General features: G+C 66.7%; 52 protein-coding genes and 1 pseudogene (2 of these 53 cut by a window edge). 29 read left to right on the plus strand and 24 right to left on the minus strand.

Translation table 11 applies throughout. The annotated features are described in order from the left end of the window. The 3 genes from IPU70_RS06540 to IPU70_RS06550 all read left to right on the plus strand — a co-directional run. Window positions 1-566, plus strand: partial view of a porin gene (locus tag IPU70_RS06540; RefSeq protein WP_207465899.1) — the 3' portion only. It extends 541 nt beyond the left edge of the window; the window shows 566 of its 1107 coding nt (coding positions 542-1107); the start codon falls outside the window, past its left edge; it ends in the stop codon at window positions 564-566. Between the two features lie 134 nt (window positions 567-700). Beyond that, a complete protein-coding gene (locus tag IPU70_RS06545; RefSeq protein WP_013395970.1) occupies window positions 701-1084 on the plus strand; it encodes a hypothetical protein in 384 nt (127 codons plus the stop codon). Between the two features lie 34 nt (window positions 1085-1118). After that, on the plus strand, window positions 1119-2444 hold the full coding sequence (locus IPU70_RS06550; RefSeq protein ID WP_207465900.1) for a ParB/Srx family N-terminal domain-containing protein: 1326 nt from the start codon (window positions 1119-1121) through the stop codon (window positions 2442-2444). A gap of 23 nt (window positions 2445-2467) precedes the next feature. Here the strand turns inward: IPU70_RS06550 and IPU70_RS06555 are convergent, their stop codons facing one another. Then, entirely contained in the window at window positions 2468-3073 is a 606-nt protein-coding gene (locus IPU70_RS06555; protein ID WP_207465902.1) for a glutathione S-transferase family protein, read from the minus strand. 118 nt (window positions 3074-3191) lie between these two features. Between IPU70_RS06555 and IPU70_RS06560 the strand changes: the two genes are divergently transcribed. The 4 genes from IPU70_RS06560 (at window position 3192) to IPU70_RS06575 (ending at window position 6277) form a co-directional block, all read left to right on the plus strand. Beyond that, complete coding sequence (locus IPU70_RS06560) at window positions 3192-4175, plus strand: YafY family protein (RefSeq protein ID WP_207465903.1); 984 nt, start codon at window positions 3192-3194, stop codon at window positions 4173-4175. Between the two features lie 99 nt (window positions 4176-4274). Beyond that, window positions 4275-4721 carry a gas vesicle accessory protein GvpU gene (gene gvpU, locus IPU70_RS06565; protein WP_207465905.1) on the plus strand — a complete coding sequence of 149 codons (447 nt, stop codon included), beginning with the start codon at window positions 4275-4277 and terminating at the stop codon, window positions 4719-4721. A 168-nt stretch (window positions 4722-4889) separates the two neighbouring features. Beyond that, complete coding sequence (locus IPU70_RS06570) at window positions 4890-5540, plus strand: response regulator (RefSeq protein WP_013395975.1); 651 nt, start codon at window positions 4890-4892, stop codon at window positions 5538-5540. Between the two features lie 41 nt (window positions 5541-5581). After that, window positions 5582-6277, plus strand: a complete 696-nt coding sequence (locus tag IPU70_RS06575; protein WP_207465907.1) for a pentapeptide repeat-containing protein — start codon at window positions 5582-5584, stop codon at window positions 6275-6277. On the opposite strand, the gene IPU70_RS06580 is transcribed toward IPU70_RS06575, so the two are convergent. The 3 genes from IPU70_RS06580 to IPU70_RS06590 all read right to left on the minus strand — a co-directional run bounded on the left by IPU70_RS06580 (window position 6257) and on the right by IPU70_RS06590 (window position 8402). Then, window positions 6257-7252 carry a bifunctional helix-turn-helix transcriptional regulator/GNAT family N-acetyltransferase gene (locus IPU70_RS06580; protein WP_207465909.1) on the minus strand — a complete coding sequence of 332 codons (996 nt, stop codon included), beginning with the start codon at window positions 7250-7252 and terminating at the stop codon, window positions 6257-6259. The genes IPU70_RS06575 and IPU70_RS06580 overlap by 21 nt on opposite strands. Before the next feature lie 86 nt (window positions 7253-7338). Beyond that, window positions 7339-7983 carry a DNA-3-methyladenine glycosylase I gene (locus IPU70_RS06585; protein WP_207465911.1) on the minus strand — a complete coding sequence of 215 codons (645 nt, stop codon included), beginning with the start codon at window positions 7981-7983 and terminating at the stop codon, window positions 7339-7341. Between the two features lie 8 nt (window positions 7984-7991). Further along, window positions 7992-8402 (minus strand): lysozyme inhibitor LprI family protein, encoded by a 411-nt coding sequence (locus IPU70_RS06590; RefSeq protein ID WP_207465913.1) that lies wholly within the window; start codon window positions 8400-8402, stop codon window positions 7992-7994. 100 nt (window positions 8403-8502) lie between these two features. On the opposite strand from IPU70_RS06590, the gene IPU70_RS06595 reads away from it, so the two are divergent. Next, window positions 8503-9321: a metallophosphoesterase gene (locus tag IPU70_RS06595; RefSeq protein WP_207465915.1), complete on the plus strand. Its 819-nt coding sequence runs from the start codon at window positions 8503-8505 to the stop codon at window positions 9319-9321. On the opposite strand, the gene IPU70_RS06600 is transcribed toward IPU70_RS06595, so the two are convergent. The 3 genes from IPU70_RS06600 to IPU70_RS06610 form a co-directional block, all read right to left on the minus strand. Further along, the gene (locus IPU70_RS06600) at window positions 9311-11500 is read right to left on the minus strand and encodes a TonB-dependent siderophore receptor (RefSeq protein ID WP_371818872.1); all 2190 of its coding nucleotides are present in this window, start codon (window positions 11498-11500) and stop codon (window positions 9311-9313) included. The genes IPU70_RS06595 and IPU70_RS06600 overlap by 11 nt on opposite strands. Window positions 11501-11609: 109 nt before the next feature. Next, window positions 11610-12041 carry a YciI family protein gene (locus tag IPU70_RS06605; RefSeq protein WP_207465917.1) on the minus strand — a complete coding sequence of 144 codons (432 nt, stop codon included), beginning with the start codon at window positions 12039-12041 and terminating at the stop codon, window positions 11610-11612. A gap of 195 nt (window positions 12042-12236) precedes the next feature. Beyond that, complete coding sequence (locus tag IPU70_RS06610; RefSeq protein ID WP_207465919.1) at window positions 12237-13286, minus strand: NADP(H)-dependent aldo-keto reductase; 1050 nt, start codon at window positions 13284-13286, stop codon at window positions 12237-12239. 177 nt (window positions 13287-13463) lie between these two features. On the opposite strand from IPU70_RS06610, the gene IPU70_RS06615 reads away from it, so the two are divergent. Further along, window positions 13464-14240: a hypothetical protein gene (locus IPU70_RS06615; RefSeq protein WP_207465921.1), complete on the plus strand. Its 777-nt coding sequence runs from the start codon at window positions 13464-13466 to the stop codon at window positions 14238-14240. Window positions 14241-14273: 33 nt separating this feature from the next. Here IPU70_RS06615 and fhuE read toward each other — a convergent pair whose 3' ends face one another. The 6 genes from fhuE to IPU70_RS06645 form a co-directional block, all read right to left on the minus strand. Then, window positions 14274-16469 carry a ferric-rhodotorulic acid/ferric-coprogen receptor FhuE gene (gene fhuE / locus IPU70_RS06620; protein WP_207465923.1) on the minus strand — a complete coding sequence of 732 codons (2196 nt, stop codon included), beginning with the start codon at window positions 16467-16469 and terminating at the stop codon, window positions 14274-14276. Between the two features lie 258 nt (window positions 16470-16727). Next, window positions 16728-17738, minus strand: coding sequence for a Dyp-type peroxidase (locus IPU70_RS06625; protein WP_207465925.1), 1011 nt, complete (start codon window positions 17736-17738; stop codon window positions 16728-16730). Window positions 17739-17828: 90 nt separating this feature from the next. Then, window positions 17829-18617 carry an alpha/beta fold hydrolase gene (locus IPU70_RS06630; RefSeq protein ID WP_207465926.1) on the minus strand — a complete coding sequence of 263 codons (789 nt, stop codon included), beginning with the start codon at window positions 18615-18617 and terminating at the stop codon, window positions 17829-17831. 71 nt (window positions 18618-18688) lie between these two features. Then, window positions 18689-18997 (minus strand): DUF1634 domain-containing protein, encoded by a 309-nt coding sequence (locus tag IPU70_RS06635; RefSeq protein WP_207465927.1) that lies wholly within the window; start codon window positions 18995-18997, stop codon window positions 18689-18691. Further along, the gene (locus tag IPU70_RS06640; RefSeq protein WP_207465928.1) at window positions 18994-19851 is read right to left on the minus strand and encodes a sulfite exporter TauE/SafE family protein; all 858 of its coding nucleotides are present in this window, start codon (window positions 19849-19851) and stop codon (window positions 18994-18996) included. Before IPU70_RS06640 ends, IPU70_RS06635 begins: the two co-directional genes overlap by 4 nt. A gap of 10 nt (window positions 19852-19861) precedes the next feature. Next, window positions 19862-20605 (minus strand): GntR family transcriptional regulator, encoded by a 744-nt coding sequence (locus tag IPU70_RS06645; RefSeq protein WP_207465929.1) that lies wholly within the window; start codon window positions 20603-20605, stop codon window positions 19862-19864. Window positions 20606-20742: 137 nt separating this feature from the next. Here IPU70_RS06645 and IPU70_RS06650 point away from each other — a divergent pair, with 137 nt between their 5' ends. Beyond that, complete coding sequence (locus IPU70_RS06650; RefSeq protein WP_207465930.1) at window positions 20743-21252, plus strand: DUF1993 family protein; 510 nt, start codon at window positions 20743-20745, stop codon at window positions 21250-21252. 40 nt (window positions 21253-21292) lie between these two features. Here IPU70_RS06650 and IPU70_RS06655 read toward each other — a convergent pair whose 3' ends face one another. Further along, window positions 21293-22054 carry a class II aldolase/adducin family protein gene (locus IPU70_RS06655; RefSeq protein ID WP_054451747.1) on the minus strand — a complete coding sequence of 254 codons (762 nt, stop codon included), beginning with the start codon at window positions 22052-22054 and terminating at the stop codon, window positions 21293-21295. Window positions 22055-22260: 206 nt separating this feature from the next. Between IPU70_RS06655 and IPU70_RS06660 the strand changes: the two genes are divergently transcribed. From IPU70_RS06660 to IPU70_RS06690, 7 genes are read left to right on the plus strand one after another with little or no spacing between them, the layout of a single operon-like run. Further along, complete coding sequence (locus tag IPU70_RS06660) at window positions 22261-23790, plus strand: class I adenylate-forming enzyme family protein (RefSeq protein ID WP_242702337.1); 1530 nt, start codon at window positions 22261-22263, stop codon at window positions 23788-23790. 37 nt (window positions 23791-23827) lie between these two features. Beyond that, a complete protein-coding gene (locus IPU70_RS06665) occupies window positions 23828-24817 on the plus strand; it encodes a tripartite tricarboxylate transporter substrate binding protein (protein WP_207465932.1) in 990 nt (329 codons plus the stop codon). 14 nt (window positions 24818-24831) lie between these two features. Next, the gene (locus IPU70_RS06670; RefSeq protein WP_207465934.1) at window positions 24832-25695 is read left to right on the plus strand and encodes an IclR family transcriptional regulator; all 864 of its coding nucleotides are present in this window, start codon (window positions 24832-24834) and stop codon (window positions 25693-25695) included. 26 nt (window positions 25696-25721) lie between these two features. Beyond that, window positions 25722-26906, plus strand: a complete 1185-nt coding sequence (locus IPU70_RS06675; protein WP_207465935.1) for an acyl-CoA dehydrogenase family protein — start codon at window positions 25722-25724, stop codon at window positions 26904-26906. A 13-nt stretch (window positions 26907-26919) separates the two neighbouring features. After that, window positions 26920-28053: an acyl-CoA dehydrogenase family protein gene (locus IPU70_RS06680; RefSeq protein ID WP_207465936.1), complete on the plus strand. Its 1134-nt coding sequence runs from the start codon at window positions 26920-26922 to the stop codon at window positions 28051-28053. A gap of 32 nt (window positions 28054-28085) precedes the next feature. Further along, window positions 28086-30194 carry a 3-hydroxyacyl-CoA dehydrogenase NAD-binding domain-containing protein gene (locus IPU70_RS06685; RefSeq protein WP_207465937.1) on the plus strand — a complete coding sequence of 703 codons (2109 nt, stop codon included), beginning with the start codon at window positions 28086-28088 and terminating at the stop codon, window positions 30192-30194. 14 nt (window positions 30195-30208) lie between these two features. Further along, window positions 30209-31390, plus strand: coding sequence for an acetyl-CoA C-acyltransferase (locus IPU70_RS06690; protein ID WP_207465938.1), 1182 nt, complete (start codon window positions 30209-30211; stop codon window positions 31388-31390). A 704-nt stretch (window positions 31391-32094) separates the two neighbouring features. Here IPU70_RS06690 and IPU70_RS06695 read toward each other — a convergent pair. The 4 genes from IPU70_RS06695 to IPU70_RS06710 form a co-directional block, all read right to left on the minus strand. Beyond that, window positions 32095-33087 (minus strand): tripartite tricarboxylate transporter substrate binding protein, encoded by a 993-nt coding sequence (locus tag IPU70_RS06695; protein ID WP_207465939.1) that lies wholly within the window; start codon window positions 33085-33087, stop codon window positions 32095-32097. A gap of 114 nt (window positions 33088-33201) precedes the next feature. Then, window positions 33202-34113 (minus strand): LysR family transcriptional regulator, encoded by a 912-nt coding sequence (locus IPU70_RS06700; protein ID WP_207465940.1) that lies wholly within the window; start codon window positions 34111-34113, stop codon window positions 33202-33204. 39 nt (window positions 34114-34152) lie between these two features. Then, window positions 34153-35289, minus strand: coding sequence for a CaiB/BaiF CoA-transferase family protein (locus tag IPU70_RS06705; protein ID WP_207465942.1), 1137 nt, complete (start codon window positions 35287-35289; stop codon window positions 34153-34155). Then, window positions 35289-36083: an enoyl-CoA hydratase gene (locus IPU70_RS06710; RefSeq protein ID WP_207465944.1), complete on the minus strand. Its 795-nt coding sequence runs from the start codon at window positions 36081-36083 to the stop codon at window positions 35289-35291. Before IPU70_RS06710 ends, IPU70_RS06705 begins: the two co-directional genes overlap by 1 nt. A gap of 151 nt (window positions 36084-36234) precedes the next feature. Between IPU70_RS06710 and IPU70_RS06715 the strand changes: the two genes are divergently transcribed. The 11 genes from IPU70_RS06715 to IPU70_RS06765 all read left to right on the plus strand — a co-directional run bounded on the left by IPU70_RS06715 (window position 36235) and on the right by IPU70_RS06765 (window position 45950). Then, window positions 36235-37155 carry a LysR family transcriptional regulator gene (locus tag IPU70_RS06715; protein WP_207465946.1) on the plus strand — a complete coding sequence of 307 codons (921 nt, stop codon included), beginning with the start codon at window positions 36235-36237 and terminating at the stop codon, window positions 37153-37155. 165 nt (window positions 37156-37320) lie between these two features. After that, the gene (locus tag IPU70_RS06720) at window positions 37321-38283 is read left to right on the plus strand and encodes a tripartite tricarboxylate transporter substrate binding protein (protein ID WP_013396005.1); all 963 of its coding nucleotides are present in this window, start codon (window positions 37321-37323) and stop codon (window positions 38281-38283) included. Further along, the gene (locus IPU70_RS06725) at window positions 38276-38650 is read left to right on the plus strand and encodes a Zn-ribbon domain-containing OB-fold protein (RefSeq protein ID WP_013396006.1); all 375 of its coding nucleotides are present in this window, start codon (window positions 38276-38278) and stop codon (window positions 38648-38650) included. Before IPU70_RS06720 ends, IPU70_RS06725 begins: the two co-directional genes overlap by 8 nt. Then, window positions 38647-39813: an acetyl-CoA acetyltransferase gene (locus tag IPU70_RS06730; protein WP_207465948.1), complete on the plus strand. Its 1167-nt coding sequence runs from the start codon at window positions 38647-38649 to the stop codon at window positions 39811-39813. Before IPU70_RS06725 ends, IPU70_RS06730 begins: the two co-directional genes overlap by 4 nt. A gap of 12 nt (window positions 39814-39825) precedes the next feature. Then, window positions 39826-40731: an SDR family NAD(P)-dependent oxidoreductase gene (locus IPU70_RS06735; RefSeq protein WP_207465950.1), complete on the plus strand. Its 906-nt coding sequence runs from the start codon at window positions 39826-39828 to the stop codon at window positions 40729-40731. Between the two features lie 7 nt (window positions 40732-40738). Continuing rightward, window positions 40739-41614 carry a MaoC/PaaZ C-terminal domain-containing protein gene (locus IPU70_RS06740; RefSeq protein WP_207465951.1) on the plus strand — a complete coding sequence of 292 codons (876 nt, stop codon included), beginning with the start codon at window positions 40739-40741 and terminating at the stop codon, window positions 41612-41614. Continuing rightward, on the plus strand, window positions 41611-42279 hold the full coding sequence (locus IPU70_RS06745; protein ID WP_207465954.1) for a 3-oxoacid CoA-transferase subunit A: 669 nt from the start codon (window positions 41611-41613) through the stop codon (window positions 42277-42279). The genes IPU70_RS06740 and IPU70_RS06745 overlap by 4 nt, the downstream gene beginning before the upstream one ends. After that, window positions 42276-42944: a CoA-transferase gene (locus IPU70_RS06750; protein ID WP_207465955.1), complete on the plus strand. Its 669-nt coding sequence runs from the start codon at window positions 42276-42278 to the stop codon at window positions 42942-42944. Before IPU70_RS06745 ends, IPU70_RS06750 begins: the two co-directional genes overlap by 4 nt. 12 nt (window positions 42945-42956) lie before the next feature. Then, window positions 42957-44132 (plus strand): acyl-CoA dehydrogenase family protein, encoded by a 1176-nt coding sequence (locus tag IPU70_RS06755; protein ID WP_207465957.1) that lies wholly within the window; start codon window positions 42957-42959, stop codon window positions 44130-44132. Then, window positions 44125-45081, plus strand: coding sequence for an acyl-CoA dehydrogenase family protein (locus IPU70_RS06760; protein WP_207465960.1), 957 nt, complete (start codon window positions 44125-44127; stop codon window positions 45079-45081). The genes IPU70_RS06755 and IPU70_RS06760 overlap by 8 nt, the downstream gene beginning before the upstream one ends. 128 nt (window positions 45082-45209) lie before the next feature. Beyond that, window positions 45210-45950, plus strand: a complete 741-nt coding sequence (locus IPU70_RS06765; protein ID WP_207465962.1) for a hypothetical protein — start codon at window positions 45210-45212, stop codon at window positions 45948-45950. Window positions 45951-45992: 42 nt separating this feature from the next. On the opposite strand, the gene IPU70_RS06770 is transcribed toward IPU70_RS06765, so the two are convergent. The 6 genes and pseudogenes from IPU70_RS06770 to IPU70_RS33070 form a co-directional block, all read right to left on the minus strand. Continuing rightward, window positions 45993-46601: a LysE family translocator gene (locus IPU70_RS06770; RefSeq protein ID WP_207465964.1), complete on the minus strand. Its 609-nt coding sequence runs from the start codon at window positions 46599-46601 to the stop codon at window positions 45993-45995. A 117-nt stretch (window positions 46602-46718) separates the two neighbouring features. Then, window positions 46719-47144 (minus strand): hypothetical protein, encoded by a 426-nt coding sequence (locus tag IPU70_RS06775; RefSeq protein ID WP_207465966.1) that lies wholly within the window; start codon window positions 47142-47144, stop codon window positions 46719-46721. Window positions 47145-47286: 142 nt separating this feature from the next. Beyond that, complete coding sequence (locus tag IPU70_RS06780; protein WP_207465968.1) at window positions 47287-47769, minus strand: preprotein translocase subunit SecD; 483 nt, start codon at window positions 47767-47769, stop codon at window positions 47287-47289. 158 nt (window positions 47770-47927) lie between these two features. Next, a complete protein-coding gene (locus tag IPU70_RS06785) occupies window positions 47928-48329 on the minus strand; it encodes an outer membrane protein assembly factor BamE (protein ID WP_207465970.1) in 402 nt (133 codons plus the stop codon). 62 nt (window positions 48330-48391) lie between these two features. Then, window positions 48392-54676: a YadA-like family protein gene (locus tag IPU70_RS06790; RefSeq protein ID WP_242702338.1), complete on the minus strand. Its 6285-nt coding sequence runs from the start codon at window positions 54674-54676 to the stop codon at window positions 48392-48394. A gap of 297 nt (window positions 54677-54973) precedes the next feature. Further along, a pseudogene (locus IPU70_RS33070) lies at window positions 54974-55123 on the minus strand (ESPR domain-containing protein); the annotation flags it as partial. A gap of 542 nt (window positions 55124-55665) precedes the next feature. On the opposite strand from IPU70_RS33070, the gene IPU70_RS06795 reads away from it, so the two are divergent. Then, on the plus strand, window positions 55666-56543 hold the 5' portion of the coding sequence (locus IPU70_RS06795) for a LysR family transcriptional regulator (protein ID WP_207465975.1). The gene runs 46 nt beyond the window's last position; 878 of the gene's 924 nt are visible here — the first part of the coding sequence; it begins with the start codon at window positions 55666-55668; the stop codon falls past the right edge of the window.

A 56543-nucleotide genomic window follows, 5' to 3' on the forward strand; every position in this document is an offset into this window, starting at 1 on the left:
TGGCGGACCAGACGGGCTTTCGCACCGCCGACAACACCCGCGGCATCACCGCAGGCCTGCGCTATGTGCAGGGCCCGGTGAACGTCACGCTGACCTATGACCAGTTGAACGGCTCCAATCGCGGCGCCATCGATCATGACGCCACGCCGCGCCAGTACGCGCTGGGCCTGTCCTATGATCTGGAAGTGGTGAAGCTCGCCGCCGCCTACGGCCGCACCACCGACGGCTGGTTCGTCGGCCAGGATCTGCCGGCCGGCACGCCCTTCAGCGACGAATTCGGCACCAACCGTTTCGTTGACGGCTTCAAGGCCAACTCCTACATGCTGGGCGCCACCATGCCCATGGGCGGCTCCGGCAGTCTGTTCGCATCGTGGCAACACGTATCGCCGAACAACGACAAGCTGACCGGCGGCGACACCAACATGAACGTCTGGAGCGTGGGCTATACCTACGACCTGTCCAAGCGCACCAATCTGTACGCCTACGGTTCGTACGGCAAGGACTACGCCTTCATCGACGGCCTGAAGAGCACGGCCGCCGGCATCGGCGTGCGCCACACGTTCTAAGCAAAGCGGCGGAGCGGCTGCGGGGCCGCCTCCGCCTATGGCGAATCCGTCCGATTCCCAGCCTCCTGGTACCGGGCTTTTTTAATATCGCCCGCGAGCCTGACGTCATTCGCATGTACGCCTAGGAGGCTCTCATGCACAAATCGCTCCCCCATGCTCCCGCCGGCCCTGCCGCTGGCACGCTCGCGGTGTACGCCGCGCTTGCGCCCGACCATCGCCAATTGATCCGGGACACCATGACCCAGGATCTCGACGCGCTGGAACAGGCCGCCGAAAAACCCGACGCCGTCGCCACGGCCCAGATGCTGCACCGCATACAGGGCGCGCTGCTGGCCTTGCAGATGCGGGCGCCAGCCTCGCACTTCGAAGCCCTGGAAGAGGAGCTTTCCACAGGCCTGTCCGCCGCCGCCGCCGCCCGCATCCACGATCAGGCCACCGTCGTGCGGGGCCTCATGGACAGACTGCATGCGTGGCAACCCGCTGCCGTGCAATCTTCAGGAAACACGCGTCCCTCATGATCGGCTATCTTTGAAACCAGATCCTGAACGGACCATGACCCCGACCTTCCGCCCCGCGCGCGCTTCCCTTCCCAACCGGCAACGCCTGTTGCGCATCCTGGCCGCGGCCTTGCTGCCGCTGGCCCTGGCGGCCTGCAACGGCGGCGGCGACGACCATGACGACGAACCCGTCGCCGTCACGCCTCCCCCCACCGGGGAAACGCCGCCGCCCGTCGAAACCCAGCCGCCTCGCAACACTGCTTACCTCGAAGCCAAGCCGGGCGACGTGATCCAGGTCCGCATCGAGGAACTGCACCCCACCCAAGCCGCCATCGGCTACGACCAGATCTACTACAAGCTGGGCCGCTGGCAAGGCGACTTCGAGCGCCCGACCTGGACCGACAAGCCGGTGCAGCAGCTGGACTACCTCAACCGCACGGTCGGCAAGAAGTTCGACGACTACTGCGAAGACATGGGTGGCGCCGAGCGCGCGCAGGAATTCCAGAGCGTCGCCGAGGCACGCGCCGCCCGCCTGGACCAGCCCGCCACCTATGCCTGCAAGAACGCCCCCGGCACCAATGCAGCCAACCTCAAGACCGTGGTGGTCGGCTGGGACGGCAATCTGTATCTGACCGACGGCCACCATACCTTCTCGTCGCTGCGCGAGATCGCCGATGGCGGCCCCAAGCTGCCGGTCTGGGTCAAGGTGGACGCCAACTACAGCAGCCTGCCCAACGCCGCCGCCTTCTGGCAGCGCATGGTCGACGAACGCCGCGCCTGGCTGCGCGACGGCCAGAACCAGCCCATCACCGTAGACCAACTACCCGCCCGTCTGGGCCTGGCCAGCGTCCAGGAGGCCGGCGGCATGCAGGAGGACCGCTACCGCTCGCTCGTGTATTTCACCCGCGACATCGCCTACAGCAACGGCAATCTGCCGGAATTCGCCGAGTTCCTGTGGGGCGACTGGCTGCGCCGCCAGGCCGCCGGCGGCCAACTGCCCGGCCTGGATCAGTACAAGATGATGGCGCCCGCCGCCCCCGCACAGATCCTCGCCGTCAGCACGCTGGACAAAAGCCTGGCGCCTGCCGGCGCGAGCGACAGCTATGCTGCCGCGGTGCGCGACGCCTCCCTGAAGATGGCGGCGCTCAAGGACGGCGACATCGTCTTCGACGACCGCGACGCCGCCGGCCTGGGGCGCATCCCCCTGGTGGCCGACGCTGCCAGCGGCTCGCCCACCAAGAAGGCGCGCGACACCCTGGAGGAGCTGCCGCGCAACGATGCCAAGGCCGACGGCAGCCCGCGGGGCGCGGGCAAGCTGTGGTTCGCCGTGAACTACCGCAACTGCGGCAAGCCCGCGGCCGGCACCTGCTGGGGCTGGTAAGCCACGGCGCCAGTCAGCCGGCGCTAAGCATCGATCTGCATGGCGGGCCGGGCCTGGACCCGGTCCAGCCATGCCTGCACATGCGGGTGTAAAGCCACCCTGGCGCCCAGATAGGCGCTATAGCCGACCACCGAACCCACCACCAGGTCGGCCAGCGAGTAGGCCGCGCCCAACATCCAGGGCTGCTGCGACAGATGCCCATCCAGCACAGCCAGCAAGGCATCCACGTCGTTCAACACGCGTTGCGCCTCGGCGCCGCCGGGCGCACCCTCGCCCTGCGTGGCCAGAAAAAGGCGCATCACCGCCGCGCCGAAACTGACGTAGGACCATGCGCACCACGACATCGCCAGCAGGCGTTCGGGCGTGCCAGCAGCAGGCCACAGGCCGCGCTCCACGCCGTAGCGCTCGCCCAGCCACAGTTGTATCGCCAGGGCCTCAAACAAGGGCGCGCCGTCCACCGTCAGGGTGGGAACCTTGCCGTTGGGGTTCAGGGCCAGGAATTCGGGGCGGTGCTGCTCGCCCGTCCTGATGTCCACCTTGACGCGTTCGTGCGGCACGGCCAGTTCGGCAAGCGCGCTGGCCACTGGGGTCGCGCTGGACATGGGGTGCCAATAAAAGACGATAGACATGGGCAAATCTCCAATTCAATCAAGGGATAAGCGTCGCGGCCCCTGCCGCTGACTACGGGAGCCACTGTAAAACCCATTGAGGACAGATTCCGCCCTCAATACGCGTTATCGTGCCTCCATGCTTACTTCCAGCAACCGCCTTCTGCGCCTGTTGTCGCTGCTGCAAACCCGCCGCCACTGGGCTGGGGCCGACTTGGCCGCGACCCTTGCCATCCATCCCCGCACACTGCGGCGCGACATCGACAAGCTGCGCGAGCTCGGTTATCCCATCCATGCCAGCAGCGGGGTGGCAGGCGGCTATGCCTTCCGCGCGGGGCAAGCCCTCCCGCCCCTGCTTTTGGACGACGATGAAGCCCTGGCCGTGGCGCTCACCCTGCGCACCGCGGCCACCGGCACGGTGGGCGGCATAGAGGAAACCGCGCTGCGGGCGCTGGTGAAGCTGGAGCAGGCCATGCCGCAGCGCCTGCGCCGCCGGGTGGACGCCTTGCGCTCGGCCATCGTGCCCATACCGCGCGATGGCGCCACCGTCGACGCCACCCTGCTCGCCACGCTGGCGGCCGCCTGCCGCGACCAGTTGCGGCTCGGCTTCGATTACGCGGACGGCCAGGGCCGGGCCAGCACCCGGCTGGTCGAGCCGCAAGGGCTGGCGCATACCGGGTATCGCTGGTATCTGGTGGCCTGGGACCCTGCGCGCGACGACTGGCGCACCTTCCGCATCGACCGCATCGCGGGCACCCCGCAGGTCGGCGCGCATTTCGCGCCGCGGCCTCCGCCCGAAGGCGGCGACCTGCGCGCCTACGTGTCGCGCTCGGTCAACATGACGCCGCATCCGGAACCTGCGCGCGTGGTCCTGCACGCGCCGCGCGCCGTCATGGCCGCGCGGATCCCGCCGGGCGCCGGCCAGATCGAACCCCTGGACGAAACGCGCTGCCTGCTGCTATGCGCCGTGCCTTCCCTGGACGCGCTGGTGTATTGGCTGATGGCGCTGGACGTGGAATTCGAAGTTCTGGCCCCTGCAGCGCTGCGGGATCGCCTGCGGCTGGCGGCCGGAAGGCTGGCGCGCGCCCTGGAAAAAATGCCAGCGCCCGAAGCCGGGGGATAGCGGTCGGATTTGGCTGTTTTTCGGGCGATCCCAATCTGTGTATTTCGCCCGCGATTCGAGTATCTTGGCTGCTTTCCAAATATTCCAGAAGATCACGCCATGAGCACCGCTCCCAACGCCAGCCTGGGCGCCAGCGCCACGCCCGACGCCGACGCCTTTCTGCAATTCCTGGTCAACCTGGTGAACAACGGCAGCCAGATCGAGAGCATCGGCGTCACCCTGCAAATGGGCGGCATGCTGGTGTCGGGTTCCATCGTGTCCGGCGCGGATTACTTCGACAGCTTCGCGGCCAGTTTCACGGGGTCGCTGAACACCGTGGACGAAGCCACCCGTAAGGCCGTGCATGTCTCCCTGGCGGAATTGGGCGACGTTTTCCGCGTGCCGCAGCCGGCGGATCCGCTGCCGAACTACATCCATCTCGCCGATGCCCTGTTCTTCACGGCCGATGGCACCCCCATCGCCGGACAGCCCACGCTCTGGCGCGGCCGCACCAGCGCGGTCGACGGCTTCATCCTGGGGCGCATGCAGGCCGAAGCGGCGGCCTGAAGCCGTCTGACGCCAGTCCCTCGGACCTCCCCCCGCTCCGGAGCATCGGCGCGGGGCGCGCAGCTTCGCAAAAACCACTACGCTATCGGTTTGCCTCCGACCTCAACCCCGAGCCCGACCGCCCTATCTCCGCTTGAAACCAGGGCTCGCCTGACGGCACTCCCCCGCATGGAAAGACTCCGAATCGTCCTGGTCGACGACCATCCCCTGGTCTTGATGGGGATGCGCGACCTGCTGGAAAAAGACCTCAATTTCGAGGTCACGGCCACTCTGCCCGGGCCAACCGCGCTGATCCAGCACCTGCAACGCGACGCGCCGCACGTGGTCATCACCGACTATTCCATGCCCGGCGACGATACCTACGGCGATGGCATCCGCCTCGTCAAGTACCTGACGCGCCATTACCCGCAGGTCCAGATCGTGGTGCTGACCATGGTGTCGAATTCCATGATCATCTCGGCGCTCTACGACGCCGGCGTGGCCGCCGTGGTGCTCAAGCGCGACAATCTCAGCGAAATCATGACCGCGCTGGAAACGCTGCATGCCGGCCGCAAATACTATCCGCCCGGCTTCCAGCGCGACGGCGCGCCCGATGAGCGCAGCAAGTTCATCGGCGAACGCATCAACAGCCTGTCGCCCAAGGAATTCGAGGTGCTACGTCATTTCATCCGCGGCGAATCCATGATGCAGGTGGCCGAGGCGCTCAAGCGCAGCGTCAAGACGGTCAGCGGCCAGAAAATCTCGGCCATGCGCAAACTCAACGTCCGCACCGACCAGGAACTGATCGCCTTCTGCGTGGAAAGCGAGATTTTCCAGTAGGCTTTCCTTCTTTTGCAGAAATTCAGGCAGGAACGCGCGGCATGACACAAGCAGCAATCGAGACGGTGACGGGCCAGGAAGTGGACCGCAAAATGATGCAGGCCTTGATGGAACAGTCCGCCGGACGCGCGCTGTCGTTCCAGGACTGCGACTTCCAGGACGCCGATTTCTCGCGCCTGGATTTACGCGGCGCGCAACTGACGGCCTGCGCCATCGCGGGAGCCTCCTTTCAGGGCGCCAACCTGGCGGACTCGGCCTGGCTGCGCTGCCGCGGCGGCCAGGTCAACTTCGCCTCGTGCGACGCCAGCGACGCCGTCTTCGAAAATTGCGATCTCAACAATGCCAGTTGGCGTCGTGCACGGCTGGCTGCGGCCCGTTTCCAGGGCTGCAAGCTCACCGGCAGCGATTTCGACGGCATCGCCTGCCTCGGGTGGTCCCTGCGGGAATGCCTGCTGGTCGGCGCGCTGCTGCGCGGCCTGTCGTTTCGCAAGAGCGACGTGCTGCAGCTGGACTTCTCCGATGCCGACCTGACCGGCAGCGATTTCCGCGACACCGTATTCCATGGCGGCAGCCTGCGCAACGCCGTCCTGAAGAACGTACGCTTCGAAGGCGCGGACCTGCGCGAAGCCGACCTCGGCGGCCTGGACCTGAACTCGGCCGCGCGCCTGGCCGGCGCCACCATATCCAAGACTCAGGCGGCGGCGCTATTGGCCGAACTACGCATCAGCGTGATCTGAGGCGTGCTGGCTGCGGCGGACGAAGCGCTGCTCGACCACCACGCTGCCCCACTGCCTGCCTTCGGATTCCTCGGCCAGGGTGAAGCCCGCAGCCTCGTAGAGGTGCCTGGCGGCATCCAGCCCCTTGAAGGTCCACAAGTAGGTTTCATCGTAGTTCGCGTCGGCAAAGGCCAGGGCCCGTGCCAGCAGCGCGCGGCCCACGCCCATGCCGCGCAGCGACTCGTCGACGATGAACCAGCGCAGGTGCGCCTGGCGCTTGGCCAGATCGCCATCGATGACGATGGAAGCCAGCGTCCTGCCGTTGTCCACGTACAGCCAGATGTTCTTGCCGGCGGCGGGCAGGCCTTCGGCAAATTCGGCCAGCTGGGTCGCCACCTTGCGTTCGAAGTACACGCCGAATCCCGAGGCCTGCGCGTAATAGCGCGCATGCAGGCTGGCCACGTCGCCAATGCAGCCAGGCAGATAGCCGGCGCGTATCTGGTCTTCGATGCCGCTGGCGGCGGCAGGCACGGTGTTGGGGTTCTCGTGCGACAGGGCGTCGGCATAGAGCGAGAGGAACCGTATCAGCGACTGCTGGTCCGCCGGCGCCAACTGCCGCAAGGCGCGCGACACCTGGTCCGTGGCGAACTGGTCGATCTGGGCGCGCAGTTGGTTCCCCGTCTCGCTCAAGTGCAGCCGCGATGAGCGGGCGTCTTCGCTGTCGGCCTCGCGCGTCAGCAGTCCGGCAGACTCCAGCTTGGCGACCTGACGGCTGGTATTGGACTTGTCCAGCCTGAGGATGGCCGCCAGGTCGCGCGCCTGTATGCCCGGCTGCAGCCCGATCTCGATGATGGCGTGGACCGCGGACGGCGCCAATTCGCTGCCTGCCAGCGAACTGCGCATGAAGCCCAGTTCGCGCACCAGTTTGCGGGAGAACTCCCGCAGGTCCCGGATGGTCTGGTCGCGGGATTGGACGGGGGGGTCGATGAGATCCATGGCGCGCCTTTAAAGTTGCGGTTCGCAACCAATATACTTGCGAAGCGCAACCAACTCAACAATTTTATCGGCGTCCCTGCCGCGGCCTACTTGGGCCGCTTGAAGCCCGCGCGCGCCGCCTCGACCGCCTGGCGGCAGACGCAGCCGCTCATATGGTCGTTGACCATGCCCACAGCCTGCATGAAGGCATACATGGTCGTCGGCCCGACAAAGGTCCAGCCGCGCTTTTTCAGCTCGCGCGACAGCGCCGTCGACGCTGGCGAGGTCGGATTGCCATTCCAGTAATCCAGGTCCACCGTCGCGGGCCGGTCCTGGGCCGGCGGTTCATGGCGCCAGAGCCAGGCCGACAGCGAACCCGACTCATCGGCCAAAACCTGTGCGCGCCTGGCGTTGTTGATGGCGGACAGGATCTTGCTGCGGTTGCGCACGATGCCGGCGTCCCCCATCAGGCGCTCGACGTCGCGCTCGGTGTAGCGCGCCACCCGCTCGAAATCGAAGTCGTCGAAGGCCGCGCGGAACGCTTCGCGCTTGCGCAGGATCGTGATCCAGGCCATGCCGGCCTGAAAACCCTCCAGGCAGATCTTCTCGTACAGGCGGCGGTCGTCCGCCACCGGCATGCCCCATTCGTGGTCGTGATAGTCGGGCATCGACGGCTGCCAGAAGCAGCGCGCCACGCCCTGCCCGTCCGTGATCAGGCCCGGATTGGTCTGGCTCATCTCGTTGGTGTTCATGCAACCGCTTACTGCTTGCCCGGCACCGGGCAGCTCAGATCGCCTTCCTCGCACTTCAGGTAGGCCCGCAATTCCTTGGTGCGCGCCTGCGTCAGCTTGTCCAGGCACAGGCTCAGCGCCATGGGATAGGCGCTGCCGCCGGACGTGCTGCTGGACGCAAAGGCGCACTCCGCGTCGCGGAAGAACAGCCAGGCCTTTTGGGCGGCATGCAATTGGGTCGTCGCGTCCCGGTCGTTCTTCAGGCGCGCGCCCACTTCCTTGTAGGCGGTGTTCAAGTCGGCATCGGACTTGCGGTACGCCTGGTCAGCGCACAGGCTCATGTCCGTCTGCGTGGCCGCGTTGCCGCAGTCCAGCGGCTGCGCCTGCGCGTTTGCGGCCAGCGCAAGGGCGGCAGCGGCGGTCATGATGGCGATACGCATGGAATTCCTCCTGTGTGACTGGGTGAACGCGGAAAGTGTCGCATGGAACAATGACCTCATGCAGCGGCGGCTCCGTCGCCGGTGGCCTAAGATGGCGGCTATGAAGATCCAACTGCTCTCAGACTTGCACCTTGAAACCGACCCGGACTTCCTGGCGCGGCCCGCGCCCGGCGCCGATCTGCTGGTGCTGGCCGGAGACATAGGCTCCTACCGCCGCGGCTCGCTCATGACCGGGACCGACTTCGGCCTGGGCAGCTATGCGCCGCGCAAGGGCTGGCCCACGCCCGTGGTGTACGTGCCGGGCAACCACGAGTACGACAACGTGGATTTCGACGAAACCCACGAGCGGCTGCGCGGGCTTTGCGAGGAACTCGGCATCCACTGGCTGGAACGCGAAACATTGGTGATTGATGGGGTGCGCTTCATCGGCACCACGCTGTGGACGGATTTCGACGCGCTGGCCGCCCCCGGCGACACGGTGGGCGCAGCCCTGAAAAAGCGCGAGAAGGCTTTCCGCGCGGCCGATTTCTACCTGGAAAAGGCCGAGATGCGCCGCAACGACGCGCCCTTCATGGCCGAGCAGATGCGGGAACAGGGGCTGCTCTGCCAGCAATGGCTGCAGGACGCCCTGCGCGTGCCCCATGACGGCCCGACCGTGGCCGTCACCCACTTCGCCCCCACGCTGGCGAGCGCGGATCCGCGCTACGGCGTCACCCCAGGCACCGCCGGGTTCTGCAACGCGCTGGACGCCCTGCTGCCCCTGGCCGACGTCTGGATGCACGGTCATCTCCACTGTCCACAGGACTACGTGAAGGACGGCTGCCGCATCGTGGCCAATCCGCTGGGCTATGCCAAGAAGGGAGAGCAGCAGGACTTCGCGCCGGATCGGTTGTGGGAGGTAACGGCGCCTAGAACTTGAGACTTGCGCTCAAGGCATAGGTGCGAGGATCGCCCGCCTTCACGTAGTCCGGGGATTGGTACAGCCAGTAGCGCTTGTCCGCCAGGTTGTTGATGCCCGCGCGGAATGTGGTTTCGTAGCCGTAGATGCGCGTATCGTAGGTCGCGCCGATGTTGACGATGGCGTAGTCGGGTACCTGGACCGCGTTGGAAGCGCCCAGCATGGTGCTGCCGGTGTATTTCACGTCGGCCCTGAGCTTCAGGCCAGGCAGCTGCGGCACCGAGTATGCGACCTGGGCGGCGGCGACGAACTTGGGTGCGCCCGCGACGCGGTTGCCGGTGAAGCTGGAGCCCTTCTTGTATTCGGTGTCCAGGAACATCAGGCTGCCGCCCACGTTCCAGTTCGTGGCGATGCGCGTGGACGCTCCCAACTCCAGGCCTTGATAGATCGACTTGCCGTCCTGCACCAGCTCATTGGCGGCATTGGTGTATTCCGCCTTCTTCTCGATGCGGAACAGCGCCGCCGTCGCCGCCCAGCCATCCTGGTTGGTCTTGATACCCAGTTCGTACTGCTTGCTCTTGAGCGGGTCCAATAGCGCGCCGTAGTTGGCATAGGTATTGCCCACCGACGACCCCGGCTCCAGCGATTCGATGTAGCTGGCGTAGGCCATGGTCTGCGGCGTGATGTTGTACATCAGTGCCACCGTCGGCGTCAGCACGCCGTTCTTGTCGTAGCGCGAATTGCGCGCCCCCGCCGCATCGAAGCCGACCTGCTCGTAGTCGGTATAGCGCAGGCCGCCCAGCACGGACCAGCCGCCGGTCAGATCTATGGTGTCGCTGGCGAACAGCGCCTTCTGCGTGATCTCGGCGGCGCGGTACAGGTCCAGGCTGCCCTGGCTGTAATAGGTATTGGTGTTCTGGGAGCGCAGATTGCCCGTGCCTTGCAGCTGATACACGCCGTTGGCGCTGTAGTCGTTCTTCTGCTTCTGCCATGACGCGCCCGCCACTACCTGATGCTTCAAGGGACCAGTGCTGAACTTGCCTTCGACCATGCCCTGCCATTGGTTGTAGGCATAGGCTTCGCCGTAGTCCGAGCGGTAGTCCTGGTAATCGCCCGCCTGGTTCTGCAGGAACAGCACCGATTCATTGCGGCGGGTCCGGGTGGAGCTGTAGCTGTAGTCGGTGCGCACTGACCAGTCGGAAGACAGCTGGTACTTCAACCCGGTTGAATAAAAGCGGAATTTGTTGTCGGCATACGGACCCTCGCCCACCAGCCTGCCGTTGTCGTTGCGCACCGGCGACGGCAACTCCGAACCCGCCATCTGGCCCGCGTAGATGGTCGGCTCCTGGCCGATCGCCTTGCGGTCCTGGTAGATCGACTGGAAGTCCCAACTCAGCTTGTCGGTCAGGCGCGCATCCAGCGCCAGCGACACCGAATCCCGGTACAGCGAGCCGCCGTTGTAGGTATTGCCCTCCTCGTGCGTGGCGTTCAGGCGATAGCCGAACCTGCCCTCGCCGCCCACGCGTCCGCCCAGATCGACGTGCTCGCGCAAGAGTCCCTTGGACACATAGCCCAGTTCAATGCTGCGCACCGGCTCATCGGTCGGTTTCTTGGTGACGTAGTTGATCAGTCCACCTGGCGAACCGAAGCCGTACATGAAACCAGACGCGCCCTTGAGCAGGTCGATCTGCTCGAAGTGCTCGTAGGGCAAGGTTGTGACGTAGCTAAGGAAGGGCTTGCCGTCGATGCGGTAGGAATTCTGCCAATCCAGCGGCAGGCCTCGCACGCTCAGATAGCTTGCCCAGGCGCCGTAGGAGGCGCTGTTGTCGGTGACGGATGCGTCCAGGGCGAACACGTCGCCCAGCTTGCGGACCTGCCGCTCTTCGATATCCGCGGCGGTGACCACGGCCGTGGAAAACGGCGTCTCCAGCTGGCTGCGGCTGCCCAGCGCCCCGCTGTTCACCGGCGCGGACAGATGCTCCAGCGTGTCGTCCACCGAGGCCGCGTTGACGGTCACTGCGGGCAACTGGGCCACGCCTTGCGTATCCCCCGCGCCCTTGGGTGGCGGCACGCCGGCAGCCTGGGCATGGACGCCCGCGGAATGGACGATGCCCAGGGTCAGGGCTAGGGCATAGGGCGCAACGGCATGCCGCGCGTGCTTGCGCGCGCGGCACTTCCTGGCGGAAGCGGGACGGACCACGTTGAATACTCCAGAGCGGGAGGGGAAGAAACAATTATTCTAATGAATAGGACTGATTCGCAATTGTATTATCAACTGAAAACTTCCCCATTCCGCTCAGGCATTGCGGTCACTGCTTGGACGCTTTCTCCAGCTGATCGCGCAGCCGTTCCTCCTGGGCGCGCAGCTCCGGCGTGAATTCGTCGCCGAAGTCATCGGCCTCGTATAGCGGGCGGATTTCGATATCGGACGGGCCCGGCATCGGATTAGGACAGCGCTTGACCCATTCGATCGCCTCTTCCAGGGAGGCGCACTCCCAGAGCCAGTAGCCGGCGATCAACTCCTTGGTTTCCGCGAAGGGGCCGTCTATCACTTGCCGGCTGCTGCCGGAAAAATGTACCCGCGCCCCCGCGGAACTCGGTTTAAGGCCGTCGCCCGCCAGCATCACGCCCGCCTTCACCAGTTCCTCGTTGAACCGCCCCATGTCCTCCAACAACTGCTGAGTAGGCATCACCGCTGCTTCGCTATCGGCGGTGGCCCTGACTTGAACCATGAATCGCATCTCGGTCTCCTTGTGTGGATGGTGGAACTTGCATGCTCCATCGACACGACGAACGGCGCCAGGCGAAATCGACAATCGCCGCGAAAAAAAATGTATCCAAGGTCGGAGCGGCGCAACGTCCCCAATGAAAAAACCCATGACGCCCGGAGAGCATCATGGGTCCTGGCCTCCCTTGCGTACGGGACGATCAGCCCGTCACGGCGCCGGATTCGGCTGGCGGGCGTGGATCTTGTCGATCGCCTCCAGCACTTCCGCCGACAGGGTCACGTCCACGCTGCCGATGTTTTCCTTCAGCTGTTCCAGCGTCGTGGCGCCGATCAGGTTGCTGGTGACGAAGGGGCGCTGGTTGACCCAGGCCAGGGCCAGATGCGTAGGCGAAATGCCGTGCGCGCGCGCCAGTTCAACGTAGGCGCGGGTGGCGGCCTCGGCCTGCTCGTTGCTGTAGCGGGTGAAGCGCGTGTATAGCGTCAGGCGGGCGCCGGCCGGACGCGCGCCGTCCAGATACTTGCCGCAAAGCATGCCCATTGCCAGCGGCGAATAGGCCAGCAGTCCCACGCCTTCGTGATGCGAGAACTCCGACAGGCCGATCTCGTAGACGCGGTTCAGCAGGCTGTAGGCGTTCTGGATGGTGGCGATGCGCGGCAGGCCCTTGTTCTCGGCATGGCGCAGGAACTGCCCCACGCCCCAGGGCGTTTCATTGGACACGCCGATGTGGCGCACCTTGCCGGCACGCACGAAGTCCTGCAGCACCTCCAGCGTCTCCTCGATCGGCACGGTGTATTCATCCTGGACCCAGGGATAGGACAGCTTGCCGAAGGTGGCCGTCGTGCGGTCGGGCCAGTGCAACTGGTACAGGTCCAGGTAATCCGTCTGCAGGCGCTTCAGGCTGGCGTCCAGGGCCTCGGTCAAGTTCTTGCGGTCCAGGTGGGTCTTGCCGTCGCGGATGTGGCCGGGGCGCTTGGCGTCGCGCACCGGGCCCGCAACCTTGCTGGCCAGCACGATGTCCTGGCGGCGCTTGCTGCGCGCCAGCCAGGTGCCGATATAGGTCTCGGTCAAGCCTTGCGTTTCGGGTTTGGGAGGCACCGGATACATCTCGGCGACGTCAACCAGATTGATGCCACGCTCCAGGGCGTAGTCCAGCTGCTGGTGCGCCTCGGCTTCGGTGTTCTGCTCGCCCCAGGTCATGGTGCCCAGTCCGATCAGGCTGACATCCAGGTCGGTACGGCCGAGTTTGCGGTATTTCAATTTCTGCTCCGTGCGGTGTCGCTTACAAGGGAAGCGACACCTTACTCCAAGACGGTTTTCAAGAACCTGGCAACTACCTTCGGGCAGGCCCTAAGCCCAGCTGCGGGTTATTCGCCCCTTGCCCGTCGCGTTCCTCTCGGCATACGCTCTATCCCCAAATAACCACCGGAAATCGACGTGCTGCGCGAAATTGATGAAACGTACGTGTTTTTCATCTGCGTCATCGTTTGCCTGGCCATCATCGAGCTGGGCTTCCAACTGGGACGCAAGCGCCGCCGGGCCTCCGACGACGCCGCCAAGACCCATATCGGCGCGCTCCAGACCGCCCTGCTGGGCCTGCTGGCGCTGCTGCTGGGCTTTACCTTCGCGATGTCGGTGACCCGTTTCGAGACACGCAAGAACCTGGTGCTGGAAGAGGCCAACGCCATCGGCAACGCCTACTGGCGTTCGCAGCTGCTGCCTCCCGCCGCCCGCGAGCCCATCGCAAAGCTGTTGCTGGACTACACGACGACGGCGCTGGAGTTCAGCGACGCCGACAACGACAAGGACCGCCTGACGGCGGCCAGCGCGGCGTCGCGGCGCATCGAGCGCCAGATCCGCAGTACCGCGGCCAGCGTCCTGGAAAATCCGCCCTCGATTTCCGCGGTCATGTTCATCCAGGCCATCAACGAAATGGCGCAGGTCAACGAAAAACGCCGCGTCGCGCTGGAAAACCACGTTCCCGAGCCCGTCTTCTATCTGCTCTTCATCGTCACGGCGGGCGCCATCGGCTTCATCGCCTACGGCACCGGGCTGCACAAGCGCAGGCGGCTGATCTCGACCGGCCTGTTCGCCACGCTTATTTCCCTGGTGCTGACGTTCATCCTGGACATCGATCAACCCGCCACCGGCGTCATCATGGTCAGCCAGGAAAGCATGGTGCGGATGAAGACGACGCTGGAGCAGGAACGGTAGGCGCGCGGCGCCCCCGTCCCGGCTGCCGACGCATCAGTACTGATAGCGCATCGTCAGCATGGCGCTGCGGCCCGCACCCCACGCCCCCTGGCTGTAAAACCCGATCTGGCTGTAGTACTTGCGGTCGAACAGGTTATTCACATTGAGCTGGGCGCTCAGGTTGCGATTGAAGCGATAGCGAGCCATCAGATTGGTGATCGCGTAGCTGCCCTGGCCCACGCGCTCTTCGCCATTGGGTCCGGTGGCCATGGTGTACACATGGCTCTGCCAGTTGACGCCGCCGCCGACCGTCAGCCGGTTCCAGTCGCCGGGCAACTGATAGGTCGTGAACACGCGCACCAGGCTGCGCGGCTGATCGGTCTGTATCGCGTTGCCGTCTCCATCGCGCGCGGTCCAGTGCGACCAGCCTGCGGCCAGGTTCCAGCCCGGCATCACCTCACCCGAGACTTCCAGGTCGAAACCGCGGCTGCGCGTGCCCTGCGCGGCGGTATAAGCCTGATTGATGGTGCCGGGCACCATGTAGCCCGGATCAACCTGGGCCACATTGTCCTGCTCGATCTGGAACACGGCGGCGCTGGCGTTCAGCTTGCCCTCCAGGAATTCGCCTTTGATGCCGGCCTCGTAAGCCTTGCCCTCGAGAGGATCGAGCCAGCTACCGCTGCGGTCCTGATAGCTCTGCGGATTGAAGATTCCGGTGTAGCTGACGTAGGCGGTATAGGTATCGTTGATGTCGTAAAGCAACCCGGCATAGGGCGTGAATTCGTTCTTCTTGAAAGCTTGGCGGCTGCCGCCGCCGAAGCCGACCGAATCCGTCTCCCAGGTGCTGTAGCGCCCGCCCACGATGAGCTTGAGCGGATCGGCGAGGTTCAGCCGCAAGGCGCCATACCAGCCCGTCTGCTTGGTGGTATAGCGGTTGGCGGTGACCGAGTCGCTGTTCCACTCCGGTTCCGGATACGAGCCGTCCCAGTCCAGGAAGTTGCCCACGGCTGCGCTTGACAGGGCCGAACGGTAGTCGAAATCGCCGTGCTGGCGGTTGAAGCTGGCGCCCACGACGGCTTCGTGGCGCCGGCCGAACAGTGTGAATGGACCGGACGCCTTCACATCCAGACTGTTCTGCTTGCGGTCTCCCAGATACCAGCTGGGCGATGCGCCCATGCCCAGGCCGGTATTGCGGTCGGGCCAGCCATAGAGATAAAGGAGCTTGGCGTCCATTTCGTTCTTGGAGTGCGATCCAACTGCGTTGACGGTCCAACCGTTGTCGAAGCGGTGCTCCAGGCTGGCGAAGGCCCCCTGGGTGGTGCTGCCCCACGACGACCAATCCGCGCCCGTGTTCAGCGATCGGCTCCAGTCGGTGCGGCCGCCGTCCGCATACCATAGCGGGAAGCCGCCCCAACTGCTGCGTTTCGGATCGTTGTCCTGATAATTGAAACCCACGCTCAGCGTCGTGCGGGAAGTGATGTCGGCGTCCACCACGCCGTAGAAGATCTTCTTGCGGTTTTGGTAGCCGTCCAGGTAAGAATGATTGTCCTGGTAGGCCGAGACGATGCGCCCGCGCACGCTGCCGGCAGCGTTAAGCGGCGTCGACAGATCCACGGTGGCGCGGTAGGTGTCCCAGTTCCCGGCGCTGACGCTCATGTCCGCCTTGAACTCGCGGCTGGTGGCGCGCTTGCGCACCAGGTTGATCGATGCGGACGGATTGCCTGCACCGGTCAGCAAACCGGTCGCGCCGCGCACCACTTCAACGCGGTCGTAGATGATGGGGTCAAGCGATGATTCGCCCGCCGCGTAACCCGTGTCGAAGCTCGTCGGGATGCCGTCATACATGTAGTTGCTGACGCTGAACCCGCGCGAATTGAACGAATAGCGCTCGCTGTCATAGTTCTGCACCGAAATACCCGGTGTGCTCGCCATCACGTCGACCAGCGACAGCATGTTCTCGTCATCCATGCGTTGGCGCGTAACTACCGTGACCGACTGCGGCGTTTCGCGCAATGTCAGCGGCAGCCCCGTGCTGGCGGCGGTGGCGCGTGGCGTATACGAACCGGTACCCTCGGTGGTCGTGCTGTCTGCATTGCCGATCACCTGCACGGACGGCAGCGTCGACACACCCTCCTCCTGCGCGACGGCCGCGCCCCATGCCAGTGCCATCAGCACCAGGCACGGCGTGCGCCGCAGGACGAAGCGCGGACGGATGAGACGAACGCGGCCGGCAGGCCTGAGGTATTGCATGTTGGCTTCCTTTCCCATGTTGAAACTTCAAATCGGAAGAAAGTGTAATGCAAACGATTCTCAGGCGCTTTATTGATAAAGCCAAAGCTACCGCGCAGAAAGGCGCGATTTTTGGGGACATAATCGCGGCAAGAGGCGCGCTGCCCGGACCGCGAAACGACTTCGCGTGGCATGGTCAGAATGAAAACTGGCGCGGCCACCATCGCGGCCGCGCCAGGAATTTTTGCTGGCGCAGCCAAGGCTGCGCCTCGATGCGCTTTAGTTGGCCTTGCCCGCCGATGCGAGCGCCGGCACCGCAGACTCGCCCGCATCCGTACAGGCGGCCGGACTGCGCTCCGCGAGTTCTTCCAGCAGATCTGCCGACGGCACGAAGAACAGGCCGCCCGTGACCGCGTGACTGAAGTCGAGCAGGCGGTCGTAGTTGCCGGGCGGGCGCCCGACGAACATGTTCTCCAGCATCAGCTCGATGGGCCGCGGCGAACGCGCGTAGCCGATGAAGTAGGTGCCGAACTCCCCTGCCCCCGGCCGGCCGAATGGCATGTTGTCGCGCAGGATCTTCAGTTCCTGGCCGTTTTCCTCGATGGTGGTCAGGGCGCTGTGTGAAGACGTAGGTTTGATGTCGTCGTCGAGTTCGACGTTGGACCACTTGTGGCGGCCGATGACGCCTTCCTGGCTCTCGACCGTCAACGCATTCCATGCCGCCATGTCGTGCAGATACTTCTGCACCAGCACATAACTGCCGCCGGCGAACCCGGCGTCCTCGTCGCCGATGACGGTGAAGTCGAGCGCCTCGCGTCCCTCGGGGTTCTCGGTCCCGTCCACGAAACCGATGATGGCGCGCCGGTCGAAGTAGCGGAAGCCATGGACTTCATCCACGACCGTCACGGCATCGCCCAGCCCGCCGAGCAGCAAGGTCGCCAGCTCGAAACAGAAATCCATCGAATCCGCGCGAATGTGCAGCAGCAAGTCGCCCGGCGTCGCGACGGCCAGGCGCTCGCCCGCACCGAACTCGCGGAAAGGGTGCAGCGCAGCCGGGCGCGGTGCGCCAAAAAGCGTGTCCCAGGCCGTGGAGCCGAAGGCGGTGACACAGGAAAGATTCTGCTCGGGTGCGCGCGTGGACACCGTGCGGACGACGCCTGCGACATCGGCGCACCAGTCGCGCACGGTACCAGCGGCGGCAGCCCCCTGGTTGAGCGTGGCGACGATGAAAATCGCGTGGCGGGTGGTCGTGTTGTGTACGGCTTGGGATTCGGGTTGACGGTCGGACATCGGATCGGGGACCTCAAGAAAACGAGCGCGGCGGCGCGGAAAGGCTAGTCCGATTCTAAGCGCGGACTGTGGATGAATGCACCGGGTACGTCAGGGTACCGCCCTCAACCACTCGCTCACCACGTCCAGCACGATGCGGCTTTGTTCACGGTGGGGGACATGGCCGCAGTTCTCAAGCAGCAAGGGGCGCGCACCCGCCAGGGCGACGAGCTTGTCCTGGTGCCTGGGGGAGCCGTATTCGTCGACTTCGCCGTGCAGGGCCAGCACCGGGCAGCGGACCTGGCGCAGTTGGTCGTCCAGACTCCAATCGGCGAAGTCCGGCGACAGCCAGGTGTCGATCCAGGCGCCCAGCACCCATGCGGCTTTTTCGCCGTGGTACTTCTTCAGGCGGTCCAGCTGGCCGGGTTCCGCAAAGCTCTGTTTGGCCGCGCGTATGCCTTCCAGCGTGCGGTCTTCGGCGAACATCTGCGCCGACTCGGTGATCAGCGCCCGGCAATCGTCGGCGTACACGCCGGCGCTGCAGACGGCGATGCCACCGCCCACGCTGTGGCCGAACCCCACGTAGGGACCGATGTCCAGTTCTTCGCGCAGGCTGCGAAACCCCTCGCGAGCCTCGTCTTCCACAAAGCCGGGCTCGAACACGGCCGTATTGGGATCGGAACGGCCAAAGCCCAGGCGGTCATAGGCGATGACGCCGCGCCCGGTGGCCTGCGCCAGCTGCTCAGGAAAATCCCGCCACAGTTCCACGCAACCCAGCGAATCGTGGAACATCACGATGGGCGCCGCGGCCACAGCCTCCCCCGTGGGGTCCCAGCGCCGCGCGAAAAGACGGCCCTGGCTGGTGTGCACGTAGACATCCTGGCTGGTAATGGCAAGCATGAAAAGTCCTGGGGAGAGTATGCGGCGATGCGCCATCGCACCGCGCTCCGATTATAGGAAAGCCGGAAGCCTCACCGCAGTCCGGACACCACGCCGGCGGCGATGATGAGCAGCACCAGCGCGGAAATCGCCGTATAGGCGTAGTCGCGTTCGCGCAGGAAGATGGCCAGCATCAGCGCCACCCGCGCCACCGGCAGCAGGATGAAGAGGGCCACGCCGGCCTTGACCAGTTCGAGCCCGCGCAGGCCGGCCGGCGCTTGCGGCAGGAAATCAATTGCCATGCCTGCGGCGATGAGGGCCGAGGCGAGCCATGTTCCATACCAGAGCAATGCGGCGATGACGCGGTCGCGCCGCGCCTGCTTGTCTGCCGCCTGAGTCATGCCGGGCCTCCCGGAATATGCACGCCCAGCGCGCTCAGCAGCATCTGCACCGCCAACAGGGCCAGCACCACCACGAAGAAAATGCGCAGCTTGTCGGCGGGCAGCCCCATCAGCATCCGGGCGCCCAGCAGCGCGCCCGCGACCGAGCCCAGCGCGACGGGACCGGCGATGCCGATGTCGATGTCGCCGCGCACGAAGTAGGCGCCCGCGCTGGCCGCTGCGGTCACGCCGATCATGAAGTTGGAAGTGGCGGACGAGACCTTGATCGGCAGCTTCAGCGCGGCGTCCATGGCGGGAATCTTGAGCACGCCCGAGCCTATGCCGAGCAAGGCCGAAATCAGGCCCGCGCCATACATCAGCGACAGGCCCAGCGGCACCCGGTCCACCTGATAGTGCACCTCTCGACCCAGCGCGCGGTCGGGAAAGCTGGAGTGCAGGCGCAGTGCCGTGGCCCAGCTTGCGGCGTCGGGCGCGATTGCCACGGCTTCGCGGCGGCGCGCCAGCATCTGCTGCGCGGACACGGCCAGGATGGCGGCGAACAGACCGTAGAGGAATTCGGTGGAGACGATGCCGATGAGGAATACGCCGGTCAGCGCGCCCAGCGTGGTGGCGGTCTCCAGCACGATCGCCAGCCGGACGTTGGTCAGCCGCCCCTTCAGGAACGGCGCCGCGCTGCCGCAGGAGCAGGCGATCACCGAGATGATGCTGGCCCCGATGGCCACATGGATATCCACCCCGAACAGCAGCGTCAGGATGGGGACGATGAAGATGCCGCTGGCCATCCCCAGCACCCCGCCCAGCGCGCTGGCGCCGAAGGCGGCGGCGAACAGCCAGAAGAGGGTCGACGTCTCCATGGCCGCCGGCTCAGGCCCGCTTGCGCGGTTGCCGCGAGAGGCGGGTGGTGAACCGGATCAGGTCGCCGCGGTAATACAGTTTTTCGTAGTCGACCGGCCGCTGTCCCTCCGTGTAGGAGGTGCGCTCGATCAGGAAGATCGGACTGCCCACGGCAACGCCCAGCGCCTGCGCGACGCGCTCGTCCGCCGTCACCGCTTCAAGCTGGTATTCGGCCTCGATCAACGGCAGGTCGTAGCGCAATTCCAGCAGGTCGAAGATGGGTTCGGCTTCCAGGTCGTTGCTGGCAACCTTTACGCCTATGTCCAGCGGCAGATAGGTTTCATCGAACGACATGGCCACCCCGTCCGCCAGCCGCACGCGCTCGATGCGGTAGACCAGCGCGCCACGCGTCACGCCCAGTTGGCGCGCGACGTCTGCCGTGGCCGGCACCGGCCGCTTGTCCAGCAGGCGCGCGGTCGCCTGGCGGCCGAGCGCGTCCATGTCCTCGACAAATCCGCTCAGCGCCGTCAGCGCCTGGGTCAGCTTGGGTTCCGTGACGAACGTGCCCTTGCCGCGCCGGATTTCCACCAGCCCGCGGGCAACCAGGTTTTCCACCGCCTTGCGCACCGTGGTGCGACTGACGGCGAAGCGCTCGATCAGTTGGTCTTCCGTCGGCAGCTGGCTGCCAGACGCCAGGCTGCCGGCCGCGATTTCCGCGGCCAATGCCGTTTCCACCCGGGCATAGAGGGGGGCATTTTCGGATTGATTTTGCATGAAGACATCATAACATCATGATGTCATGATGATGCAAAGAGTTCCCCGCGTTACAACGGAGTCGCCAGCAACTGGTAGTCTTCGCAGGCCCGGCCGGCGCCTCCCGCGCCGGCGCCCTCTCTCTAGCGAGACACGATATGAGCAGTTTCATGCACAGCGCCTCCGTTCCCGTCCTGACGCAAATGCTGTCGGCCCTGTCCGACGTGCTGAAGAAAGCCGAGGCCCACGCCACGGAAAAGAACATCGATCCGGACGCCTACCTCGGCGCCCGCCTGTTCCCCGACATGTTCCCGCTGGCGCGTCAGGTGCAGATCGCGTCGGATTTTGCCAAAGGCATCGCTTCGCGCCTGGCTGGCGCCGAAGTGCCGTCGTGGCCGGACAGCGAAGCCAGCTTCGCCGGCCTGCAGGCCCTGATCGCCAAGACGCTGGAGCACCTGGGTTCCTTCGGCCCTGAACAATTTGCGCAGAGCGAAGCCCGCGAAATCGTGCTGCGCCCTGGCACCCCGAAGGAAAAGAAGCTGAGCGGCAGCGCCTACCTGCTGCACTATGGCCTGCCGCAGTTCTTCTTCCACGTCACCACGGCCTACGACATCCTGCGCCACAACGGCGTGGAAATCGGCAAGCGCGATTACATGGGCAAGTATTGATCCACCACTGCGGGCCCCTGCCGCGGGGCCCGCATCCCCGCTACTCCGCGTAGCCGGGGTTGCGGCGATCCAGCCGGCGCAGCAAGCCCGGCCAGGCCAGCATGGCCTTGTGCGCGCGGTCGGCCTGCGATTCCACCGTCGCGTTCTTCAGGATGTCGGGCGGTATGTAGGTCAGCTCGCCGCCGGCCTGGGCCCGCACCTGCACCATGCAGGCGGCCTCCAGCCGGTGCATGGCCTGGAAGGCTTCGGCCATGCTCTGCCCCACGGTCAACAGGCCGTGGTTGCGCAGGATGAGATAAGAATTGCTGCCCAGGTCCCGCACCAGTCGCGGTTGTTCCTCGGGATTCAACGCCAGGCCTTCGTAGTCGTGGTAGCTGAGCGAGCGCAGCACAATGAACGCGAACTGCGACAGCGGCAGCAACCCGGCCTTCTGCGCCGACACCGCCACCCCGTTGATGGAATGCGTGTGCAGCACGCACATGGCGTCCTTGCGGGCCGCGTGGATACAGCTGTGGATGGTGAAGCCGGCCGGATTGATGTCGTATTCCGACTCCATGACCTTGCGCCCGTCCAGGTCGATCTTGACCAGGCTGGATGCGGTGATCTCGTCGAACATCATGCCGTAGGGGTTGATCAGGAAGTGTTCGGTCCCGGGCACCTTGGCCGTGATATGGGTGAAGATCAGATCGTCCCAGCCAAACAACGCCACCAGCCGGTATAGCGCCGCCAGATCCTTGCGGACCTCCCATTCCGTTGCGCTGACCTGTTCGCGCACGCTGGCGCCCTTGCCTGCCGTATCCATACTGTCTCCATTTTTCGATGATTGCCCGCGGCCACTGCGCGGGCGCTGACTGGCACTTTATGCGTTTTGCGCGTCACCGGCACGCGGCGCGGCCAAGGAGCGGTCACTGCAGCTCGCGAAAGAATTCACATATGTGATGGAAATGGCGAGATGTCATTCCTATGATTCCGCTCAATAGCAGCCCAGTACAGACGCCCCGCCACACCATGTCCGTTGATCTACCCGATACCGATTTCCGCATACACCAGCTGGTCAGCCGGCACCTGCCTGGCCTGGCCGCACATACCGCCCTGATTTCCGATGAAGGAAGCTGGACCTATGCGGAACTCGACACGGTGGTCGATGCGCTGGCCGCCTATCTGCAGCGCCAGGGCTTGCGTGCTGGCGACCGCCTGCTGATCGCCGGGGAAAGCGGCGGCACCCAGTTGGCCGCCGTGCTGGCCTGCAGCCGCCTGGACGCCTGGGCGGTGGTCGTCAACGCCCGCATGACCGGCGTCGAGGTCGACGCCATCAAAGCGCACTGCCAGCCGCGGCTGCTGCTTGCCACCAGCGGCCTGTCGACGGAAGCCCAGGCCCACGGTCTGCGCCATGGCGCGCGCGAGGTCGAGCTTGCCGGCCTGCGTTTTTCCTGCACCGAAGCGGACCCCGCCGCGCAAGCCGAGCCGGCGCAGGCGGACTCGCGCGAACAGGTGGCGGTGATGATCTACACCAGCGGCACCACCGGCACGCCCAAGGGCGTGATGCTCACGCATGCGAACCTGGGCCATTCGTCCGCCGTCGCACGCCACGCACGCGGCACCGGCCGCGACGACCGGATCTATTCGGCGCTGCCCATCTCGCACGTGTATGGCCTGAGCACCGTGGCCCTGGCCGCGCTCGGCGCCGGCGCGACGCTGCAATTGGCCAGCCGCTTCGACGTTGCGCACGCGATCGCCGCGCTGGCCGGCGGCATCACCATGCTGCATGGCGTACCCGCGATGTACGTGCGCCTGCTGCAGGCGCATGAGCAAGGCACGCCGATTCCCGCGCCGCGCGTGCGCCTGCTGCATTGCGGCGGCGCGCCGCTGGATCCGTCGCTCAAGGCGCGCATCGAAGCAATCTTCGGGGAACCCATCAACAACGGCTACGGCCTCACCGAGGCCTCGCCGACGATCAGCATGGTGCCCTACCGCCAACGGCGCGCCGACCTGAGCGTGGGTTATCTGATTCCGGGCATGCAGGCCCGCATCGTCGGTGAAGACGGCCAGGAAGTGGCGTCCGGGGAAGTCGGCGAACTGCAAGTGCGCGGCCCCAACGTCATGAAGGGCTATTACAAGGCGCCCGAGCAGACCGCGCAGGCGCTGGACGCCGCGGGCTGGCTGCGCACCGGCGACCTGCTGCGCGCGGAGCCGGACGGCGCGCTGTTCGTCATGGGCCGGATCAAGGACCTGATCATTCGTTCGGGCTTCAACGTCTATCCCAGCGAAGTCGAGGCCGCGCTGAACGCCTATGCCGGCGTGCGCCAATCCTGCGTGGTTGGCGTACCACTCGACGGCGACGAGCAGATCATCGCCTTCGTCGAAGCGGAAGACGGCCTCAGCATCGAGGCGGAAGCCTTGCAGGCCTTTGCGCGCGAGCGCCTCGCGCCCTACAAGCGCCCGCAGAAAATCATCCTGCTTTCCAGGCTGCCAGCGGCAGATAATGGAAAGATCCTCCGCAAGGCCGTCGTCGACATGGCGCGCGCGCATTGCAACTGACTCACCAAAACAAAATACCCATCCACAGGAGACAACCATGAAATTCGCAGCACGAAGGCATTTCCTGGCGGCCGCCGCCGCCCTGGCCGCGGTTTGCAGCCTGCCGGCGCAGGCGGCCGACAACGCCTGGCCCGAGAAGCCGATCCGCTTCATCGTGCCCAGCGCCGCGGGCGGCGGGGCCGACACGGTCGCGCGCCTGCTGGCCCAGCACATCGGCGGCGTGCTCAAGCAGCCCATCGTGGTCGAGAACCGCGCCGGGGGCTCGGGCGTGATCGCCGGCAATGCCGTGCTCAGCGCGCCGGCCGACGGCTATACCTTCATGCTGGGTTTCACCACCATGTCGCAGCTGCCGGCGACCTCGACGGTCAAGATCCCGTATCAGGTGGACCGCGACTTCATTCCGGTATCCCTGGTCGCCCGTTCCTCCAACGTGCTGGTGGTCAATCGCAGCAGCGTGGACGTGGATTCGGTCAAGGCCCTGGTGGAAGCGCTACGCGCCTCTCCCCAGAAATACAGCTACGGGTCCTACGGCAACGGTTCGACCGGCCATTTCCTGGGCGCGCAATTCCTGCAGGAAACCAAGACCAGCGCGCAGCACGTGCCGTACAAGGGCGCCGCGCCCATGATGTCCGACCTGCTGGGCGGCGTGGTCTCCTTCGCCTTTCCCGACATCGGCTCGGCCCTGCCGCACCTGAATTCCGACCGCCTGCGCGTGCTGGCCGTGACCGGCGACAAGCGCATGGCGACCCTGCCGCAGACGCCCACCATGACGGAACTGGGCTACCAGGGCTTCAACCTGGGCGCGTGGTTCGGTCTGTTCGCGGCCAAGGGCACGCCTGACGCCATCGTCCAGGCCATGTCGACGCAGATCGCCGACGCGGTCAAGGCGCCCGAGGTCCAGTCCAAGCTCGTCGGCATGAACCTGGATCCCGTGGGCAGCGATCCCAAGACCTTCGCCACGTTCTTCCAGACCGATCTGAAGCGCTGGGCCGAACTGGCGGACAAGGCCAATATCCGCACCGACTGATCCCGAGGCACGCCATGTCCCGATCCTCCCGCCGGCTCGAACTTCCCGACGCGTCCATCAAGGACAGCACGCGCGACCTGGGCCAGCGCTCGGTGAAGTCGGCCCAGCGCGTGCTCGAACTGATCGAGCTGCTCGAACAGCTCGGACGGCCCGTCACGCTGGCGGAGATCGTGCGCGCCAGCGGCTATCCGCAGTCCAGCACCTGGATGCTGGTGCAGACGCTGATGCGCATGGGCTATCTGTGCCACAACCCGGACGATGGCACCTACATGCCCAGCCTGCGGCTCAATATGCTGGGCGGCTGGGTGCATGACCTGGCCCTGCCCCGCAGCAACCTGCGCCTGGCCATGCGCGCACTGGGCGAACGGCTGGGCCTGAGCATCATCCTCGGCCAGCGCAGCGGCCGCTATGTGCAGTACGCCCACGTGCTCTACGGCGCCAAGGACCGCAAGACCCAAGTCCCCATCGGCGTAGTGCGTCCACTGATCGACACTGGCCTGGGCTACGCGCTGCTGGCGCAGTTGCCCGACGACGAAGTCTGCGCCATTGCCAGCGTCTGCCTGGCGCGCGCCGAGCACGAATCGCCGGTGACGACCCTGCGCCAGGTCCTGACCATTGTCGACAAGGCCCGCAGCGCCGGCTTCGTCTACTCGCACCGGCTGCAAAGCGCCAACCGCGCCTCCTTCTCCTTCGCGCTGGTCACCGACCCAGGCGCCGGCGACCACTCCGGGCTGATGGGCCTGGCCATCGCCGGCACGCGCCAGGACGTGGCCGCGCGCCTGCGCGATATCCCCCGCACGGTCAATGAAGTTGCCGCCGAATTCCTGCCCGATGTCCCCATCCACATCAAGGCCGCCCATCCCATTTCGCCGATCTGAAGGCGCCCCATAGAGCGATCATCACCATGGATATTGAAATCACGCCCGAAGAGCGGGAATTCCGCCAGGAAGTCCGCAGCTTCGCGCAGGCCCACCTGCCCGAAGGCGTCCGCCGCAAAGTGCTGTATGGCGAGAAACTGGAGAAACACGAATACGTGGATTGGCAGCGGCATCTGCACCGCCAGGGCTGGATCGCGCCGGCATGGCCCGTGCAGTACGGCGGCACCGGCTGGAGCCTGGGCAAACAGCGCATCTTCCTGCACGAGCTGGCCCTGCAATGCGCGCCCGAGACCATTCCGTTCGGCATTTCCATGGTCGGCCCGGTGATCTACACCTTCGGTTCGGACGAACAGAAGGCGCAATACCTGCCCGCCATACTCGGTTCTGAAACCTGGTGGTGCCAGGGCTTTTCGGAACCCAACGCCGGCTCCGACCTGGCCTCGCTGCGCACCCGCGCGGTCGATTGCGGCGACCACTATCTGCTCAACGGCCAGAAAGCCTGGACCACCCACGGACGCCATGCCGACATGATGTTCTGCCTGGCCCGCACCAGCGACACCGGCAAGCCACAGCAAGGCATTTCCTTCCTGCTGCTCGACATGAAGACGCCGGGCATCGAGGTCCGGCCGGTGCGCACCATCGATGAAGGCGCCAGCATCTGCGAAGTGTTCTTCAACGACGTCCGCGTGCCGAAGTCCGGCCTGGTCGGCAAGGAAGGCGAAGGCTGGACCTACGCCAAGTTCCTGCTCGGCCACGAGCGTGCCATGATCGCCCGCGTCGGCCGCTCGCGCATGCAGCTGGCGCGCGCGCAACGCCTGGCCTCGCATCCGCTGGCCGACGGCAGCCGTCCCATCGACAACCCGATCTACCGCCAGCGCCTGTGCGACATCGAGGCGCGCCTGCGCGCACTGGAATTGACCGAGTTGCGCGCCCTGTCAGCCTACCGCCCGGGGTCCGGCTTCGACGTCGCCGATTCTTCCATGCTGAAGATCGAAGGCTCCGAGATCTGCCAGGCCCTGACCGAACTGCTGCTGGACCTCGCCGGCCGCTACGGCATGGTCTACACCGGCCGCTACACCCAGTCGCCCATCGGCGATGCCACGGCGCACGGCCTGCTGGGCGACCACCTGTTCAACCGCGTGGCCACGATCTACGGCGGCAGCTCCGAAATTCAGAAGTCCGTAATCGCCAAGAGCCGATTCCAGAAATAAGCAAGGACACGCCATGAATCTGAACCTCTCCGACGAACAAGCGATGATCCGCGCGAGCGTGTTCGATTATTTTTCGACCGCTTACGGCTTCGACCGTCATCTCGAACGGCTGGCCAACCCCGCCACGGCCGACCGCGCAGCCTGGCAGGCCATGGGCGAACTGGGCTGGCTGGGGCTCACCGTGCCGCAGGACGACGGCGGCCTGGGCCTGGGGCCGCAGGAAACCATGCTGCTGATGGAAGGCGCGGGCGCCGCGCTCAGCACCGAACCGCTGCTGGCCAGCTCGGTATTGGCGGCGCCGCTGCTGGCGGGCGCGTCCGCGGGATCGCCTGCCGCGCAGGCGCTGGAAGCCGCAATCGCCGGCCAGGCCAGCCTGGCCCTGGCATGGACCGAAACCGATCGCGGCTTCGCGCCGCTGCAGGCGGATGCCCGCGCCGAACACGACGGCCAGGGCTGGCGCGTAAGCGGCCGCAAAACGCTGGTGGACAACGGCGCGGACGCCGACTGGCTGGTGGTGACGGCACATAGCGAAGCTGGCCTGGAACTGCTGCTGGTGCAAGGCAACGCCGCGGGGCTGACCCGTACCGGCGCCCCGCTGGCCGACGGCACCCGCAGCGCCGACCTGGTGTTCGAAAACACGCCGGCCGCGGCCTGCCTGGCCAGCGGCCAAGCAGCCGAAGCCCTGCTGCTGCGCGCCGTCTACCGCGGCCTGGCGGCCGGCTGCGCGATGGCGCTGGGCGCCATCGAACGTTCACTGGAAATCTGCCGCGACTATCTGCACGAACGCAGCCAGTTCGGCAAGCCGCTGGCCGCGCTGCAAGTCCTGCAGCACCGCTACGTGGACATGCTGATCGCGGCCGAACGGGCGCGTTCCATGACCCTGCTGGCCGCGCTGCGCGCGGACGAAGCCGCCGCGGGCGATGCCGAGGCGCAGCGCGATCTCAGCCTGGCCAAGCTGACCGTGGGCCGCAGCGCGCGCCACGTGGGCGGCCAGGCCATCCAGGTGCACGGCGGCATGGGCATGGCCTACGAATATCCCATCGGCCACTACTACCGCAAGCTGCTGTGCTGCGACGCGGCCTTCGGCTCGCAGGACGACCATCTGGCCCTGCTGTCCGAAGGCTTGGCAGCGCCCGCCGACGCCTGACATCCGCTTTGATCATTCCTTCCTATCTCGCCATGGCAACCCCCGCAAACCAACGCATCCAGGCCACGCGACAGGACGACGTCCTGCTGCTGGGCTTGAACCACCCGCCCCTCAATACGCTGGACCATCCCCTGCGCCAGCAATTGCATGAAGCCTTGCAGGCCGCCGCCCAAGATGCGTCGGTGCGAGCCATCGTGCTGCACGGCGCGGGGGGCAACTTCAGCGCCGGCGCCGACATCCGCGAATTCGACCAACCCAGGCAGGCGCCCTGGGCCGGCGACGTCGCCAATCTCATCGCCGCCAGCAGCAAGCCCATCGTCGCCGCGCTGCAAGGCGTGGCCCTCGGCGGCGGCCTGGAGCTGGCGCTGGCAGCCCATGCCCGCGTCGGCGCCGCCAACGCCAGGCTGGGCCTGCCCGAGGTCAAGCTCGGCCTGCTGCCCGGCGGCGGCGGCACGCAACGCCTGCCCCGCCTGATCGGCGCGGCGGCTGCCTTGCCCCTGATCCTGGAAGGCCGTAGCGTGGACGGCAAGGCCGCGCTGGCGCTGGGCCTGCTGGACGAGGTCTGCGACGAAGCCGGCCTGCTGGACTGCGCCGTGCGCAAGGCACGGGCGCTGTGCGCAGACAATGACGCCGCGCGCCGCGGCGCCGCCGCGGCCGTCGACAAGCAGGCCGGGCTGGCCGCCGTGGCGGCGCAACGCGAGCGCCTGGCCGCCAAGCCCCATTCCCTGCCGGCCCAGCGCCTGCTGCTGGATTGCCTGCAAGCCGCGCTTGAACTGCCGCTGGCAGAGGGCCTGAAGGTCGAGCGCGAGGCCTTTCTGCAATGCGTGGCCAGCCCCGAGCACAAGGGTCTGGCGCATGCCTTCTTCGCCGAAAGACAGGCCGGGAAATCACCAGCCGGCGCGACCCGGCCGCGTCCCGTGCAACACGCCGGCGTCATCGGCGGCGGCACCATGGGCGCCGGCATTGCCGTGGCCATGCTGGATGCCGGCCTGGACGTGACGCTGATCGAGCGCGACGCCGCCTCGCTGCAGGCCGGCCAGGAGCGGATCGACGGCGTCTACCAACGGCAGGTCAACTCGGGCAGGCTCGACGCGGCCACGCGCGAGCAGCGCCTGTCGCGCCTGAGCGCGGCAACCGACTACGCCGCGCTTTCCTCGGTCGACCTGGTAGTCGAAGCGGTGTTCGAGGACATGGAAGTCAAGACCCAGGTGTTCGCGGAACTGGACCGGGTCTGCAAGCCTGGCGCCATCCTGGCCACCAACACCTCGTACCTGGACATCAACCAGATCGCGCGCAGCATTTCACGCCCGCAGGACGTGATCGGGCTGCATTTCTTCTCGCCCGCCAACATCATGAAGCTGCTGGAGATCGTGGTGCCCGAGCAGGTCGCCGACGACGTGGTGGCGACGGGCTTCGCGCTGGCGCGGCGACTGGGCAAGGTGCCGGTGCGCGCCGGCGTGTGCGACGGCTTCATCGGCAACCGCATTCTCTACGTGTACCGCGAAGCCGCCAACCACATGATGGAAGACGGCGCCTCGCCCTACCAGATCGACCAGGCGCTGGAACGCTTCGGCTACGCCATGGGACCGTTCCGCACCGCCGACCTGACCGGCGGCGACATCGGCAGGGCGACGCGCAAGCGCAAGGCCGCCACCCGCCCGCCCGAAGCCCGCTACGTACAGGTGGCCGACCGGCTGTGCGAACGCGGCTGGTTCGGCCAGAAGACCGGCCGGGGCTATTACCTCTACCCTGAACGCGGCCAGCGCGGCAAGCCCGACGCTGAAGTCCTGGCGCTGATCGACCAGGAACGCGCCGCGCGCGGCATCGAAGCCCGCCCGTTCAGCGACGAGGACATCGTGCGGCGCTACATGGCCGCGCTGGTCAACGAGGCCGCCAAGGTGCTGGACGACGGCATCGCGCTGCGGCCCGCCGACATCGACGCCGCGCTGGTCAACGGCTACGGCTTTCCGCGTTGGCGCGGCGGCCCCATGAAATACGCCGACGACGTCGGCCTGGCGGCCGTCCTGGCCGACATCGAATCCTATGCCAAGGAAGACGCGGCGTTCTGGGCCCCCTCCGAACTGCTGCGGCGCCTGGCGCGCGCAGGCGCGACCTTCGGCAAACTGAACCAACCCCAATAAGGAATCGCCGCATCATGCGAGAAGCCGTCATCGTCGCCACCGCGCGCACGCCGCTCACCAAGTCCAAGCGCGGCGAGTTCAACATCACCCAGGGGCCGACCCTGGCCTCTTACGCCATCCAGGCAGCCGTGGAACGCGCGGGCGTGGATCCGCACAGCATCGAAGACGTGGTACTGGGCTGCGGCTACCCGGAAGGCACCACCGGCCGCAACGTGGCCCGCCAGGCAGCGCTGCGCGCCGGCCTGCCGCAAAGCGTCGCCGGCGCCACCGTCAACCGCTTCTGCGCCTCCGGACTGCAGGCCGTGGCCGATGCGGCGGCGCGCGTGGTCATGGGCCAATCCGGCCCGGTCGTGGCCGGCGGCGTGGAAAGCTGCTCGCTGCTGCGCACGCGCGACGACGGCGTCAGCGGTATCGACAGCTGGCTGCAGGACCAGATCCCCGGCCTCTACCTGCCCATGATCGCCACCGCCGATATCGTGGCGCAGCGCTACGGCATCAGCCGCGAGGACCAGGACGCCTTTGCCTTGCGCAGCCAGCAGCTCACCGCCGCGGCGCAGCGCGAAGGCCGCTATGCCGACGAGATCATTTCCGTGCGCGCCACCATGGAAATCACCGACAAGGCGACGGGCGCCACCCGCCGCGAAGACGTCACCGTCAGCGCCGACAACTGCAACCGCGCATCCACCACCGCTGAAGGCCTGGCCGGCCTGACGCCCGTCATGGGCCCGGACCGCTACGTGACCGCGGGCAATGCCTCGCAACTGGCCGACGGCGCCTCGGCCTGCGTGCTGATGGACGCCCGCGACGCCGAACGCGCCAACCTGGAACCGCTGGGCGCCTTCCGCGGCTTGGCCGTGGCCGGCTGCGCCCCGGACGAAATGGGCATAGGCCCGGTCTACGCCGTGCCTCGCCTGCTGGAACGCCATGGACTCAAGGTCGAGGACATCGATCTGTGGGAGCTGAACGAGGCCTTCGCCTCGCAGGCGCTGTATTGCCAGCGCCGCCTGGGCATTCCGATGGAGCGGCTCAACGTCAACGGCGGTTCGATCGCGGTGGGCCATCCTTTCGGCGTGACTGGCGCGCGCCTGACCGGCCATGTCCTGCTGGAAGGCAGGCGCCGTGGCGCCAAGTATGCGGTGGTCACCATGTGCGTGGGCGGCGGCATGGGCGCGGCGGGGTTGTTCGAGATCTTCTGAGTACGCAAAGGCGCGGGGTTGGAACCGCCCCGCGCCGCGTCGCTTCGTAGGCCGCACGCCGGCGCGGACGCGCTACTTGAATCTTGGTTTGTTGCGCTGCTGGAGCCGTGGTCAGGGGCGAGGTTTGGGTTGCCCGTCATTCTCGGCCGCGCGGGCGGCCGAGAATGACATACGTGATTTATTGAATTTCTATTGTGTTCAATGGCGCGGATGCGGTGAGCGGTTCGCTGATGGCCTTCAGCTTTCGAGGGAAGGCGGTGATGCCTTCAGAAAGCGACTACCCACATTCGCGACAGCGAGCACGCTCGAAATTCAAAAAAACACGTATGTCATTTCCGGCCGCCCGCGCGGCCGGAAATGACGGGCAGTAAAAGACTCGCCACTAACCACGGCTCTAGCAGCGCACCAGGCCAAGACAGCGGCAGCCCGTCGGCGCGGACGGCGTGGCGGCTCGCAACCTCGATGCGCCCGAGGGAATCTGAAGGGAAGGCCGCAGGCCTGGACGAAGATGACGACGGGGGGGGCCGCCGAGGCGAGTCCGGAGCGAACGCTCCGGACCGCAATCGTGGGCGCGAGCCGCCACGCCGCCCGCGCCGACGGGCGACCTACGAAGCGCAACCGCAACAGCAGCAACAACCACAAGAAAAGAGCAAAAAAAAGGGCGCCCACCGACGCCCTTGCTGCTTCCTGCGGCTTCCCGCCGCTTACTGCGGTTCGATCTTCGCGTCGATCGCGCGTTGCGTCCAGACCTGGCGCTGCGATTGCGCGAAGGCCTGGTGCTCGGCTACGGTATTGGGCGAGACCTGCATGCCCAGGGATTCGAAGCGTTGCAGCACGTCAGGCTCGCGCAGAATGGCGGCGACTTCCTGGTTCAGCTTCTGCGCGATGGCGTCGGGCGTCTTGGCCGGCACGGCCACGCCGACCCACACGACCAGGTCGAACTTCTGATAGCCCAGCTCGGCCAAGGTCGGCACGCCGGGGAATTCCTTGGCGCGCTCATGGCCCGTGTAGGCCAGGCCGCGCAGCTTGCCGGCCTGCATGAAGGAGGTGACCACGGACAGGTCGGCGAACAGGTAGTCGACGTGGCCGCCCAGCAGGTCGGTCACGGCCGGCGGCTGGCTCTTGTAGGGCACGCCATTGGCGGCGGCGCCGGCCACGGTATTGAAAGTGGCGCCGGCGATCTGGCTGGTGGGCGAGCCGTAGGCGTAGTTCAGGGGCTTGGCCTGCGTGGCCTTGACCAGTTCCTGCAGCGATTTATACGGCGCATCCTCGCGCACCACCAGCATCATCGGGATGGTTGCGATGCGGATGACGTGGGTGAAGTCGCCAGTAGGATCGAACGGCAGCTTGCGGAACAGCGCCGGCGTGGCCGAGTGCGTCGAGCTGCTGGTGAGGATCAGCGTATAGCCGTCAGGCTGGGCGCGCGCGGCGAACGAGGCGCCGATGGTGCCGGACGCGCCCGGCTTGTTCTCGATCACGACCGGCACGTTCAGGCGCGGGCCGAGCTTTTCGGCAATGATGCGCGCGCTGGTGTCGGTGGCGCTGCCCGGCGAGAACGGCACGACGATGGTGATGGGCTTGTCGGGATACGCGCCCTGCGCCAGCGCCGCGGGCGGCAGCGCGCCAGCCAGCGCGGTCAGGACGGTGAGGCTGCCAGCGGCCAGCAGGCGGCGGCGGACGCCGAACGGTCGATTCATGCTTGTCTCCTGTCAGGGGCCGCGGGTCGGCCTCTTTAACTCTGACCGTATGATGCTTGCGACCCGCTTATCCCAACAAGGGACTAATTTTCATAGACTTATTCCAAACCTGGATTAATTACTTTCAGACTGGCGCTCGCGCAGATAGTCTTCGGTGGCCTGCAAAAAGGCTGAAGCCGCCAACGACAGACGCGCGTTGCGGCGCTGGATCAGCCAGAGCTCGTGGCCGTGCTTGCGGGCGCCGTCGATCTCCAGGATGCGCAAGCCCAGCTGCCGCGCCAGGTCGCAGGCATAGCCGGGCACCACGGTTATCCCCAGCCCCGCGCCGACCAGCTTCAGCGCCGAGACCAGCATGCCGGCCTCGATGCGATAACGGAATTCCAGGTTCAGGTCGGCCGCCACGCGGTCCAGGCTGCGCCGCACGCTGTACACGTTGCGCAGCATGATGTGGTCATGGGCGGCCACATCGGCCCATGATACGGAACGCTTGCGCGTCAGCGCGTGGCGCGGCGCGCACACTGCATACATGGTGTCGCGGTAGATAACCCGCGTGGCCAGTTCTTCCGAAGGGGTTTCGACCGAAACGATGCCGAAGTCGGCGCGGCCATTGCGCACGTGTTCTATGGTGTCGTCGGTGGACAGCTCGAACAGGTCCAGCTTCACGCTGGGATGGGCGCGGTGATAGTCGGCCACCACCTCGCCGAGCAACCCGACCATCATCAGCGGCGAGGTGGCCACGCCCACTGTGCCGCGTTCCAGCGTACGCAGGCCCGACATGCTGCGCTCGGCGGCGCGCACGGTGCCCAGGATTTCCTGGGCGTAGGCATAGAAATCCGCCGCGCCATCGCAGGGCGTGACGCTGCGGGTGGAGCGCTCGAACAGCGGCTGGCCGACCTCGGCCTCCAGTTCGGCGCAGAGCTTGCTGACGGCCGATTGGGTCACGAAGGCCGCGCGCGCGGCCGCCGTGAAACTGCGCAGTTCGTAGAGCGCGCAAAACACGCGCAATTGCTTGAGAGTGATGTTCATGGTCGAAGTCGCCGCCAGGCGCCGCCGGCCATGCCGGCCTCAGCGCGCAGGCTCGAGCATATCGCGATCGGCGTCCTGGCGCGGCGCCTGGCGCTTGATCTCGCCCGGCGTGCGCGAAAAGCGCACCGGGATGCCCGCGGCCATCAAAGGCCCTTCGGTCGGGTGCTCCACGCGCTGGAAGAACCCCGTCGCCTGCAGGTGCGGATCCTCGAACAGGGCTTCCGGCGTGTTCACGCGCGAATGCGGGATGTCCGCGTCCGCCAGCAGCGCCAGCCACTCCCCGGTGCCGCGCAGCGCGACGATGTCCGCCAGGTCCTGGTAGAGCTCGTCGAAGTGCCGCGCGCGCGAGGTCGCGTCGACATAGCGCGGGTCCGCCGCCAGGTCGGCACGTTCGGCCAGGGCGAAGAAGCGCCGCCACTGCGCATCGGTATAGGGCAACAAAGCCAGGTAGCCGTCAAGCGTGCGGTAGGGACGCCGCTGCGGCGACAGCACCCGGCTGTAGCCCATGGGTCCCAGCGGCGGCACGAAGCTGTGCCCGCTCATGTGCTCGACCAGGGTGAAGGAGACCAGGGTTTCGAACATGGGGACTTCGACCGCCTGCCCCTGGCCCGAACGCTCGCGCTCGTACAAGGCCATGGGAATCGCGTACGCCAGCGTCAGCCCCGCCACCTTGTCGGCGATGATGGTGTTGACGTAGGCCGGCGCGCCGCTGTTGCGGCCTTGCAGGTCCGCCATTCCGCTCATGGCCTGGATGATGTCGTCGAAAGCCGGACGCGCGGCGTAGGGGCCGTCCTGGCCGAAGCCCACCGCCGAGCAATGGATCAGGCGCGGATTGCGCGCGCGCAGCGTGTCAGCGTCCAGGCCCAGGCGCGCCAGCGCCGCCGGGCGCACGTTGGACACGAACACGTCGGCGCCGTCGATCAGGCGCAGCAGGCTGTCGCGGTCGGCCGGCGTCTTGGCGTCCAGCGTCACGCTGTACTTGTTGCGGTTGAGGTTCAGGTAGGCCGGCCCCATGCCCGGACTCATCGCCGGGGCCGAGGTGCGGAACACGTCGCCTTCGGGCGCCTCGACCTTGATCACCTCCGCTCCCATGTCGGCCAGGATCTGGGTGCCGTACGGCCCCATGGCCACCGAAGTCATGTCGACGACCCGCACGCCCGCGAGCGGGCCAGCCATTACTTGGCCTCCTGCTGCTTCTTGCGGTTGACGAAGGGCGCCATGTAGCGGCGCGGCTCGTCGGTGGTGAAGGCCTCGCCGAACGCGGCCACGCTGCGGTCCAGGCCGGCTTCCACGGTGGACTCGCTCCAGTATTGCAGCAGCGCCTTCTGCGAGCGCACCGCGATCGGGCCGCTTTCGGCGATGGGCGCCACCGTGCGTTCGACCAGCGCGTCGAGCGCGCCGGTTTCGCTGACGAATTCCAGGAAGCCCCACTGCTGCGCCTGCGCAGCGTCCACCGTCTCGCCGGTCAGCAGCAGCCAATTGGTGGGTCCGGGGCCGATGATGGCCGGCAGCAGCACGGCGTGGATCACGGACGGGATGCCCACGCGCACCTCGGGCATGCCGAAGACCGCGTCCTTCGATCCCAGGCGGATGTCGCAGGCGGCGGCCAACTCCATGCCCGCGCCCAGGCAGAAGCCCGGAATACGGGCGATGGTGGGCACGGGGATCGCAGCCACCGCGTCGCACAGATCGCGCAGCCGGGTGATGAACTCGCGCGCGCCCTGCGGATCAAGCTCGGCCATCTCATAGATGTTGGCGCCGCCCACGAAGGCCCGTTCGCCCGAACCGCGGATGACCACGGCGCGGGCATCGTCCTGGGCCGCGATCCAGCGGGCGGCCTCGGTCAGGCTCAGCGTGACCGACGAGGCCAGAATGTTCAGGCTCTTGGCGTCGTGGATCTGCAGGGTATAGACGCCGCGCTCGTCGCGGGTCACGAGGGCATGGGCGAAAGCAGGGATAGGCGCAGTCATGAAAACTCCAGCTAGGGTTATGGCCATCGATGCTAAGGGTACGGTTTCATCACAACAAACGAGTAATTTTCATGAAATAAGTCTTAAATGGAATAAATACCGAAGCCCCGGCGGCTTGGTTACGATAGCCGCCTCTTGCGGGAGTCGCACCATGGGTATCACGCTGCGCCAGCTCCGGGCCTTCTGCGCCGTGTACGAGCTGAAGAACTTCACCCGCGCCGCCGAGGCGCTCAACCTGACGCAGTCGACCGTCAGCAAGCTCTGCTCCGAACTGGAGAAGGCGATAGGCATGGCGCTGTTCGAGCGCTCGGCGCGCGGCGTCGAACTGCTGGAAGGCGCGGCCGAGCTGTATGCCTATGCCCAGGAAACCTTCGGTTCGCTGCGCGCGGCCGAACGCAGCCTGAGCAGCCTGGCCGGGCTGGAACGCGGCGAGGTCTCCATCGCGGCTTCGCCCATCATGATGCACACGCTGGTCGCGCCGGTGGTGACGCAATTCCATGCACTCCATCCCAACATCGTCTTCGACCTGCATGAACTCACGGGCGACGAGGCCACCGAACATGTCCTGCACGGCAAGGCCGACCTGGGGCTGGTGGCGATGGAAAGCCAGGACCCCAGGCTGGACTGCCGCGTGGTCTATCGCGGCCCCATGTATGCCGTGGTGCCCGCCGGCCACCCCTTGGCGCAGCGCGACGAGACGCGCTGGCGCGAACTCGCCCGCTACCCGCACATCCTGCTGCGCGGCACCTACACCGTGCGCCGCAAGATGGACCAGATCCTGCAGGACCAGGGGCTGACGGTGCGCAGCGTGGCCCAGACCGGCAGCCTGACCACGGCCTTCGCCATGATCCGCGGCGGCATGGGCATTACCGTCATGCCGGGCTACGTGCGCAAGGTCTGCCAGGAAATGGGCCTGAAGGCGCTGTGCATCGCCGACCGGCCCCAGGCCCAGCACGAGCTGTCCATCCTGCGCCGGGCCGACTACCGGTTGTCGCGCGCCGCAGCGGCATTTCTTGCCGCCTTTGAAGCGCATCTTGGTGAACAGGGACAGCCCGCCGCGGCCGGCGATTAATCTCTTTCCTGAATGCCTTCATGACAATTAATCAATTGTTTGCATGATGGACCGCTTCCATCATTAGCGCGTCGAGGCCCCGCACCCCACGCGCTATCCAGACGGTCACCTCGACGCCATAACCATGCAGGGCAAATCAGCCCGCAGCACGAGGAGACCTCCGACATGACACTCAAGCCTGGCCTGAAGCAGCTGCTGACGCTGCTCGCCGTTGTTCCCGCCATCGCCGCCGCCGAGACCTATCCGGCCAAACCCGTCACCCTGGTGGTGGCCTATGCCCCCGGCGGCATGACCGACATCCTGACGCGCCGCATCGCGGCCGATCTGCAAACCCGCCTGGGCAAGCCCTTCGTGGTCGAAAACAAGCCGGGCGCCACCGGCCAGATCGCCACCGAGTACGTGTCGCGGCAGAAGCCGGACGGCTACACCATCCTGGTGGGCGCGACCAGCCACGTGATCAACCCCGTGCTGAAGAAGCTGCCTTACAACGCCCGCAAGGATTTCGCCCCGGTCGCGCTGCTGGCGGTCAGCCCGAACTTCCTGCTGGTCAACGCCAACCTGGGCATCAAGACTTTCGCGGACTTCAAGAGCTATGCGCAGAAGCAGCCCTCCGTGCCCTACGGCACGGCCGGCGCCGGCGGCGCGCCCCATATCGTCGGCGAACTGCTGCGCGCGCAAAGCGGCCTGCCGCTGATGCACGTGTCCTATCGCGGCGCGGGCCCGGCCATGACGGATCTGGTGTCGGGACAGGTGCCCGTCGGCATGGCCGAGTCGGTCACCGCCAACGCCTATCTGCAATCCGGCAAGATCGTGCCCCTGGCCATCGCCTCGGCCCAGCGCCAGTCGCGCTATCCCGACGTGCCCACGCTCAACGAGCTGGGCTACAAGGGCTTCGACCTGAGCACCTGGGTAGGCGTCTACGCCCCGGCCGGCACGCCCGCCGACATCGTGCAGACGCTGAACAGCGAGATCCGCAAATCGGTGATGCAGCCGGCCACGCAGGAGTACATCCGCTCCACCGGTTCCGAGCCGGGCGACATGGATCTGGGCCAGTATCAGAAGTTCGTCAGCGACGAAATGGACAAGTGGCAGGCCGTCATCACCCAGGCCGGGGTCAAGGATGAGTGAGGTCCGCATCGGCTCGCTGTCGCCGGAAGCCTATTTTGCCGAGGCGCTGCGCGCGGGACGCCTGGAGGTCCAGGTGTGCCGCAGCTGCGGCCTCTCGTTCTTCTTCCCGCGCACGCACTGCACCCACTGCCGTTCGCAGGAATATGCCTGGCGGCCCATGCGTGCCGGCGCCACGCTCTATTCCTATTCGGAAATCCCCGCCACGCCGCAGGCGCCCGCGCGCAACGTCATCCTGGCCGACATGGACGAAGGCTTCCGCATGATGTCCACGCTGCTGGACGAAGGCGAGCCGCGCATCGGCATGCGGCTGACGGCCCGGCCCGACCCGCAGCGCGCCCGAGTGGTGTTTGGAAAGGAAGCGCCATGACGGACTGGAACAAGAACCTGCGTGGCGCCATCGCCATCACCGGCTGCGCCACGGCGGGCATAGGCGATGCGGGCGGCCTGAACGACCTGGAGATCACCTCCCTGGCAGTGCACGCCGCCGTGCGCGATGCCGGACTGCGCATGGAAGACATCGACGGCCTGATGAGCGCCAGCCTGTCCTCATCGATGTGGCTGAACAAGCTTTCCGAGTACCTGGGCCTGTACCCGCGCTTCATGGACAGCACCCAGATCGGCGGCGCCTCCTTCGTCGGGCACCTGTTGATCGCCGCGGCGGCGATCCAGGCCGGCCTGTGCCGCAATATCGTGATCGCCTACGGCGCCGCGCCGCGCGGCGGCAACGGCGTCTCGGCGACCTCCGGCGCTCGCGCGCGGCTGGATCCGTTTCCCTACGAGGAGCCGTTCCAGCCCTTCAACCCGCCCACCAGCTACGCGCTGGCGACGCGCCGCCACATGCATGAATACGGCACCACCCGCGAACAGTTGGCCGAAGTGGCGGTCGCCGCGCGCGCCTGGGCACAGCTGAATCCGGAAGCCTACAAGCGCGAACCGCTGTCCATCGCCGACGTGCTGGCCGCGCGCGTGATCTCCTCGCCGCTGACCGCGCGCGACTGCTGCCTGGTGACAGACGGCGCGGGCGCCATCGTGGTTACCGCCGCCGAACGCGTCGAGGCCGCCCGGCCCGTGTACGTGCAAGGCACGGCCATGGCGCACTCGCATCGCCAGATCGCCTGCATGGCCGACCTGACGCGCACCGTGGCCGGGCAAAGCGCCGACCTGGCGCGCGAGCGGGCCGGCGTGGCGCTGGCCGATATCGACCTGGTGCAGCTCTATGACGCCTTTACCATCAATCCCATCCTGTTCCTTGAGGACATGGGGTTTTGCGCCAAAGGCGAAGGCGGCGCCTTCGTGTCCGGCGGACGCATCGCTCCCGGCGGCGAGCTGCCGGTGAACACCAACGGCGGCGGGCTGTCCTGCGTGCACCCGGGCATGTACAGCATGTTCGGCCTGGTGGAAGCGGTACGCCAACTGCGCGGCGAATGCGGCGATCGGCAAGTCAAGAATGCGCGCACCGCGCTCGTGCACGGCAACGGCGGGGTGCTGAGCGCCCAGGCCACCACCGTGCTGACCAATTGGATGGACTGAGGGAGACTCAATATGCTGGAAGGAAAAGTAGTGGTCGTCACCGGCGCGGCCAACGGCATCGGCCGCGCCGCAGCCGTGGCCCTGGCGGCGCAAGGCGCCCGCGTGGTGGTCAATGACCTGAACGTGTCGCTGGACGGCACCAGCGCCTCGCAAAGCACGGCCGCGCAAGTGGTCGAGGAAATCCGCGCAGCGGGCGGCGAGGCCATCGCCAATGGCGACTCGGTGGCCGAATACGCCAGCGCGCAGCGCATCATCGAGGCCGCCGCCGACACCTATGGCCGCGTGGACGCGGTGGTGAACAATGCCGGCATCGTGCGCGACAAGATGTTCCACAAGCTCACGCCCGAGGACTTCGATGCCGTGGTCAAGGTGCATCTGTATGGCTGCTTCAACCTCAGCCATGCCGCCTCCCGCCACTTCCGCGAACAGGGCGCAGGCAGCCTGATCAACATGACCTCCAACTCGGCGGTCATCGGCAACCGCGGCCAGGCCAACTATTGCGCCGCCAAGCTCGGCATCGTCGGCCTGTCCAAGGCCATGGCGCTGGACATGGCCGCCTTCAACGTGCGCTCGAACTGCATCGCCCCGCTGGCCTGGAGCCGCATGACGGAGACCATCCCGGCCAAGACCGAGGAACAAGCGCGCCACGTCGAGAAGATCCGCCGCATGGGTCCGGAAACCATCGCGCCGCTGATCTGCTACCTGGCCTCGGACGCTTCCGCCGAGGTGTCCGGGCAGGTGTTCGCCATCCGCCTGAACGAGATCTTCCTGATGAGCCAGTCGCGCCCGGTGCGTTCGGTGCATCGCTCGGATGGCTGGACCACGGAGAGCATCGCCGAGCACGGCATGGCCGCGTTGCGCGCGTCGTTCATGCCGCTGGACACCTCGGCCCAGGTGTTCGCCTGGGATCCGGTCTGAGGCTGCCATGGCGCTGGACTACCGCAGCCTGAAGTCGCACGTCTTCGCGCCGGAGCGCCAGGCCTACGGCGAGGATGACTGCATTCTTTACGCCCTGGGCGTGGGCGCCGGCCTGTCCGACGACGAGACGGTCGGCGACGAAACGCAATTCATCTACGAACAGGGACTACGCGCCCTGCCCGCCATGGCCTGCGTGCTGGCCTATCCCGGCTTCTGGATGCGCGATCCGCGCCACGGCCTGGACTGGAGCCAGGTGGTGCATGGCGAACAGCGCATGCGCTTCCCGCGCCGCCTGCCCGCCGCCGGCGATGTCGTATGCCAGATGGAAGTCGCGCGCATCGCCGACAAAAGCCCTGGCGCCTTCGTCGTGACGCGGCGCACGCTGAGCGACGCCGCCACGGGACAGGAAATCGCCGTCATCGAACAACTGAACATCTGCCGCGGCGACGGCGGCTACTCGGGCGGCGACGCCGCGCTCAGCGACGCGCTGGCCGCGCCCATCCCCGCGCCGCCCGCCACGCCGCCGGACAGCATCATCGTCCTGCCCACCAGCCGCAACCAGGGCGCGCTATACCGCCTGAACGCCGACCGCAATCCGCTGCACGTGGACCCGGTCAGCGCGCGGCGGGCGGGCTATGCGCGCCCCATCCTGCACGGCGCGGCGCTGCTGGGCATGGTCAACCGCGCCCTGGAAGCCGGCCTGCGGCAATTGCCCGGTCTGCGGCTGGGCGAACTGGACCTGCGTTTCATGGCGCCGGTCTATCCCGGCCTGGAGGTCGCGGTGTCGCTATGGCGCCAGCCGCAAGGCGTGGCCCTGGCATGCCATCAAGCCGGCGCCCTGTGCGCCCAAGGCCGCGCGGCCTGGGCCGAGGAGGAACAATGAAAGACAAGACTTGCGCCGACGTGGGCGACGCCCTGCGCGACGTGGAATCCGGCGCTGTGATCTTCGTGGGCGGCTTCGGCGGTTCGGGCATCCCCGCGCGCCTGCTGGCTGGCCTGCTGGCCAAGCAAGGCGTGGGTGACCTGACCCTGATCAACAACAACGCCGGCGCCGGTGAAGCCAGCTTCCTCGCCCTGGTGGCCTCGGGCCGCGTCAGCCGCATCGTCTGCTCCTACCCGCGCATGCCGGGCAACGACGTGATCCGCGAACGGGTGCAGGCCGGCAAGCTGGCAGTGGAAGTCATGCCCCAAGGCACGCTGGTCGAACGCATCCGCGCCGGCGGCGCGGGCATGGGGCCGTTCTACTCGCCGACAGGCTACGGCACGCCCCTGGCCGAAGGCCGCGAGACGCGCGTGTTCGGCGGCCGCGGCTATGTGCTGGAAGAGCCGCTGCGCGCGGACTTCGCCTTCATCCGCGCGCATCGGGCCGACCAGCTTGGCAATCTGGTCTACCGGCGCGCCCAGCGCAACTTCGGTCCGGTCATGTGCATGGCGGCCCGCAGCACCATCGTCGAGGTCGAAGAGATCCTGCCCTGCGGCGCGCTGGACCCCGACGCCATCGTCACGCCCAGCCTGTTCGTGCACCGCCTGTTGGGGAGCCCGCAATGAAACGACTGTCACGCGAGCAACTGGCCGCCCTGGTCGCCGGCGATCTGCCGGCCGGCGCCGTGGTCAACCTGGGCATAGGCATGCCCACCATGGTCACCGACCGCCTGGATCCGGCGCGCGGCGTGCAGCTGCACAGCGAGAACGGCATCCTCGGCATGCGCCTGCTGCAAGACCACGAGACCGCCGACGGCGACCTCATCAACGCCAGCAAGCAATCCATCGCGCTGACCGCAGGCGCCGCCATCTTCGATCACGTCTATTCCTTTTCCATCATGCGCGGCGGCCACATCGACATCACGGTGCTGGGCGCCTTCGAAGTGTCCTGCCACGGCGACCTGGCGAACTGGTCGCTAGGCGCGGACGATCCCATGCCGTCCGTGGGCGGGGCCATGGACCTGGCGGTGGGCGCGCGCAACGTCTGGGTCATGATGGAAGCACTCACCCGCGACGGCGCGCCGCGCCTGCGCGGCCACTGCACACTGCCCCTGACCGGCGCCGGCGTGGTCGGACGCGTCTACACCGATATCGGCATCTTCGACGTGCGCGACGGCGCCTTCGTGCCGCTGGCTCTGGTCGACGGCCTGCCGCCTTCAGACCTGGGCCGCTGGATCGACGCGCCCATTCGTGTCGAAGGCCCGCCCCGCGTCCTGCATCCCAACTCCTGATCGCTCTCAACCATGATACTCACCGAACATTTTCTCGAAGACGCCGAGGCCTGGCTGCGCGCCGCGCTGGCCCAGCTGCGCGAGCAGTATCCGGTCACCGCCTCGCACACCCAGGAATGCCGCCTGGCCTGGAACCGCAAACTATGCGAGGCCGACCTCATCGCGCTGACCTGGCCACGCGAGTATGGCGGCCGCGAACTCAGCACCGCCACGCTGATCGCCTTCCACGAACTGTGCGCGCGCCTGCATGCGCCACAGCCCATCAACAGCATCGCGCACGCCATCCTGGCGCCCACCCTGCTGCGCTTCGGCACGCCCGCGCAAAAGGCGCAGTTCCTGCCTGGCATCCGCGACGGCAGCGAGATCTGGTGCCAGGGCTACTCCGAACCCCAGACCGGTTCCGACCTCTCTTCCGTGCGCACCCGCGCCAAAGCCGAGGCCGCCGGCTGGAACGTCAGCGGCCGCAAGATCTGGACCACCCAGGCGCATCTGGCCAAGTGGTGCTTCGCCCTGGTGCGGACCGATCCCGACAGCCAGGCCCATCGTGGCCTGAGCTTCATGCTCATCGACATGCAGGCCGAAGGCGTGCGGGTCGAGCCCATACGCCAGATGACCGGCGAGGCCGACTACAACGAAGTGCTGTTCGACGCCACGCCAGTGCCTGAAGGCCGCATCCTGGGCGAACCCGGCGAGGGCTGGCGCATCGCCATGGCCGCCGCCGAGTACGAGCGCGGCATCTACTTCATGCCGCGCGTCGTCCTGCTGGAAGACGAGCTTCAGCAACTGACCACGGCGCTGGCGCAAGCCCCGCTGGCCGAGGACGAACGCGCCGTGCAGGCGCGGCGCGTGCGCGAGCTCGCGGACCTGTGCCGGGTCATACGCTGGCGCGTGGACCGCGTGCTGCGCGAGGTCGCCGCAGGCAACACGCCCGGCATCGACGGCGCCATGCTCAAGCTGCTGTGGAGCGAAACCCGCCAACGCATCTGGGAACAGCGCGTGGAGCTGCTGGGCGAGGCCGCCATCCTCGGCCCGCAGGCCGGCGCCCCCCATGCCAAGGAGGCCGGCGTGTTGCGCGAATTCCTCTGGTCGCGCGCCGAAACCATCGTGGCCGGCACCTCGGAAATCCAACGCAATATCGTAGGCGAACGCCTGCTCGGCCTGCCCAAGGACAGGGGACAACATGCATAGCGAAATCAGGACACTGCTGTCCTCCACCTTCGGCCGCCTGCTGGAACAGCAGCATCCCGCCGCCTACGCCCGCCGCGCACTGCCGGCGGACGACGCCGCCCAGCGCGCCCTGTGGAAGGAACTGGCCGAAGGGGGCTGGCTGGAAGCCGGATCGGAAGCCTTCCAGGCCGAGTACGGCCCCGGCACCCCGCTCATGGGCGAATGGGCCGGACGCGCCCTGCTCACCCTGCCGTATGGCGCTTCGGCCTTTCTCGCCAGCGCCTTGCTGCAGCAAACGCCCGCCCTGTCGGAAGTGGTGCTGGACCTGGCCGCGCATCCCGCCAGCATCCGCTGCGACCGCGCTGGCGACGAGCAGGGCTGGATCGACGCCTACGGCCCCACGGCCCAGTATCTGCGTCTGAGCCGGCAGCAGCAGGGCTGGCTGCTGGCGCGCTACGACCCGGCGATGCTCGAATCGGTGCAGGGCCTGGATCCCACCGTGGCGCTGGCCCGCCTGCGCGGCCCTGCCCTGGCGCAGGCCGCACTGCCCGCGGCGCAGGTTCTGCCTGCGCTGCAGCACCATCTGGCCTTCCTGCTGGCGCAACTGGTGGGCACCGCAGCAGCCTCGCTGGACCTGGCTATCGCCTACGCCAAGGAGCGCGAACAGTTCGGCCGGCCCATCGGACAGTTCCAGGCCATCAAGCACGCCCTGGTCGACGCCTGGACCGGCCTGGACAACAGCCGCTATGCCGTGGAGGCCTTGCAGGCAGCGCGCGCCCAGGCTGATCCCGAGCTTGCGGCGCTGGCCGCCCGCCTGGCCGCCAGCGCGGCGCGGCGCGCGGTAAAGCTCTCCATCCAGGTGCATGGCGGCATAGGGTTCTCCTGGGAGCACGACGCCCAGCTTTACCTGAAGCGCGCGTACCGGCTGGCGGTCGAGGGGGAGCGGCTGGCCGCGCTGATGGGGGACTAACGTCCTTGCCATGCGCCCGCCGGGCGGGGCGCAAAAGGGGCGCCGTTAAGATAACGGCTTTCCACAGCCGTTTTCCGGGCGGATTCCGGCTCGGCGCAACTATGCCCGCCCGGATCCTCCCGCTTCCGATGCTCCCCGTCCCGCCACCGCAACGCTCATCCGATCGCCTGACGTCCTATTACTGGAGCGGCGACGCCATGCGCAGCCGCAGCGTCGGCGGCACCGTGCTGACCGGCACGCTGGACCTGCCCGCGCCGCCCCAGCGCGTGCTGGCGGATTGGGAACGCGAGATGGCCTCGCGCCTTTTCCTGGAGCCTGGGGACGTCGAACAAATGCCTTTGGCTCGCACTCAGGCGCGCTGGCCTGAATACAGCCTGTGCCCGCAGGCCATGCGCGATTGGACACGAGAACTGGGATTGCCCGAGGTGCTGGCATCCGCCGACATCGCCCTCATGGCCTGCCGCGGCGCCCGCTACCACCATGACGGCGGACAGTATGGCGGCGCCGCCTTCTGCAATCTGTTCCTGAGCGAAGACCGGGGCCTGGACGTGCATTTCCCGGCCACCGGCCTGCGCATCCCCCTGGTCCGCGGCACCGCCATGCTCTTCGACACCGGCCAACCGCATGGCGTCATCCTGCGCCGCGGCACGGGCTTTCACGAGGCCGACTTCGCGGAGGACCTGGATCTGGCGCAGTTGTTCCTGACCTGGGAACTGCCGATCGAGGACGCCCGCGTCGCAAGCGCGCTCGGCATCGAATTCGACATCGATGCCGCGACGGCGTCGCGGCTGGACGAGGAACAGGTCCGGATAAACGGCGCGCGCGCCGTCGTCGACCCGGAGTCTGGCTTATGGTTGCTTGAGGAATGAAGCCGCGAGGCTGCCCGGATTACCGCGCCCTGTCCGCAGCGGTCAAGATCCCGGCAGCGCAGCGCCCATGGCGGCGAACAGGCCGCCGCACACCTTGTTGAAGCGCCGGCCGGAGCGTTCCAGCCAGGGGCGCACGCGATGCGCCAGCCGCGCCAGCACGTACTCGACCAAGAACTCGACCGCCACGAAGGTCGCGGCCATGATGACGAACTGCGTGATCAGGCTGCGGGCCGGATCGATGAACTGCGGCAGGAAGGCGCCATAGAACAGCAGCGCCTTGGGATTGGAGATTGCGGACAGGAGACCCTGGCTGAACATGCGCACGCCGCTTATGCGCGGCATGTTTGGGGCGGGCTGCAACTGCACGCCCGGCGCGCGCCAGAGTTGAATGCCCAGCCAGATCAGATAGGCGCCGCCCGCCCACTTCAGCACCGTCAGCGCGGGCCCCCAGGCCTTGAGCAAGGCACTGATGCCCAGCATCGACAAGGCGATCAGCGCCACGAATCCCACCGCGCCGCCAGCAATGGTGCACAACGCCTTGCGGTGTCCGTGCAGCGCGCCATGCGTCAGCGCAAGCAGGGTATTCGGCCCAGGAGTCACCGACAAGCCGATGACGGCGACCAGGTAGATGAGCCAGCTATGCAGGGCCATGGCGGAGTGCGTGAATGTATGAGAAGCGGCCAGTCTAGTCCGCGGCGGCGGGGCTGCGCAAATGCGCCGGACCGGGACGCCGGCAAGGCGGGCTCTCGCGCAGCGCGGGCCGCGGCATCACTGGAAGCGGTATTCGGCAAGGTCATTGCCGTTTATGCAATGCTCGAACCGCTGGGGGACGAACTCCGCCGCCATGCGCAGCTTGCGCTTGCCCCCGCCCCTGTTCTGTTCCCGCACGCTGATTCTCGCATTCTTGATACTCGCCGCGAACATGTTGCACAGTTGCGCGCCCAGGCTCTTCTGGTAGATGAACAGTGCCTGCGCGGGCAAGCGCCGATCCCCGCTGAGGTCATGCAGGCGCAGTTCGCATGAATCCCGCCGGTACCCCACGCGCAGGCGCAGATTGGCATAGCGGGTCGGCCAGTCCATCTGCGCCAGCTGTACATCGGAATGCGCCTCCCATCCTTCGAACCGGCGTTCGGATACCGCTTTCTGAATGCGGGCCCAGAGGCGTTCAGGATGGTCGGTTTCCAGGATGATCATGGCGCGGTTCTTCTATCGATACGATGAGCGCAATACTACTTGCGGCCAGCGTGCTGAACGCTTGGCCCGACCCGATACCCACCATCGGCGGCCCGCGTCAGGCCTGTTTGCGCGGCGCGCCGCATCAGGTCCCTGACAGCCTCTAGCGCCGATTGGCAGGCGCGGACGCCGGCGCGTTGGCAGGCGGCGCGCCCACGATGAGATTGGCGACATTGATGGCGTTCTGTTCCGATCCCATGCCTATGTCGATCACGCCGTTGGCTACCGGCCCGCCGATGCGCGGCAGCTCGACGAACTGATTGTTCACCGTGAACAAAAGCCAGTTGCCGACATTGCGCCGCGTTATCTCGCCGAGCTTGCCCGCGCCTTCGGGGGTGAACTGCAGGCGCAGGAAGGCGGCTCCTTCCTTCGTCTTCATCGGGACGACGCTGGCCAGATCCGCGCGCGTCAAGACCGGCGTGGGCAGTATGTGGAGCACTTGTCCCCTGACGCGGATGGCTTGAAGCTGCGCGGCGGGTTTGGCCTGCACCAGACGGAAGTCGACAGCCGACGCAGGCTGCGGCTGCGGCTGCGGCTGCGCTGCCGCGGGAGCCGGCGCGGCAGCTGGCGCCTGCTGCGATTTCAAAGGCTGGCACGCCGCCAACAAGATTGCCGACGAAGCGACGAGCGCGAAACGAAGAGCGGTCTGCATATATGTGTGTTTGAAGTGTCGAAAGGCCGGCGGAGATCCAGTCCGGCGTGGGAAATGGAAGAAGGAAATCCGATTGATCAGGCGGCTGCCGGCTAACCCGCCTGCGCCTGGGCGCAAGCCTCCGGCTTCCAATGGAATTCGGAGGTCAGCCCATTCCTATCGAACAGCACTTTGTATTGGCAGGTTTGCTCTCTGCCCGCCACGGGCAGGCGAAGCAGATAGTCCCATTCCCTCACGCCGGATATGCCCTCCTGGTAATGGGGTACCCCCAGCAGCAGGTACATCTGGGTCTTGCTCATCCCGGTGCGTACGGTGCGCAGGTTGTCCAGATTGGGCCAGACCCCGCCCGGCGGCCTGGCCGACGCAGGATCCGGAAACACCGGGTCGGCGGCGGAACCCGCCGCATCGATCCGGCTCAGATTGCCGCAGCCCGCCAGTGTCACCAGCGCCAGCAGCGCGGCCGTGGGCGCCAGATGGCGGCGGAGGAAATGCATGGTTTTTTTCATGGCGTTCAGGTTTCGGTTTCCGTTGGGAGCGCAAGCTGCGCGAGAGCGGCTCACCACTGATAGCCCACACCGACCGACCCGCCGTAGTCGCCGCGGGACGAGCTGCTGGCCAGGCCCTTGACGACCCATCTGCCGTTGTCCGAAACCGTGGAAAGCCCCATGGCGAAACCGCTTTCACCACGCCACGTGCCCCCTCCCACGCTGAACATGCTCTTGCCTGGGAGATACGCTTGCGGCAGGGCGGCCATGGCCATGGCCGACGCGACGCCCGCGCTCAAGCGGTTGTCCTGGCGGCGCAGGTCTCCCTTGACGCTGGCGATCTGATTGCTCAGATTGCCTTCCATGTCCCGCAGCTGATTCACGTTGACCGCATCGGTGCCCGCCGTGCCCGGCGCCACGTTGATGACCTGGCGCTCAGCGCCGGCCGCGCCCACGGAAACCGTATCGCTGCGGTCCGCCACCGAGCCGGCGCCCAGCGCCACCGAGCTATTGGCCTCGGCCTTGCTGCCATTCCCCATCGCCGTCGCGTTTTCGCCGCTCGCGTTCGCGCCGCTGCCCATCGCGGTGCTGTTGCTGCCCGATGCGGTCGCGCCGTTGCCGACCGCGGTGCCGTTGCTGCCCGAAGCCACGGCGCCGGCGCCGCCTGCCACCGAGTTCTTGCCTTCGGCCCTGGGCGCAACATTGCCCGCGTCCTGGCTGACCTGGAACATGCCGTCGGCGCCGTTCTTCAGCTTGGTCACGTCGCCCTCGACCTGGGTCACCCGGCCATCCAGCTCCTTGACGGTATCGCCTATCTCCACCACGGATTGGTTGACGTCGCCAATGCGCTGGTCGGTGTAGTCGTTCGCCACCTTCACCGCGCCATCCAGCTGGCGCAGGTTCACGGCGTCGGTGGCGTTGCGGCCGTCGGCCACGTTGCTGAGGGTGCGCTCGGAACCCGGGGCGCCCACCGACACCGTGCCCGCCGTGTCGTTCTGCGCATTCGAGTACTTGCCCATGTAAGACTCCGCGCCGCGATCGGCGATGGCGCCGTCTCCCAGCGCGACGTCACCCTGCTGCCTGCCCTGCGCGCCGGCGCCGATGGCCACCGCGCCGTCGGCGCCAGCGGCCGCCGCATTGCCCATTGCGATCGAATTCGAGCCGGACGCGACGGCCGATGGCCCCACGGCCACGCTGCCCACTCCGCTTGCCTGCGAGTCGGGCAGCGCTCCGGCGCTGCCGCCGTTGGCATGGAAGTACTTGATGCCGCCGCCCGTGTTGATGTTCTGTACGACCTGACCCAGGCTGTCGATCGCCTGATTGGTCGCATACAGCTGCGAACCGTTGATGGCGTCCAGGCTGTCAGCCGCCACCCGCCCTGCCGCGACGTGCTGGACCTGGCGCGGGGCGTCCGCGCTGCCCACGCTCACCACGTCGCCGGCCGCCGGATTGCCGCCCGCGTAGACATACTCGACCCCGTTGATGGTGCCGCGCGACGTGGGCGACGCTGCTACCGCCATCGAGCCCCGGCCCAACACCACCGCGCCGTCCAGGCCGGCGCCGACCGTCACGCCGCTGCCTATCACAAAGACGTCGGCCGACGCGATCGTATTGTCGTTGCCGTAGGCGGACGAGCCGTTGCCGTTGACCGTGTTGCCGCTGCCGATGGCCGCCGCACGCGCGCCGACTGCGGCATTGCCATTGCCCACGCTGAGCGCGCGTTCGCCGGCGGCCACCGCTCCCACGCCCGCAGCCATCGCTCCCGCCCCGGACGCGCCATCGTTGTCGGCATTGGCCTGGCGGGTACCGTTGTCGTTAATGCTGTAGTAGCGCGTCTTGTTGGTTTCTATGGACTGGTTCAACTGGTCGACGTTGACCGCGTCGGTGCCGGCGGTACCTGCCGCGACGTTATGGATCTGCGAACCGCCGGTGCCCGAGGGATTCAGTGTGACGCTGCCGTGGTTGACCGTGCCGTCCGGGTTGCGGTCGTACTTCACGGATCCCTCATCCAGGTCGTTCACGTTCGACGCCAGTGACTTCAGCTGGCTCACGTTCACGGCGTCGCTGTCAGCCGTACCCGCCGCCACGCCGGTAATCTGCCTGAACTTGCCCGTGGCCGCATCGCCGACGGAAACCGCCGCCAAGGTGCTGCGCGTCGCGTCCACCGCCGCCGCGCCTTGCGTGGCGGGCACATATCCGGCCACGCCCGCCTGCGTCGCCGCAACCGAGCCCGCCCCCAAGGCCACGCCGCCCACGGTCGTGGCGCTACTGCCAGCGCCTAGCGCCACGCTTTGCTCACCTGCTGCCGCCGACTTCGTGCCCAGCGCAATGGCATCCGCCAGTTGGGCGTGCGAACCCTCGCCCATGGCGATGCCGCCCGGCGCGTTCTGTTCGACAATGGCGCCGTTGCCTATGCCGATGCCATCCTCGCCATTCACCACGGTATTGGGACCGATAGCCACGGACTGATCACCCGCGGCAAGCGAGTCTTCTTGTGTCGAATTCGCGTGGAAATAGCGCGTGCCCGTGATGGTCAGCGAGGTCATGGCGCCAGTCAGCTGGCGCACCGTGACCGCGTCATGGTCATCGGTACCGTCCGCCACGTTGCTGATCTGACGGTATGTCGTGCCGCTGCCTACCGACACCGCGCCCAATAGCGTGCGATCGGTCGTGTTGAACGGCACCAAGGCGCCGCCGCCGCCCACCGCGATGCTGCCGTTGGAAGGCGTCAACGCGCGGTCGGACACCGCCCCGGCTCCCAACGCGACGGCACCAACGATGTCGGCCCGGGTCTCTCTACCCAAGGCCAGCGCGCTCTCGACCGTTGCTGTCGCGTTGTAGCCCACGGCCGTGCTGCCCTGGCCTTGCGCCGACGCATCGCTTTGCGCCAGGCCGGCTTCGTTGGTGCGGACGTAGCGGATGCCCACGCCGTTCGCGTCCCAGTTCGCCTGACTCGTGTCGCCGGCGATGTTGGTGATCGTGTCGCCGGCCTGATCGATAGCCTGGTTGGTGGCGTAGAGCTGCGAGCCGTTGATGGCGTCCGTGCTGGTCGCGCTCAGGCGGCCCGCGGCCACATTCGTGATCGTGCGTTCGGCGTTGGCGGCGCCGACGCTCACCGTGCTGGACGGGGCCGTGCCGGCGAAGGAATACGTGGTGCCGTTGATCACGGTCTGGGATGTCCCAACCGTCGCCGTCGTGGCGGAGCCAGCCCCCAGCGCCACGTCGCCGGCATTGGAGGCGGCCGCATTGCTGCCCAGCGCCACGCCGTTGAGCGCCGCCGTGCGTGCCGTGTCTCCCAACGCAAGCGAACCGGCAGCTGCCGTCTGCGAAGCATTGCCCAGCGCAACCGAGCCCTGCCCGACCGCCTGATTGCCGCTGCCGATGGCCACCGCGCCTTGCGCGGCGCTATTGCCCGCGGCATCGCCGGCCGCCACATTGTTCTGGCCCATGGCGACCGCGCCACTGCCATTGGCCCTGTTCGGATCACCGATAGCGACCGCGCCGTTTCCTATTGCGGTCTGATCCCGACCGATCGCCACTGCGCCGCCGGACGCATCGCTGGCGTTCGCCGACGTCGAACCCGAGCCGATTGCGACGTTCTGGCCATCGCCCCCCGTCGTCACGGCATTGCCGATGGCAATGTTGTTGCCGCCCGTGCCAGCTGCGGTAGCCGCGGCAGAGCCTATGGCGATGTCGTTATCGCTACGCGCGACGGACTGGGTGCCCGCGGAAAAGGTATTGCTGGCCGATACGCCGGCGCCGGCCTGATTGCCCAGGGCGATGTTGTTGTCGCCCGTCAAATTGCTTCCGGCTGCAGGTCCCATCGCGATGTTGTTGCTGCCGGTGACGTTGACCCCGGCGGCGATCGCCGCCGGATCGCAACTCAGCAAGCCGCTGCCGCTGCCCCCGCATTGGGAAGCGACGCCGCCGATCGCGATGTTCGCGTCGCCGGTGACGTTGCTCCCGGAATAGGCTCCACCTGCGAAGTTTGCGGTTCCGGTGACATTGTTCCCGGTCGTGCCTCCGATCGCCGTATTGTCGGCGCCGTTGACATTGGAACCCGCGCGTTCGCCTACACCCGTGTTGCGGTAGTTGGTGGCCTGACCGTTGGCACCCGCGGCGCCGCCGATGTAGACGTCGCTTTCGCCATGGGCCTGGGAATACTCGCCGATGGCAATGCCGCCAGGTCCGATCGAGCGCGCGTTGTAGCCCACGGCGACACCGTTGATGGATTGGGCCAATGCGCCCGCTCCCGCGGCAATGGAATTTGCGCCTGCCGCGCCGTCATTGTTGTAGTTGCCCTGGACCGTGCCGCCGTCGTTCACGCTGTAGTAGCGCGCCCTGGCATTGTCGAGTTGGCTGACATTGACCGCATCGCCCGGGTCGGTGCCTGGCGCAACGTTGGTGATCTTCTTGTTGCCCATGTCGATGCCGGCCCCGGAGATCACCGGTCCGCCATTGATCGATACGCTGTCGAAGGTCGGCGTCGCCGAGGTTGCGACCGTGATTTCGGAACCGTTCTGCGTCAACTGGATGTTGCTGCCGCCAGTGACCGTCATGGTCGACCCCGGCCGGATCGCGGTAGCGCTGGATCCGGCCGCATTGCCCGAGGTGGTCAGCGTCCAGCCCTGGTTCAACGCATTGATTGCATCGCCGATGTTCGTCTGATTGCCGCCCGCGATGTTGAAGCTCGGCGGCGCCACCTGTCCAGTTGACGGGTCGTAGCTCGAGCCGGCTCCGATCGCAGCCGCCGTACTGTTGCCAAGATTGTTGACATTGGTGCCGATCGAGTCGACGGCCTGGTTGGTGGCGTAGAGCTGCGAACCGTTGATGGCGTCCGTGCTGGTTGCGCTCAGGCGGCCCGCGGCCACATTCGTGATTGTGCGCTCTCCGCCCGCGGCGCCGACGCTCACCGTGCTGGACGGGGCCGTGCCGGCGAAGGAATAGGTAGCACCGTTGATGACGGTCTGGGACGTCCCGACCGCCGCCGCCGTGGCGGAACCGGCCCCCAGGGCCACATCGCCGGCATTGGAGGCGGCCGCATTGCTGCCCAGCGCCACGCCGTTGAGCGCCGCCGTGCGCGCCGTATCCCCCAACGCAAGCGAACCGGCGGCGGCCGTCTGCGAGGCATTGCCCAGCGCGACCGAACCCTGCCCGACCGCTTGATTGCCGCTGCCGATGGCCACCGCGCCCTGCGCGGCGCTATTGCCCGCGGCGTCACCCGCCGCCACATTGTTCTGTCCCAGCGCCACCGCGCCATTGCCATTGGCCGTGTTCGGGTCGCCGAGCGCGACCGCGCCGTCGCCGGTCGCTTTCTGGTCGCGGCCGATCGCCACCGCGCCGCCGCCTGGCGTTGCCGCGTTGGCGGTGGTCGAGCCCGAACCCATCGCGACGTTCTGACCCGTATCGCCCGTCGTCGCGCCATTGCCGACCGCGATGTTGTTGCCGCCGGAGTTCGGGCCAGTCGCTGCATTGTGACCGACGGCGATGTCGTTGGCAGCGCTTGCGTTGGCGCCGTCACCTTGCGCGATGCCGTAGTCGGCGGAGACGGTCGCGCCCCGCCCTACCGCGATGCCGGAGACCGCAGTGGCTCCAACATTCGATTGGGCGCCAATGGCGATGCCGTCATTCGACCGAGCGGCAGCCGCGCCCGCGACGTTGCCACCGATAGCGACGGCGCCCGTGCCGGTTGCAGTGGCTCCCGTGTAGGCCCCGACGACGCCTCCCACACCGATCGCGACCGAGAGGTCCCCTGCCGCGTTTGCGAAATTGCCGTAGGCGGCCGACGCAGCGCCGCTCGCACTTGAGCGGTTGCCGACCGCAGTCGCAGTCCGGCCTGCGGCGCTGGAGTCGTTGCCTAGTGCCGTCGAGAAGTCTCCGCCCGCATTCGCGTTGTTGCCGTATGCGGCGCCGTTGCGCCCCGCGGCGTTCGAGAAGTTGCCTGTCGCGGTGGCATACAGTCCCGCCGCTTGTGCGGAGTTCCCCAGCGCGGTCGAATTCAGTGCGGATGCGGTGGCGTAGTTGCCGACGGCCGTTGAATAGTTGGCGGTGGCTTGAGCGCTATTGCCGAGCGCGGTCGCGTCTTCTCCTACCGCACTCGCCTGGAAACCGACGGCCATGGCCGAGAAATTGTTGGTCTGGGCGTCCGCAACGGCTCCGGCGCCAATCGCGATATCACCATTGAGCTTCGCCCTCGATTGGCCGCCGATGGCAATGGCATTGTTGCCGGCGGCTTGCGCCCCAGCATTGGCGGTGTTGGACGACATGTCGCCACCGATCGCGACCGAGCCCGCGCCGGTTGCCCGGGTCCATTGACCGAGGGCAGTTGAGCCGTCGCCCAACGCCTGGGCTTGCATGCCAACACCGGTGCCGCGTGTCCCGCCAATCGCGCGGTAACCAACAGCCACTGCTGCGTCACCTCTGGCTACTGCCCAGGCGCCTATCACCTGGACCGCGAGTTGATTGTCGCCGTTGGCCCCGCAGCCAATCACGTTCGACCACGTACCACTACCGTCAACAGGGCTGCCTACGGGGACGCGGCTGATCCCGTCCGGTCCAACGCCGCCAGGCGTCGCGCTGCAGGAAGTGCCGCCCGGACCATAGGTATACGCCTGCGCCGGGGGAGTCGCCGTGAACAGCCCTGCCGCCAGCGCGCCGGCCAACACCGCAGCGAAAGGACTTAGGCCCACGCGACTCTTCGATGACTTTCCACGGGCTGCGGCATCTTCACCGACTGCAATCCAGGCGCCTATGGATTCGTTCCAGATCGTCTTGTAGACCTTGTTCATACCTACTCTCGTCATTACTCAATTTGGCACATGCCTTCCAGATGCCTGTCACCGCAATATCCAAAAATCCAGCTATCCAGGCAGGAAACGCGTATGATTCGGCAAAATATGAAACAGATTGATTCGTCCAGATTTGCCAGGCACATGCGGGGAAATAGCTGTGCCGAGATTACCCGCCGGGTCTGACCCCAAATAGGCAAAAAAGCCGATAGCAATCATCGGGGCACACCGCACCCAAATTCCGTTCGCGATCAGTAGAATCCGGCGATTGGCAATCGACGCGGGCATCACAAAACCGCGCTCGCACTACGGGACCGATGTGCCATCAGTAGGACGGGCTCGCCGACCATCCGCGCGGCCTCTGCTACGGTCCGCCGCCACCCGCGACGGCCATGCGCGACCCGCGACGATCTTGATCAGACGTCTCGCCCCACTGCTTCCACAACTCTCAACTCGCACTCTGGGCGTGGCCTGCGGTCTTTTCATATGCGTCGAACTTCCGGGACAGGCTCCCGCATCCATTGCAAGAACCGCCTTTCAACTCCTGGTGGTTCCGCATGGACTTGCTAGCAATGATGCGCATCTATGTGCGCGTGGTGGAACGGGGAACCATGTCCGCGGCCGCAAGGGATTTGGATCTGGGACAACCGGCAGTAAGCGAGCGCATAGACAGGCTCGAGAAGTTCCTCGGCGTCAGGCTCCTGACGCGCAGTTCCCGCAGCCTGACCTGCACTCACGAAGGCCGGGCGTTCTACGAGAACAGTCGCGAGCTGCTCCAGGCGGCAGACCAGGCGGTGCAATCCCTCACTCATCTGGACCACACTCTGAACGGCACCATCCGGATCGCCTCGGCGCAGTGCTTTGGAGAGACCGTTCTGCCCGGCGTCCTGCTCCGCATGCAGGCCAAGTACCCCGACCTGAAGATAGACCTGGTCCTGAACGACGCGATAGTCGATCCGCTGACGGAAGGCGTGGACATATCCCTGCGCCTGGGCAAGCTGACCGAAGGCGCCTATATCGCCTACCCGTTGGGCGTGGTGGAACGCGTTCTGGTCGCAACCCCCGCCTATCTGATCAGGCATGGCCAGATCGACAAACCGTCCGATCTGGCCAAGCATCCATTCATCCGCGTGAAGGGCGTCTTCACCAATGAACAGATGTCCTTGAACGGCCCCGACTCAACCATCGACAACGTCCGGATACGCACCATGATGACGACCAGCCACTGGCGTCCCGTGTACGAGATGATCTCGGCCGGCAGCGGCATCGGCGTGGTGCAGAAGCCGGCCTGCACCGACGCGCTGCAGCAGGGCAAGCTTGTCCGCGTGCTGCCCCAATACGCAGTTCCGCCCTTTCCGCTGAATGCCCTGGTTCCCGCGCAGCGCCCACTGTCCTCCCGCATTACCCGGGTCATCGACGTGCTGCGGGACGAGAT

This window comes from Achromobacter sp. SD115, assembly GCF_017355315.1.
GTDB lineage: Bacteria > Pseudomonadota > Gammaproteobacteria > Burkholderiales > Burkholderiaceae_B > Achromobacter > Achromobacter xylosoxidans_B.

Coding starts and splice junctions, on each gene's coding strand:
- IPU70_RS06765 (WP_207465962.1), top strand. CDS start 45,210: ATGCTCCCCGTCCCGCCACCGCAACGCTCATCCGATCGCCTGACGTCC.
- IPU70_RS06570 (WP_013395975.1), top strand. CDS start 4,890: ATGGAAAGACTCCGAATCGTCCTGGTCGACGACCATCCCCTGGTCTTG.
- IPU70_RS06725 (WP_013396006.1), top strand. CDS start 38,276: ATGAGTGAGGTCCGCATCGGCTCGCTGTCGCCGGAAGCCTATTTTGCC.
- IPU70_RS06635 (WP_207465927.1), bottom strand. CDS start 18,997: ATGACTCAGGCGGCAGACAAGCAGGCGCGGCGCGACCGCGTCATCGCC.
- IPU70_RS06670 (WP_207465934.1), top strand. CDS start 24,832: ATGTCCCGATCCTCCCGCCGGCTCGAACTTCCCGACGCGTCCATCAAG.
- IPU70_RS06650 (WP_207465930.1), top strand. CDS start 20,743: ATGAGCAGTTTCATGCACAGCGCCTCCGTTCCCGTCCTGACGCAAATG.
- IPU70_RS06645 (WP_207465929.1), bottom strand. CDS start 20,605: ATGCAAAATCAATCCGAAAATGCCCCCCTCTATGCCCGGGTGGAAACG.
- IPU70_RS06755 (WP_207465957.1), top strand. CDS start 42,957: ATGATACTCACCGAACATTTTCTCGAAGACGCCGAGGCCTGGCTGCGC.
- IPU70_RS06675 (WP_207465935.1), top strand. CDS start 25,722: ATGGATATTGAAATCACGCCCGAAGAGCGGGAATTCCGCCAGGAAGTC.
- IPU70_RS06575 (WP_207465907.1), top strand. CDS start 5,582: ATGACACAAGCAGCAATCGAGACGGTGACGGGCCAGGAAGTGGACCGC.
- IPU70_RS06715 (WP_207465946.1), top strand. CDS start 36,235: ATGGGTATCACGCTGCGCCAGCTCCGGGCCTTCTGCGCCGTGTACGAG.
- IPU70_RS06735 (WP_207465950.1), top strand. CDS start 39,826: ATGCTGGAAGGAAAAGTAGTGGTCGTCACCGGCGCGGCCAACGGCATC.
- IPU70_RS06695 (WP_207465939.1), bottom strand. CDS start 33,087: ATGAATCGACCGTTCGGCGTCCGCCGCCGCCTGCTGGCCGCTGGCAGC.
- IPU70_RS06760 (WP_207465960.1), top strand. CDS start 44,125: ATGCATAGCGAAATCAGGACACTGCTGTCCTCCACCTTCGGCCGCCTG.
- IPU70_RS06605 (WP_207465917.1), bottom strand. CDS start 12,041: ATGCGATTCATGGTTCAAGTCAGGGCCACCGCCGATAGCGAAGCAGCG.
- IPU70_RS06770 (WP_207465964.1), bottom strand. CDS start 46,601: ATGGCCCTGCATAGCTGGCTCATCTACCTGGTCGCCGTCATCGGCTTG.
- IPU70_RS06750 (WP_207465955.1), top strand. CDS start 42,276: ATGAAACGACTGTCACGCGAGCAACTGGCCGCCCTGGTCGCCGGCGAT.
- gvpU (WP_207465905.1), top strand. CDS start 4,275: ATGAGCACCGCTCCCAACGCCAGCCTGGGCGCCAGCGCCACGCCCGAC.
- IPU70_RS06560 (WP_207465903.1), top strand. CDS start 3,192: ATGCTTACTTCCAGCAACCGCCTTCTGCGCCTGTTGTCGCTGCTGCAA.
- IPU70_RS06665 (WP_207465932.1), top strand. CDS start 23,828: ATGAAATTCGCAGCACGAAGGCATTTCCTGGCGGCCGCCGCCGCCCTG.
- IPU70_RS06630 (WP_207465926.1), bottom strand. CDS start 18,617: ATGCTTGCCATTACCAGCCAGGATGTCTACGTGCACACCAGCCAGGGC.
- IPU70_RS06640 (WP_207465928.1), bottom strand. CDS start 19,851: ATGGAGACGTCGACCCTCTTCTGGCTGTTCGCCGCCGCCTTCGGCGCC.
- IPU70_RS06545 (WP_013395970.1), top strand. CDS start 701: ATGCACAAATCGCTCCCCCATGCTCCCGCCGGCCCTGCCGCTGGCACG.
- IPU70_RS06680 (WP_207465936.1), top strand. CDS start 26,920: ATGAATCTGAACCTCTCCGACGAACAAGCGATGATCCGCGCGAGCGTG.
- IPU70_RS06590 (WP_207465913.1), bottom strand. CDS start 8,402: ATGCGTATCGCCATCATGACCGCCGCTGCCGCCCTTGCGCTGGCCGCA.
- IPU70_RS06705 (WP_207465942.1), bottom strand. CDS start 35,289: ATGGCTGGCCCGCTCGCGGGCGTGCGGGTCGTCGACATGACTTCGGTG.
- IPU70_RS06740 (WP_207465951.1), top strand. CDS start 40,739: ATGGCGCTGGACTACCGCAGCCTGAAGTCGCACGTCTTCGCGCCGGAG.
- IPU70_RS06595 (WP_207465915.1), top strand. CDS start 8,503: ATGAAGATCCAACTGCTCTCAGACTTGCACCTTGAAACCGACCCGGAC.
- IPU70_RS06550 (WP_207465900.1), top strand. CDS start 1,119: ATGACCCCGACCTTCCGCCCCGCGCGCGCTTCCCTTCCCAACCGGCAA.
- IPU70_RS06785 (WP_207465970.1), bottom strand. CDS start 48,329: ATGCATTTCCTCCGCCGCCATCTGGCGCCCACGGCCGCGCTGCTGGCG.
- IPU70_RS06790 (WP_242702338.1), bottom strand. CDS start 54,676: ATGCAAGCCCAGGCGTTGGGCGACGGCTCAACTGCCCTCGGTCAATGG.
- IPU70_RS06655 (WP_054451747.1), bottom strand. CDS start 22,054: ATGGATACGGCAGGCAAGGGCGCCAGCGTGCGCGAACAGGTCAGCGCA.
- IPU70_RS06710 (WP_207465944.1), bottom strand. CDS start 36,083: ATGACTGCGCCTATCCCTGCTTTCGCCCATGCCCTCGTGACCCGCGAC.
- IPU70_RS06690 (WP_207465938.1), top strand. CDS start 30,209: ATGCGAGAAGCCGTCATCGTCGCCACCGCGCGCACGCCGCTCACCAAG.
- IPU70_RS06555 (WP_207465902.1), bottom strand. CDS start 3,073: ATGTCTATCGTCTTTTATTGGCACCCCATGTCCAGCGCGACCCCAGTG.
- IPU70_RS06685 (WP_207465937.1), top strand. CDS start 28,086: ATGGCAACCCCCGCAAACCAACGCATCCAGGCCACGCGACAGGACGAC.
- IPU70_RS06625 (WP_207465925.1), bottom strand. CDS start 17,738: ATGTCCGACCGTCAACCCGAATCCCAAGCCGTACACAACACGACCACC.
- IPU70_RS06580 (WP_207465909.1), bottom strand. CDS start 7,252: ATGGATCTCATCGACCCCCCCGTCCAATCCCGCGACCAGACCATCCGG.
- IPU70_RS06775 (WP_207465966.1), bottom strand. CDS start 47,144: ATGATCATCCTGGAAACCGACCATCCTGAACGCCTCTGGGCCCGCATT.
- IPU70_RS06660 (WP_242702337.1), top strand. CDS start 22,261: ATGTCCGTTGATCTACCCGATACCGATTTCCGCATACACCAGCTGGTC.
- IPU70_RS06585 (WP_207465911.1), bottom strand. CDS start 7,983: ATGAACACCAACGAGATGAGCCAGACCAATCCGGGCCTGATCACGGAC.
- IPU70_RS06745 (WP_207465954.1), top strand. CDS start 41,611: ATGAAAGACAAGACTTGCGCCGACGTGGGCGACGCCCTGCGCGACGTG.
- IPU70_RS06700 (WP_207465940.1), bottom strand. CDS start 34,113: ATGAACATCACTCTCAAGCAATTGCGCGTGTTTTGCGCGCTCTACGAA.
- IPU70_RS06720 (WP_013396005.1), top strand. CDS start 37,321: ATGACACTCAAGCCTGGCCTGAAGCAGCTGCTGACGCTGCTCGCCGTT.
- IPU70_RS06730 (WP_207465948.1), top strand. CDS start 38,647: ATGACGGACTGGAACAAGAACCTGCGTGGCGCCATCGCCATCACCGGC.
- fhuE (WP_207465923.1), bottom strand. CDS start 16,469: ATGCAATACCTCAGGCCTGCCGGCCGCGTTCGTCTCATCCGTCCGCGC.